47 protein-coding genes and 1 pseudogene (1 of these 48 running past the window's edge) are annotated in these 57,671 nt (G+C 69.0%); 28 read left to right on the top strand and 20 right to left on the bottom strand.

Annotation, left to right across the window (positions count from 1 at the left end):
- The 3 genes from OOK40_RS34705 to OOK40_RS34690 form a co-directional block, all read right to left on the bottom strand.
- Positions 1-1,112, bottom strand: partial view of an ADP-ribosylglycohydrolase family protein gene (locus tag OOK40_RS34705; RefSeq protein ID WP_266489662.1) — the 5' portion only. 4 nt of this gene lie to the left of the window's left edge; only the first 1,112 of its 1,116 coding nucleotides appear in the window; the start codon lies at positions 1,110-1,112; its stop codon lies off the left edge, out of view.
- 255 nt (positions 1,113-1,367) lie between these two features.
- Positions 1,368-5,000, bottom strand: a complete 3,633-nt coding sequence (locus tag OOK40_RS35390; RefSeq protein ID WP_323136146.1) for a tetratricopeptide repeat protein — start codon at positions 4,998-5,000, stop codon at positions 1,368-1,370.
- Positions 5,001-5,012: 12 nt separating this feature from the next.
- A complete protein-coding gene (locus tag OOK40_RS34690; protein WP_266489660.1) occupies positions 5,013-7,622 on the bottom strand; it encodes a bifunctional FO biosynthesis protein CofGH in 2,610 nt (869 codons plus the stop codon).
- A gap of 136 nt (positions 7,623-7,758) precedes the next feature.
- Here OOK40_RS34690 and OOK40_RS34685 point away from each other — a divergent pair, with 136 nt between their 5' ends.
- From OOK40_RS34685 to OOK40_RS34660, 6 genes are all read left to right on the top strand, one after another.
- The gene (locus OOK40_RS34685; protein ID WP_266489658.1) at positions 7,759-8,433 is read left to right on the top strand and encodes a hypothetical protein; all 675 of its coding nucleotides are present in this window, start codon (positions 7,759-7,761) and stop codon (positions 8,431-8,433) included.
- Between the two features lie 65 nt (positions 8,434-8,498).
- The gene (locus OOK40_RS34680) at positions 8,499-9,005 is read left to right on the top strand and encodes an SseB family protein (RefSeq protein ID WP_266489656.1); all 507 of its coding nucleotides are present in this window, start codon (positions 8,499-8,501) and stop codon (positions 9,003-9,005) included.
- Positions 9,002-9,649: a hypothetical protein gene (locus OOK40_RS34675; RefSeq protein ID WP_266489653.1), complete on the top strand. Its 648-nt coding sequence runs from the start codon at positions 9,002-9,004 to the stop codon at positions 9,647-9,649. Before OOK40_RS34680 ends, OOK40_RS34675 begins: the two co-directional genes overlap by 4 nt.
- On the top strand, positions 9,649-14,304 hold the full coding sequence (locus OOK40_RS34670) for a putative T7SS-secreted protein (RefSeq protein ID WP_266489651.1): 4,656 nt from the start codon (positions 9,649-9,651) through the stop codon (positions 14,302-14,304). The genes OOK40_RS34675 and OOK40_RS34670 overlap by 1 nt, the downstream gene beginning before the upstream one ends.
- Positions 14,305-14,369: 65 nt before the next feature.
- Positions 14,370-14,783 carry a contact-dependent growth inhibition system immunity protein gene (locus OOK40_RS34665; RefSeq protein WP_266489649.1) on the top strand — a complete coding sequence of 138 codons (414 nt, stop codon included), beginning with the start codon at positions 14,370-14,372 and terminating at the stop codon, positions 14,781-14,783.
- A gap of 700 nt (positions 14,784-15,483) precedes the next feature.
- Entirely contained in the window at positions 15,484-15,744 is a 261-nt protein-coding gene (locus tag OOK40_RS34660) for a hypothetical protein (RefSeq protein ID WP_266489648.1), read from the top strand.
- Between the two features lie 355 nt (positions 15,745-16,099).
- On the opposite strand, the gene OOK40_RS34655 is transcribed toward OOK40_RS34660, so the two are convergent.
- The 4 genes from OOK40_RS34655 to OOK40_RS34640 form a co-directional block, all read right to left on the bottom strand.
- The gene (locus tag OOK40_RS34655; protein ID WP_266489646.1) at positions 16,100-16,444 is read right to left on the bottom strand and encodes a hypothetical protein; all 345 of its coding nucleotides are present in this window, start codon (positions 16,442-16,444) and stop codon (positions 16,100-16,102) included.
- Positions 16,445-17,048: 604 nt separating this feature from the next.
- Positions 17,049-17,396, bottom strand: coding sequence for a hypothetical protein (locus OOK40_RS34650; protein ID WP_266489643.1), 348 nt, complete (start codon positions 17,394-17,396; stop codon positions 17,049-17,051).
- Positions 17,397-17,472: 76 nt separating this feature from the next.
- Entirely contained in the window at positions 17,473-18,060 is a 588-nt protein-coding gene (locus OOK40_RS34645; RefSeq protein ID WP_266489641.1) for a Uma2 family endonuclease, read from the bottom strand.
- A 50-nt stretch (positions 18,061-18,110) separates the two neighbouring features.
- On the bottom strand, positions 18,111-18,974 hold the full coding sequence (locus OOK40_RS34640) for a hypothetical protein (RefSeq protein WP_266489639.1): 864 nt from the start codon (positions 18,972-18,974) through the stop codon (positions 18,111-18,113).
- 782 nt (positions 18,975-19,756) lie between these two features.
- On the opposite strand from OOK40_RS34640, the gene OOK40_RS34635 reads away from it, so the two are divergent.
- Positions 19,757-20,284: a hypothetical protein gene (locus OOK40_RS34635; RefSeq protein WP_266489637.1), complete on the top strand. Its 528-nt coding sequence runs from the start codon at positions 19,757-19,759 to the stop codon at positions 20,282-20,284.
- Positions 20,285-20,290: 6 nt separating this feature from the next.
- Here the strand turns inward: OOK40_RS34635 and OOK40_RS34630 are convergent, their stop codons facing one another.
- Complete coding sequence (locus OOK40_RS34630) at positions 20,291-20,707, bottom strand: ATP-binding protein (RefSeq protein WP_266489636.1); 417 nt, start codon at positions 20,705-20,707, stop codon at positions 20,291-20,293.
- Between the two features lie 124 nt (positions 20,708-20,831).
- Here OOK40_RS34630 and OOK40_RS34625 point away from each other — a divergent pair, with 124 nt between their 5' ends.
- From OOK40_RS34625 to OOK40_RS34615, 3 genes are all read left to right on the top strand, one after another.
- Positions 20,832-21,686 (top strand): helix-turn-helix transcriptional regulator, encoded by an 855-nt coding sequence (locus OOK40_RS34625; protein WP_266489634.1) that lies wholly within the window; start codon positions 20,832-20,834, stop codon positions 21,684-21,686.
- Positions 21,683-21,877 (top strand): DUF397 domain-containing protein, encoded by a 195-nt coding sequence (locus OOK40_RS34620; RefSeq protein ID WP_266489631.1) that lies wholly within the window; start codon positions 21,683-21,685, stop codon positions 21,875-21,877. The genes OOK40_RS34625 and OOK40_RS34620 overlap by 4 nt, the downstream gene beginning before the upstream one ends.
- Before the next feature lie 287 nt (positions 21,878-22,164).
- Positions 22,165-22,995 (top strand): hypothetical protein, encoded by an 831-nt coding sequence (locus tag OOK40_RS34615; protein WP_266489629.1) that lies wholly within the window; start codon positions 22,165-22,167, stop codon positions 22,993-22,995.
- A gap of 89 nt (positions 22,996-23,084) precedes the next feature.
- On the opposite strand, the gene OOK40_RS34610 is transcribed toward OOK40_RS34615, so the two are convergent.
- Positions 23,085-23,909 carry an LLM class F420-dependent oxidoreductase gene (locus OOK40_RS34610; RefSeq protein ID WP_266489626.1) on the bottom strand — a complete coding sequence of 275 codons (825 nt, stop codon included), beginning with the start codon at positions 23,907-23,909 and terminating at the stop codon, positions 23,085-23,087.
- 95 nt (positions 23,910-24,004) lie between these two features.
- On the opposite strand from OOK40_RS34610, the gene OOK40_RS34605 reads away from it, so the two are divergent.
- The 5 genes from OOK40_RS34605 to OOK40_RS34585 all read left to right on the top strand — a co-directional run bounded on the left by OOK40_RS34605 (position 24,005) and on the right by OOK40_RS34585 (position 29,494).
- Complete coding sequence (locus tag OOK40_RS34605; protein ID WP_266489624.1) at positions 24,005-24,331, top strand: hypothetical protein; 327 nt, start codon at positions 24,005-24,007, stop codon at positions 24,329-24,331.
- Positions 24,332-24,518: 187 nt separating this feature from the next.
- Positions 24,519-25,772, top strand: a complete 1,254-nt coding sequence (locus tag OOK40_RS34600) for a CdaR family transcriptional regulator (protein WP_266489623.1) — start codon at positions 24,519-24,521, stop codon at positions 25,770-25,772.
- 155 nt (positions 25,773-25,927) lie between these two features.
- Positions 25,928-26,200 (top strand): hypothetical protein, encoded by a 273-nt coding sequence (locus OOK40_RS34595; protein ID WP_266489621.1) that lies wholly within the window; start codon positions 25,928-25,930, stop codon positions 26,198-26,200.
- Positions 26,200-27,804, top strand: coding sequence for a cation acetate symporter (locus OOK40_RS34590; protein ID WP_266489619.1), 1,605 nt, complete (start codon positions 26,200-26,202; stop codon positions 27,802-27,804). Before OOK40_RS34595 ends, OOK40_RS34590 begins: the two co-directional genes overlap by 1 nt.
- Positions 27,805-27,958: 154 nt before the next feature.
- Positions 27,959-29,494, top strand: coding sequence for a CehA/McbA family metallohydrolase (locus OOK40_RS34585; RefSeq protein ID WP_266489616.1), 1,536 nt, complete (start codon positions 27,959-27,961; stop codon positions 29,492-29,494).
- A 98-nt stretch (positions 29,495-29,592) separates the two neighbouring features.
- Here OOK40_RS34585 and OOK40_RS34580 read toward each other — a convergent pair whose 3' ends face one another.
- The 7 genes from OOK40_RS34580 to OOK40_RS34550 all read right to left on the bottom strand — a co-directional run bounded on the left by OOK40_RS34580 (position 29,593) and on the right by OOK40_RS34550 (position 37,409).
- Entirely contained in the window at positions 29,593-31,044 is a 1,452-nt protein-coding gene (locus tag OOK40_RS34580) for an aldehyde dehydrogenase family protein (protein ID WP_266489615.1), read from the bottom strand.
- Complete coding sequence (locus OOK40_RS34575) at positions 31,041-32,780, bottom strand: amidohydrolase family protein (RefSeq protein ID WP_266489613.1); 1,740 nt, start codon at positions 32,778-32,780, stop codon at positions 31,041-31,043. The genes OOK40_RS34580 and OOK40_RS34575 overlap by 4 nt, the downstream gene beginning before the upstream one ends.
- A 456-nt stretch (positions 32,781-33,236) precedes the next feature.
- Positions 33,237-34,358 (bottom strand): LLM class flavin-dependent oxidoreductase, encoded by a 1,122-nt coding sequence (locus OOK40_RS34570; protein ID WP_266489610.1) that lies wholly within the window; start codon positions 34,356-34,358, stop codon positions 33,237-33,239.
- A 121-nt stretch (positions 34,359-34,479) separates the two neighbouring features.
- Positions 34,480-35,241 carry an SDR family NAD(P)-dependent oxidoreductase gene (locus tag OOK40_RS34565; protein ID WP_266489608.1) on the bottom strand — a complete coding sequence of 254 codons (762 nt, stop codon included), beginning with the start codon at positions 35,239-35,241 and terminating at the stop codon, positions 34,480-34,482.
- A gap of 26 nt (positions 35,242-35,267) precedes the next feature.
- A complete protein-coding gene (locus OOK40_RS34560; protein ID WP_266489743.1) occupies positions 35,268-36,173 on the bottom strand; it encodes a TIGR03619 family F420-dependent LLM class oxidoreductase in 906 nt (301 codons plus the stop codon).
- 149 nt (positions 36,174-36,322) lie between these two features.
- The gene (locus OOK40_RS34555) at positions 36,323-36,958 is read right to left on the bottom strand and encodes a pentapeptide repeat-containing protein (RefSeq protein ID WP_266489607.1); all 636 of its coding nucleotides are present in this window, start codon (positions 36,956-36,958) and stop codon (positions 36,323-36,325) included.
- A gap of 37 nt (positions 36,959-36,995) precedes the next feature.
- Complete coding sequence (locus tag OOK40_RS34550; protein WP_266489605.1) at positions 36,996-37,409, bottom strand: PaaI family thioesterase; 414 nt, start codon at positions 37,407-37,409, stop codon at positions 36,996-36,998.
- Between the two features lie 94 nt (positions 37,410-37,503).
- Between OOK40_RS34550 and OOK40_RS34545 the strand changes: the two genes are divergently transcribed.
- The gene (locus OOK40_RS34545; protein ID WP_266489603.1) at positions 37,504-37,986 is read left to right on the top strand and encodes an HIT family protein; all 483 of its coding nucleotides are present in this window, start codon (positions 37,504-37,506) and stop codon (positions 37,984-37,986) included.
- 49 nt (positions 37,987-38,035) lie between these two features.
- On the opposite strand, the gene OOK40_RS34540 is transcribed toward OOK40_RS34545, so the two are convergent.
- Complete coding sequence (locus tag OOK40_RS34540; RefSeq protein WP_266489600.1) at positions 38,036-38,854, bottom strand: bifunctional 2-polyprenyl-6-hydroxyphenol methylase/3-demethylubiquinol 3-O-methyltransferase UbiG; 819 nt, start codon at positions 38,852-38,854, stop codon at positions 38,036-38,038.
- 57 nt (positions 38,855-38,911) lie between these two features.
- On the opposite strand from OOK40_RS34540, the gene OOK40_RS34535 reads away from it, so the two are divergent.
- From OOK40_RS34535 to OOK40_RS34525, 3 genes are all read left to right on the top strand, one after another.
- Complete coding sequence (locus OOK40_RS34535; protein WP_266489598.1) at positions 38,912-39,640, top strand: GntR family transcriptional regulator; 729 nt, start codon at positions 38,912-38,914, stop codon at positions 39,638-39,640.
- A gap of 171 nt (positions 39,641-39,811) precedes the next feature.
- Positions 39,812-40,258 carry an ATP-binding protein gene (locus tag OOK40_RS34530; RefSeq protein ID WP_266489596.1) on the top strand — a complete coding sequence of 149 codons (447 nt, stop codon included), beginning with the start codon at positions 39,812-39,814 and terminating at the stop codon, positions 40,256-40,258.
- Between the two features lie 158 nt (positions 40,259-40,416).
- A complete protein-coding gene (locus OOK40_RS34525) occupies positions 40,417-41,295 on the top strand; it encodes a hypothetical protein (RefSeq protein ID WP_266489594.1) in 879 nt (292 codons plus the stop codon).
- 74 nt (positions 41,296-41,369) lie between these two features.
- Here the strand turns inward: OOK40_RS34525 and OOK40_RS34520 are convergent, their stop codons facing one another.
- The gene (locus OOK40_RS34520; protein ID WP_266489593.1) at positions 41,370-42,596 is read right to left on the bottom strand and encodes an amidohydrolase family protein; all 1,227 of its coding nucleotides are present in this window, start codon (positions 42,594-42,596) and stop codon (positions 41,370-41,372) included.
- Positions 42,597-42,830: 234 nt separating this feature from the next.
- On the opposite strand from OOK40_RS34520, the gene OOK40_RS34515 reads away from it, so the two are divergent.
- The 9 genes and pseudogenes from OOK40_RS34515 to OOK40_RS34475 all read left to right on the top strand — a co-directional run bounded on the left by OOK40_RS34515 (position 42,831) and on the right by OOK40_RS34475 (position 54,327).
- Positions 42,831-45,779 carry a BTAD domain-containing putative transcriptional regulator gene (locus OOK40_RS34515; RefSeq protein ID WP_266489590.1) on the top strand — a complete coding sequence of 983 codons (2,949 nt, stop codon included), beginning with the start codon at positions 42,831-42,833 and terminating at the stop codon, positions 45,777-45,779.
- 406 nt (positions 45,780-46,185) lie between these two features.
- Complete coding sequence (locus OOK40_RS34510; protein WP_266489589.1) at positions 46,186-46,476, top strand: hypothetical protein; 291 nt, start codon at positions 46,186-46,188, stop codon at positions 46,474-46,476.
- A 286-nt stretch (positions 46,477-46,762) separates the two neighbouring features.
- Positions 46,763-47,554 (top strand): annotated as a pseudogene (locus OOK40_RS35385) (ATP-binding protein); the annotation flags it as partial.
- A gap of 652 nt (positions 47,555-48,206) precedes the next feature.
- Complete coding sequence (locus tag OOK40_RS34500; protein ID WP_266489587.1) at positions 48,207-48,629, top strand: roadblock/LC7 domain-containing protein; 423 nt, start codon at positions 48,207-48,209, stop codon at positions 48,627-48,629.
- Positions 48,626-48,985, top strand: a complete 360-nt coding sequence (locus OOK40_RS34495) for a DUF742 domain-containing protein (RefSeq protein WP_266489585.1) — start codon at positions 48,626-48,628, stop codon at positions 48,983-48,985. Before OOK40_RS34500 ends, OOK40_RS34495 begins: the two co-directional genes overlap by 4 nt.
- Entirely contained in the window at positions 48,957-49,475 is a 519-nt protein-coding gene (locus tag OOK40_RS34490; protein ID WP_266489582.1) for an ATP/GTP-binding protein, read from the top strand. Before OOK40_RS34495 ends, OOK40_RS34490 begins: the two co-directional genes overlap by 29 nt.
- 2,263 nt (positions 49,476-51,738) lie before the next feature.
- Complete coding sequence (locus tag OOK40_RS34485; protein WP_266489580.1) at positions 51,739-51,891, top strand: hypothetical protein; 153 nt, start codon at positions 51,739-51,741, stop codon at positions 51,889-51,891.
- Positions 51,892-52,510: 619 nt separating this feature from the next.
- On the top strand, positions 52,511-52,834 hold the full coding sequence (locus tag OOK40_RS34480) for a hypothetical protein (RefSeq protein WP_266489579.1): 324 nt from the start codon (positions 52,511-52,513) through the stop codon (positions 52,832-52,834).
- A 1,301-nt stretch (positions 52,835-54,135) separates the two neighbouring features.
- The gene (locus OOK40_RS34475; RefSeq protein ID WP_266489577.1) at positions 54,136-54,327 is read left to right on the top strand and encodes a hypothetical protein; all 192 of its coding nucleotides are present in this window, start codon (positions 54,136-54,138) and stop codon (positions 54,325-54,327) included.
- Positions 54,328-55,803: 1,476 nt separating this feature from the next.
- Here the strand turns inward: OOK40_RS34475 and OOK40_RS34470 are convergent.
- Together OOK40_RS34470 and OOK40_RS34465 are read right to left on the bottom strand one after the other, a co-directional pair.
- Positions 55,804-56,415 carry a hypothetical protein gene (locus OOK40_RS34470; protein ID WP_266489574.1) on the bottom strand — a complete coding sequence of 204 codons (612 nt, stop codon included), beginning with the start codon at positions 56,413-56,415 and terminating at the stop codon, positions 55,804-55,806.
- A 959-nt stretch (positions 56,416-57,374) separates the two neighbouring features.
- The coding region (locus tag OOK40_RS34465; RefSeq protein ID WP_266489571.1) for a hypothetical protein at positions 57,375-57,671 on the bottom strand (297 nt) is incomplete at its 5' end.

The raw sequence follows: 57,671 nt of genomic DNA, 5'->3' as shown, positions 1-57,671 counted from the left end.
CTGCGGGGGTAGCGGGCCAGCCAGCCGGGCGAGGCGACCGTGGGGCCGTGCAGGGCCGGGCCCTGGGTCATCTCCATCGCGAAGTCGTCGGCGAGTTCGATGACGGTGGGGCGGCCCTCCAGCTCGGAGAGCCAGGCGGGCGGCAGGGCCGTCTCGCCGTGCAGGGCACCCAGCAGCGCGCCGGTGACGGAGCCGGTGGCCTCGGAGGGACCGTCGTGGTTGACGGCGAGCCGCAGGCCGTGCCGGATGTCCTCGCCGACGAGCGCGCAGTAGACGGCGATGGCGAGGGCGTCCTCGGCGTTGTCGCCCGCGCCGATCGAGGCGATCCTGGCCGGGCCCGGAATGCCCTGGCGTACGGTGCCGAGCGCCAGCTGGAGGGCGTCCGTGACGGGCTGGTGCCCCGGCCGCGCGGCCAGCAGGGCGAGGGCGCGCTGCACCGAGCCGTCGAGGGTCTCGCCCCGGGCCAGACCGTGCACGATGACGGCGAACGCTGCCGCCGAGAGATACGCGGTGGGGTGGCCGTGCGTCTGCGCCGCGCACTCCACGGCCAGCTGGCACACCAACTGCGGCTCCCAGCCCACGAGCAGCCCGAACGGCGCGGAGCGCACCAGCGCGCCTGCGTCGCACGCGGTCGGGTTCTTCGGCGCTTCGAGGGTGCCCATCGTCTCGTCGCCCAGCCCGACGAGGCATGCCCTGGGGGCGTTGCGGCGGGTGTAGAGCCACTCCTCGCGGGCGAGCCAGCCGTTGTCCTTGCGGCGTTCGTCGGGGCCCCAGTCGCGCTGGGTGGCGGCCCATCTCAGATAGGCGCGGTGCACATCGGTGGGCGGATGCCAGGCGCCGGTGTCACGGCGGACCTGGGCGCGTATGAGCCCGTCGACGGTGAACAGCGTCAGCTGGGTGACGGCGGTGACGGCCCCGCGGCGGCCGTGGGCGGGCACGAGGTCGGCGATGCCCTCGGGGCCGTGGCCCGCCCGTATCTCCTCCAGGGTCAGCGCCGAGACCCCGGCGCCGAGCGCGTCGCCGATGGCACCACCGAGCAGGGCACCGCGCACCCGGGCACGGAAGTCCTGCTGCTCGGCCCGGCCCCACACGGCAGTAGCTGCTGCGCTCACCCCGCGCCCCTCCCCTGGACGTCGAACTATGCCTGGCGAAGCACTGTAATCGACCGGACCAGATCACTTCAGGACCGGAAGGGAGCGCTGAGCGGTATGTGACCGTTAGGTCCTGTCCGGTCGATCAGGCCGGGCCCGGCAAGATCGGCCGGACAGGGCCTGGTCCCTCGAGCCGGTTTTGAGCAGCGTTCAGTGCGGGTTCCCGGCGGCGGCCCTGCAGCCGGAGTCACCGCGGGCGCCGAGGGCTCGTACGACTCAGCCTTCGCCCGCACCGGCCAGGGCGTCCCGTGCCGTCCTGACCCCGGCCAGCAGTTCCGCCAGCCGGTCCGTGTCCGCGCCCGGGCATTGGGCGAATTCGGCCAGGGTGTCCTTCAGATCGGCGAGCTCTCCCCACACAGGCCGCTCCGCGTGGACCCGCTCCAGCAACCGCCCGGTCTCGCCCCACTGCCCCAACGCACAGGACAGGACGAGCCGTTCACACAGGTCCCACGCGACGGGCGCCTGCGGGGCACGGTCGGTGTACTGCTCTTCGAGTTCTCGCCACAGCCCCTCCGCCTGCTGTGTGCCCGCCATCCGGCTCGCCGCCATCGCCAGGTGGAAGAGCCCCTCCTCCGCGTCAAGCGTCCGCAGCCGCTCGGCCGTCTCCCGCGCCTCCTCGAAACGGCCCAGGCGCCGCAGCGTCTCGGCGACGAGCGGCAGCTCGCTGTCCCGGTCTCCGGGGAGCAGGGAGTCGAGCGCCTCCATCGCCGCGGCCGGTCGGTCCAGGTAGAGACAGACAACCGCGCGACGCCCCTGTGTCCAGGCGGGGAAGTAACCCATGGCCGCACACTGGTCCAGGTCGGCCAGCGCCCGCCGCAGCAGACCCCTCGATGTCAGGGAACGCGCCCGCTGGGCCAGCGCCCAGCCGCGGTTCTTCTCGGTGGCGACGAGCCGGTCCAGATCGGCGAACCATCCCTCCTGGTCGCCGAGCCGCCCCCGGACCCACGCTCTGCGGACCCGTGCCCAGCCGTGTTCCGGGTCCAGCTCCAGAGTCCTGGTCCAGTCCGCCAGCGCCTCGTCGTAGCGCCGCGCGGACGTGCGGGCGGAAGCACGCCGGATCCAAGCCCCCGCCTCGGAGGTGTTCTCCACCGCCTCCTCGCAGCGGGCCCGCAGCTCGTCGGTCCCCCGCAATTCGTCGTAGGCGTCCTCACGCTCGGCCAGCACCCAGGCAGTCTTCGGCAGTAATTCGGCGGCCCGTTCAAGATCCGTCAGGGCCTCCGGCAGCCGCTTGGCGGCCAGCAGCACCTGGCCACGCAAGCCGATGGCCCACCCGTACTCCGGTCTCTGTGCGATGGCCCGGTCCAGATCGGCGAGCGCCTCCTCGTACCGCCCCGCACGGTGGTGCGCGTCCCCCCGCTCGGTCAGCGCGAACGAGGTGCCCTCACCCTGGCCGACCGCCCTGTCCAGATCCGCGAACTGCGCCTCCAGGTCCCCCAGCCGATGGTGGATGCCGGCCCGCTTCACCAGCGCCCAGCTGTAGTCGGGGTCGATCTCGAGGGCCCGGGTGTAGTCCGCCAGCGCCTGGTCGACGTGGCCGAGAGCCGCCCGGGCCGCGGCCCGGCTGCCCAGCGCCCAGGCGTACTCCGGGTCGATGCGCAGTGCCTGGTCCAGATCCTCGATCGCCTCCTCGAAGCGGCCGGCCTGCCTGTGGACATCGCCGCGTTCGCCCACCGCCCATGCCGATTCCGGGTCGACCTCCAGGGCCCGGTCCAGGTCGGCGACGGCCCCGGCGTCGTCACCGAGTGCCTGCCGTACCTCCGAGCGCCGGATCAGTGCCCACAGATACTCCTGGTCCAGCTCGATCGCCCGGTCGAGGTCCGCCAGCGCCTCCCTGCTCCGGTCCAGCAGATGCCTGGCGTGGCCGCGGGTGGCGAGCGCCCGCTCGTCGTCGGGTTCCATCGCGAGGACGCGGTCGCAGTCGGCGATCGCCTCCTCGTGGTGACCGAGCTGCCGATGGACCTCGCCGCGTTCCTGCAGGATCCACCCGGTGTCGGGGGAGTGGGTGTCCGCGCGGTTCAGGTCTTCCAGCGCACCTGCCGTGTCCCCCGCCGCCGCCTGGAGCACCATCGCCCGCCCGTAGTACGCCCGGGCGCAGGCAGGGTCGAGGGTGAGCGCCCGCTCGTAGTCGGAACTCGCGCTGCGGTACTGCTCGGCGAAGCGATGCAGCATGGCTCGTACGACCAGGGCCGCCACCTGATCCGCCGGGCCGAATCCGGCGCGCGTCAGCAGCAGACCGAGCAGCGCGGTGTCCCCGCGCTGCTCGTCCTCCAGCGCGGCCAGCACGTCCCGGCCCCACCTGCGCACCTCCTCGTCGTCGGCGTCCTCCCCCGCCTCGGCCAGCACCCGGGCCCAGCGCCGGGCCGTCGCCCCGCCCTGCTCGCACGCCTCCACGCCGTCTCGCAGCATCCCGGGCATCGCGGTGCGCGGCTGTGCGCACAGCCGGTGGTACCACTCCTCCAGGCGTGGCCCCCGCCAGCTCTCCTGTGCCCACAGTTCATCCGGCGCCACGCCCTCTGTCGCCGCCTCCCGCCTGTCGGCGAACGTCTGGGCCAGCCGGGTGTGCGCGGCGCTCCAGCGGCGCGGCGAACTGCCGCGCTGGAGCCGCAGCATGGGACCGCGTACGACGTCGTGATACTGGGCGCGACCCTGCCGCATGCTCACGAAGGGCAGCGCGCACAGCCATGTGAACACTCCGTCCGCAGACCCGTCCGACTGCCCCGGGCCCGGTTCCACCACCGCGCGCAGGATGTCCTCGTCGACCCTGCGCGGCAGCGCACACAGCTGTGCGGCGGCCTTGCGCGCCGGGTCAGGCTCCCACTTCAGGAACCGCTCCACCGCGGTGGCGCTCGGATCGTCCCCGGTGCCCGGATTCTCGGCGAGCGTGGAGACCAGCACCGGCAGCCGGCCGGAGATCCGCAGCACGTCCCGTACGACGTCCTCGTCCATCACGCCTTTCGCGGCGAGGAGTTGGCGTGCCTCCGACTCCGTGAAGGGCTCCAGCGGCAGATCGGTGACGATGTCCGCGTAATCGGCCCAGCAGCCGGGGTCGAGGCTGCCCTGGCCGGCGAGGGTGACGACGACGTTGGCGGGCAGGGTGCCGTATCGCTCGGTGGTGATCAGATCACGCAGCCAGCCGTCAAGGAACGTGCCGGTGCGTTCGTAGGTGTCGAAGAAGAGGACGATCCAGGGGCTGTCGGAAGCGACACGCTCCAGTTCGGCGATCAGAACCGGGGTGAGGATCCGCAGCGGGTCCATCACCAGCTGGACGTCCTCCTGATTGCGGAAGCGGGCGCTGAGCAACGCCTTGAGGCGGTCCGCGCCCTGGGCTATCTGCGCGGGTTCCACCCCGCCCGCCAGCGCCCCGACGCCCGGCAGCAGACCGAGGCCGACCAGTCCGGCCTGCGCAGCCACCATCGAGCCGGCGGACGGAGGCGGCGGCGCCCCGCCCGGAGCCGGCTCCGGCTCGGGTGTGGCCGACTCCGCTTCGTAGCGTCGCTGCCGGTAGGTCGCCAGCATCCGGTCCAGCGCCTTCAGGGGACTCCCCTGCTGCGCGAACTGGGCGCCGATCGCCGCCATCGCCTCCGGCACGCTGTTGACCGACTCGTCGAGCGTGGCGGTCAGCGCCTGACGCTCCCGCGCGGTGTGCTCCAGCTCGCGCACGAGCGAGGTCTTGCCGACGCCCGCGTTGCCGTGGATGTGGAAGACGAAACGGTGCCGCTCGTCCTCGACCGGGACATCGAAGTTCTCGCGAAACAGGGCCAGTTCGCCGCGTCTGCCGACGAACCCGGCGCGCCTGCGTCGCCTGATCAGCTCCTGCATCGACGGTCTCGCCCCAGCTCGCTGCGCCATGGGCCCAGTCTCTCAGCCCTGGTCGAGCACCGGCAGCAGCTCGGGCAGATGTCCGTCGGACGCGGTCGCGGCCCGCATGCGCTCGTCCGCCACCTCGCCGTACAGCGTCGTACGCGGCTTCGCCGGCCGCCCTGCCGCCTCGGCGATGGCGACGAGGTCCTTGATGGAGCGGTACGAGCCGTAACTGGAGCCCGCCATACGGGAGATGGTCTCCTCCATCAGCGTGCCGCCGAGGTCGTTGGCCCCGGAGCGGAGCATCTCGGCCGCGCCCTCGGCACCGAGCTTCACCCAGCTGGTCTGGATGTTGGTGATGTGGGGGTGGAGCAGCAGCCGGGCCATGGCGGTGACGGCGCGGTTGTCGCGCGCGGTCGGGCCCGGCCGCGCGATCCCCGCGAGGTAGACGGGCGCGTTGGTGTGGATGAAGGGCAGCGTCACGAACTCCGTGAAGCCTTGCCGCCCAGAATCCAACGCAGCCTGCTGGATACGGGCGAGGGTGCGCAGATGCCCGAGCCAGTGCCGGGGCTGGTCCACATGCCCGTACATCATGGTCGATGAGGACCGGATGCCCAGCTCATGCGCCGTGGTGACGACCTCGATCCAGGTGGCGGTGGGCAGCTTGCCCTTGGTGAGGATCCAGCGGACCTCGTCGTCCAGGATCTCCGCGGCGGTCCCGGGGATCGAGTCGAGCCCGGCTTCCTTGGCGGCGGTGAGCCATTCCCGGATCGACATCCCGGTGCGGGTCGCGCCGTTGACGACCTCCATCGGCGAGAAGGCATGCACATGCATGCCGGGAACTCTGGCCTTCACCGCCCGGGCGATGTCGAAGTACGCCGTGCCCGGCAGGTCGGGGTGGATGCCGCCCTGCATGCACACCTCGACGGCGCCGACCTCCCAGGCCTGCTCGGCGCGGTCGGCGACCTGGTCAAGAGAGAGCGTGTAGGCGTCGGCGTCGGTACGCCGCTGGGCGAAGGCGCAGAAGCGGCAGCCTGTGTAGCAGACGTTGGTGAAGTTGATGTTCCGCGTGACGATGTACGTGACGTCGTCGCCGACGACGGATCTGCGGAGTTCGTCGGCGATGCCCGTCAGTGCGTCCAGCGCGGGCCCGTCGGCGTGCAGGAGGGCGAGGGCTTCGTCGTCGGTGAGCCGGGTCGGATCGTCGGCGGCCTGCTTGAGGGCCGTCTTGACGTCGGCATCGATGCGGGAGGGCACCATGCCGGGCACGGCCGCCTCGCGCAGCGCCTCCCAGTCCCCGTACACCTCGTCGAAGTCGTCGCGCCGGTCGGCGGTCCGGCCTTCGGTGTCGATCGTCCGGTGCAGATCGGTGCGCCCGGTGGAGGTGAAGCCTTCGTCGGGCTCCTGCCACGCGTGCCCCACGACGGGGGCGTCCGGGTTCGCCAGCCCGGTCTCCGGATCGGCGAGCGCGCGCACGTGCGGCAGCAGCCTCGGGTCGAGCCAGGGCTCGCCGCGCTGCACGAACTCCGGGTAGACGCACAGGCGTTCTTCGAGCCGGAAGCCCGCCGCCGCCGAACGCTCGGCCAGTTCGTCGATCTGCGGCCAGGGCCGCTCGGGGTTCACATGGTCCGGCGTCAGCGGCGAGACCCCGCCCCAGTCGTCGATGCCCGCCTCGATGAGCCGCGCATACTCGCCCGCCACCAGGTTGGGCGGCGCCTGGAGACAGGCGGAGGGCCCCATGATGTGCCGGGCCACGGCGACGGTCGCGACCAGCTCGTCCAGCTCCGCGTCCGGCATCCCGCGCATCGCCGTGTCCGGCTTGGCGCGGAAGTTCTGCATGATCAGTTCCTGGATGCCGTGATACGCACGGGCGACGCGCCGCAGCGCGAACAGCGAGTCGGCGCGCTCCTCGTACGTCTCGCCGATCCCGATCAACAGCCCGCTCGTGAACGGCACGGAACTGCGTCCGGCATCCTCCAGCACCCGCAGCCGGACGGCGGGCTCCTTGTCGGGCGACCCGTAGTGAGGCCCGCCCGGCTCGCTCCACAGCCGCGTCGCCGTAGTCTCCAGCATCATGCCCATGCTCGGCGCCACGGGCTTCAGCCGCTGGAAGTCCGTCCAGGTCATGACGCCCGGGTTGAGATGCGGCAGCAGCCCGGTCTCCTCCAGGATGCGGATCGCCATGGCCCGTACGTACGCGATGGTGTCGTCGTACCCCTCGGCCTCCAGCCACTCCCGCGCCTCGGGCCAGCGGTCCTCGGGCTTGTCCCCGAGGGTGATCAGCGCTTCCTTGCAGCCCAGTTCGGCCCCGCGCCGGGCGATGTCCAGGACCTCGTCGGGCGACATGAACATCCCGTGCCCGGCCCGGCGCAGCTTCCCCGGCACCGTCGCGAAGGTGCAGTAGTGGCACTTGTCGCGGCACAGCCGGGTGAGCGGAATGAACACGCTCTTCGAGTACGTGATGACCCCGGGACGGCCCGCGGCCTCCAGCCCGGCGTCCCGCACACGCGCGGCAGAGGCACACAGATCGACGAGGTCGTCCCCGCGGGCCTGCAACAGCACGGCAGCCTCGGCGACGTCCAGCGCCACCCCGTCCCTGGCTCGCCTGAGGGCGCGGCGCATGGCGTTCTCGGTGGGGCGTCCGGGCCGTCCGTGCTGGTGATCCGTCATGGATCGAGCATACGAGCGCAGGCTGACAGGCCGCCCCGGGGCACCGAACCGGCCTGCGCCCTGAGTACCTGCGCCCAGGGCTCGTGGGGATCAGCACGCATGCGCGGCTCTCGGCCGGTGCATAGCGTCAGGCCCCATGAACGAACTGTCCGACCTCACCGAATCCCCGGCCATGCCGGTTGTCCGCAGGGCGCTGGGCGTGGCCTGGTGGATCCTCATCGCGGCGATTGTGACGCCGGTGCTTCTCATTGCCGGCCTGTTCGTCACGTACCAGGTGGAGCAGGCGACGCCGGAGGACTACCCCCGCGCCACTCCCGAGGCCATGGGCGACCGGGCGGCGCGTCTGTCTCAAGAGGCGTACGAGGTGCTGGGCTTCGACCGTGCCGTGCCGCCGGGAGTGGTGGAGCCGGGGGTGGGCACGGAGAACTCCTTCTCCACGGCTGACTGCTACCCGGGTGGCTTGGAGGGCATGGCCGACGAGCCGGTGGCCGGCGCGTACCGGCTGTCGCACAACTGGGAACTGGGCCAGGTGCCGGAGCGGGAGGCGGTGCCGGGCCTCCGGCGGCTGCATGACCATCTGAGGGAGACGGGCTGGGACATCACGGAGTACCGGGAGCTCGCGTCCGGCGGGGATTGGTGGCTGAGGGCGAAGCGGGACGCGGAGGACGGCGGAGAGGAAAGGCTCGCGTTCAGCTGGAGAGCGAAGACGCAGAGGTTCAAGGGGGGCAGCACGGTGCCGTGCGCGCACGACCCGGCCGGGGAGAAGGACGGCGGCTCGGTGGAGAAAGTACAGCCGCCGGAGCTTCATTGAGTGCGCGGATACGTTCCCAAATGACCACTTAACGGCGTTGCTTGTGAGAATCGGATCGTGTCAGCATGGCGCGTGTGACCAATGACGGGGGCGGCATGTCTGAGCCGGAGCGGCGTTCGCGGCTGGCTGATCTGGCTGACTCAACGACGATTCCAGTGGCGGCGGCTGCGGGGCCTGCGAAGGCAGCACCTGAGACCTCTGCGGACGAACAACTCGCCGCAGCTCGCCGTGAGTTTGCGGTGTTGCTGGGGGAATTCCGGCGCACGGCGGTACTTGTGCCGTTCGACGCGTACGGCAGCCTGTGGACGGCCGACCAGGGCGGAGTCCGGTGGATCTGCGCGTTCTCGGACGAGGAGGCGCTGGCACGGTTCGCACGGGCACAGGGCGACGCCGACCGCGAGTGGACGTATCAGACGATCCTGGGCGCGCGCCTGCTGGACGTGATGGTGCCGATGCTGCCGGGACCCGCAGGCGTGGCGCTCGACGCCGGCAGCGACGAAGGCATGTTGTTCCCGCCAGTCCAGGGCATCGTGCCGGACGCGGTGGCGGTTGATCTCGGGGGGACGGAATGACCGGAAGCGATCCTGATCTTGCGGCGCCGCCAGTGGCCTTGGCCGCCATTGCGATGGGCATCAACTTGGCTCATGCCGAGTTGAAGGAGCTCGGCATGATCGGCGAGGCGTCGACCGGGCGGGGCTTCTCGGATCTGGCCCTGTCGGGACTGGAGTTGGGGCACGGCGGACTGGCGGCGGAGTTCCAGACGTTCTGTGACCGCTGGGAGTGGGGCGTTCGGGCGCTGACCAACCGAGGGAACGGCTTTGCGCAGGGTGTGGGTCTGTCGGCCGGTGCGATCGCCGAGCAGGAGCAGTACGTCAAGGACTCGATCAAGATCGGGGTGAACTCCGTCAACGGAAACCCGCACTTGAGCGAGGACGAGGTCAAGGGCATGAGCTGGGACAAGATCAGCACCCAGACGCCGCTCGACGGAGCGGACTGGAGCGCCAAGTCCTTCTCCGACGCCCAGAAAGAGGTCAACCAGACCTGGAAGAACACCGGATACGACGTCATGGACGCGCAGATGGACTCGATGGAGCGCTCGGGAATCATCGACCCGAAGGTGCGCGAGAAGATGGACGAGCAGCTGCGCGAGACGTTCGATCCGGATCAAGCGACGATCGATCAGGCTGAACAGCCGCGGTGGGGGGAGCACCGCTGATGCCGGACTGGGGAGGATGGGTCGACAAGGGCATCGATCTTGTCGACAAGGGGGTCGACAAGGCCAAGGAGAAGGTCGGCGAGGGCGTCGACTGGGCAACGGACCAGGTCGGCGACGGCCTGGACAAGGTCGGCGCGCATGAGTGGGCTGATGCCGTCGAGGACTGGGGCGACGAGACCGCCTCAAGCCTCGGCGCGGAAGTCGGTGAGCAGCAGCTCGGCCAGACCGAGGAAGCGAATGAGCTGATCCACGGCAACCCCGGGAAAATCGCCGAGACGGTGAAGAACCTGCGGGACTTCCAGATGGCGTTCGGCCTGGTCGGCGCAGGGATGAAGAGGCTCGACTCCAGCCAGTGGAAGGGAGAGGCGGCCGAGGCGTTCCGCAAGAAGTTCCAGACGCTGCCCACCGACTGGCTTCACGCCACGGACGCGTTTGATGATGCCGCGAAGGCGCTGGAGACGTACTCCAAGTCGATCACCAGTGCGCAGGGCAAGGCGAAGGAAGCGATCGCCCTGTACAAGGAGGGCGACGAGTCCTCCAAGACGGCGGTGGACGCGTACAACAAGAAGGTCGACGCGTACAACGCCGCCCGCAATGGCGACAACCCGCTGCCCAAGCCCGGTGAATTCTCCGACCCCGGCACGGCCAAGCGGGAGCGCGCACAGGAGATCCTCAAAGATGCGCGCAGCCACCGCAACGAAGCCGCGGAGATCGCCAAGAAGGCGGTCACGGCCGCGATGGCCCACGCCCCGAAGGAACCCACCGGCCGCGAGAAGCTCAAGCTCGAGGGGTTGGACTACGCCCTGGGCCAGAGCATCGAACTGGCCCATTTCGGTGGCGGAATCGTCAAGGGCACGGCGGGAGTGGTCAACTTCGTCCGCTCGGTCAACCCGATCGACGCGTACAACCTGACCCACCCGGCCGAGTACTGGAAGGGCCTCAACATGACGCTCGCCGGGCTGGCGTCCACCGTGGCCAACCCGGACCGTGCGCTGAAGAACGCGTGGGACGCGGCGAAGGGCGACCCGGCCGAGTTCTTGGGCCGCCTCGTCCCCGAACTCCTCGGCACCAAAGGCACGGGGGGCCTCAAGGGGCTGCTGCGCTCCGGCGCAAAGGACCTTGCCGAACACCCGAAGGGCAAGGGCCGCCACGGTCACGACAAGGACCCCGACGACACCGGTCGAAAGTGCACCGAGAAGACCTGCAAGAAGGACCCGGTCGACGTCGCGACAGGCCGGATGGTCCTTCCGCAGACAGACATCGCCCTGCCCGCCTCGCTTCCGCTGCTGTTCCAGCGCACCTTCGAATCCTCGTACCGCGCCGGCGGCTGGTTCGGCCCGACCTGGGCGAGCACGGCGGATCAGCGTCTGGAGATCGACTCCGAGGGTGTGGTCTTCATCTGTGAGGACGGCAGCATGCTGGCGTATCCGCACCCGGCGCCCGGTGTCCCGGTCATGCCCACGCACGGCCGCCGCTGGCCCCTGGACTGCGACACCGCCGGGGACTACACGGTCACGGACCCCGACACCGGCCAGGTCTGGCACTTCGCCACACGAAGCGCTGAACTTGCCCTGCTCGTCCAGGTAGACGACCGCAACGGCCGCTGGATCACCTTCGAGTACGACGAGACCGACGCCCCGGTCGCGATCGTGCACCACGGCGGCTACCACCTGAAGCTCACCACCGACGATGGCCGCATCACGGCCCTCCACCTGGCTTCGGCGGCTACCGACGGCACCGACCAAGAAATCCTGCGCTACGGCTACGCCGACGGCCATTTGACCGAGGTCACCAACTCCTCCGGCTGCCCACTGCGCTTCGGCTACGACGGGCACGGCCGCATCACGTCCTGGACCGACACGAACGGCAGCCACTTCGACTACGTCTACGACGACCGCGACCGCTGCACCGCCCAGTCCGGGGCCAACGGGCACCTCGAATCCCGCTTCACCTGGGACGACACCGACCCTAGCAGCGGCCTCCGCATCACCTCGGTTACTGACGGGCTCGGTCACACCGAGCGCTTCCTCATCAACGACCGGGCTCAGATCGTCGCCGAGATCGACGCGACAGGGGCAGTGACGCGCTTCGAGCGCGACCGCTACAACCGGGTGCTGTCGGTGACCAACCCGCTCGGCCACATCAGCCGTTCCACGTACGACGAGTCGGGCCGCCTGATTACGGTGGTTCGCCCGGACGGACGGGCGCTGAACGCCGATTACAACGAGCTTGGACTGCCGGTACGCGTTCAGGGCGCAGACGGGACGGTCACGCGCCAGACGTACGACGAGCGTGGCAACTGCACGTCGGTCACCGATGTTGCGGGTGCTACGACGCAATTCTCGTACGACGAGGCAGGACACCTCACGTCGGTGACGGACGCGCTTGGCCACAGCAGTGTCGTGCGGCGCGACAGGGCGGGGCTCCCAGTCGAAGTCACCGACTCGCTGGGTGCGACCACCCGGTACGAACGCGACGCCTTCGGCCGACCAGTGACCGTCACCGATCCCCTCGGCGGGATCACCCGCATTGAGTGGACCTTGGAGGGCAAGATCAGCCGGCGCATCGAGCCGGACGGCAGTGAGCAATCCTGGGCCTATGACGGTGAAGGCAATTGTCTTTCACATACCGATGCTGTGGGCGGGATCTCCACTTTCGAGTACGCGGACTTCGACCTGATGGTGGGCCACATCGGGCCCGACGGCGTGCGATACAGGTTCAGCCACGACTCTAGTCTCCGGCTGACCCGAGTAACGAGTCCGCAGGGGCTGACCTGGGACTACGAATACGACGCAGCTGGCCGCCTCATATCGGAGACCGACTTCGACAGTCGCAGGCTCACTTACACGTACGACAAAGCGAGCCGCTTGACCTCCCAGACGAACGGGCTCGGCCAGACTGTACGGTTCGAACACAACGAACTCGGCCAGGTACTCCGCAAGGATGCGGAGGGCGCCGTGACAAGCTTCGAGTATGACATCTTCGACGAACTCGCGTCGGCCAGCGGTCCGGACGCGACACTGGTCCGGCTGCGTGACCGGTTCGGACGCCTGAAGTCAGAGACGGTGAACGGTCGCAAGCTCACGTTCAACTACGATGCCGTTGGCCGCCGAACAGCCAGGACGACACCGAGCGGGGCCATCAGTTCATGGACGTACGATGCGGCGGGCAACCGCACTCAGATCACGACTTCGGGTCGCACACTTACCTTCGAACACGACGCTGCAGGCAGGGAGTTGGCTCGCTTCATCGGCGAGTCTGTCACGCTTCGTCACGCGTTCGACGCCACGGGCCGACTGGTTGATCAGCACGTCATCGGCCATGGACGCGAACTTCAGCGCCGCTCCTACACCTATCGGGCGGACGGCCACCTGGTCGGCATCGACGACCAGCTCTCGGGGCCTAAAAGCTTCGACCTCGATGTGACCGGACGGGTCACGGCCGTCCACGCGGCGAACTGGACGGAGCGGTACTCGTACGATGCGGCGGGCAACCAGACAGAGGCATCGTGGCCTGCTTCGCATCCGAGCCAGGAGGCAACAGGTGCGCGCGCCTACACGGGCACCCGCATCACCCGCGCCGGAGACGTCCGCTACGAACACGATGCGCAAGGCCGGATCGTTCTGCGCCAAAAGATCCGCCTTTCACGCAAGCCGGACACCTGGCGATACCAATGGGACGCGGAAGACCGACTCGCCTCGGTAATTGCCCCGGACGGCGCGATTTGGCGCTATCTCTACGACGCATTGGGCCGACGCATCGCAAAGCAACGCCTCGCCAATGACGGCCAGTCCGTGCTGGAGCATGTCTTCTTCAGTTGGGACGGCGCAACCCTCTGCGAACAGACCTCCGAGGGCGTGACATTGCCAAACACGGTTACGCTGACCTGGGACTACGACGGTCTGCGTCCTCTCGCCCAGACAGAACGCATCCTCACGGCGGACGCCCCGCAGCAGGCCATCGATGAGCGCTTCTTCTCGATCGTCACCGACCTGGTTGGAACCCCGAGTGAGCTCATCGACGAGTCGGGCGCCCTTGCTTGGCACACGCGCAGCACACTCTGGGGAACGACGACGTGGGCAACCACGAGCACGACGTACATCCCACTCCGCTTCCCTGGCCAGTATTTCGATCCAGAAACTGGCCTCCACTACAATTATTTCCGCCACTACGACCCAGAGACCGCCCGTTACCTGTCCGCTGACCCACTGGGCTTGATTCCGGGGCCGAACCCCGCTGCATACGTCCACAACCCTCATACATGGTTCGACCCATTGGGACTCTCGCCTTGCCGCGAGTTGGGATTGAGCGACTCAGCCCAAAAGGCGATTGACAAACTTGAAAACATTAAGCGAGACCCAGTTGGCGATATCAACTCGCAGCCCAATCACAACCACTACGATGCTGCTCGCCGGGAGGCGAATGGCGAAGTGGTCGCCAGGAAGCCAGACGGCACTCCGTTCGATCATATTTCCGACCTAAAACAGGCACGGAACGGGCTGGACAAGGTGCGAAGAGTACTTGAGTCGGAAATGAGGAGCCTTCCAGACTCACTCACAGAGCGCGGCCTTGACGTGCTCCTGAATAAGCATAAGGAAACCACTCAAATACTGGACAGGCTAAATGGATTCCTTCATTCAATTGGGCACGGGTGATTCCATCGGCACGCCTGATGGAAAGCCTTCCACCGCTCCATACACCCGATCTGCGAGAGACTCCCATGAATCACATCGACCGCGAACGCTCTTTGGAAGGGCTCGAAGGTCATAGGTGGCCAGATCCGCCACCCGATGCAACCGGGCTGGTGAAGGCCGTGCACGAGTTGCGGAAACGCCCTATCGGGAGCCTGACAGCCGATGAGCTAAGACGTCTTATCGGCCAGGACGTTGGGTTGCCATGGCTCCTACCGCTGGCACTGGAGATTCTGCGCAACACCGCACCCGACCAATCGAGAGGAGGCTTCTACGACGACGATCTACTGTCCGCAGTCCTGACTCGGCGCTCGGCGGCGTGGCATGCCACGCCGGAGCTGGCCCGTGAGCTGAAGGACATTTTGAGGATACTCAAGGACCTCTCGCCATACATCGAGTCAGAAGCTGAGGAGTTCCTGAGTTCACTCCCAGAAGACCTCTAATTGTTTCCAGTCGCGAACCCATTCGGGACAGCAAACCCTCCATGTCTCATGGCAGGGCCAGTTCCGGCCAGACCGTCTTGCCGACGACACGGTCCGCCGTGCCACTTCAGGCGAGCGCGTCGACCAAGAGCAGGCCGCGGCCCGTCTCCGCGTCGGGGGTTGTCCTTAGGCCGAGCTCCCCTACTAGTTCACGGAAAATGACACATGCCTCTGCGCGCCAACCAGTTGATGGACCTTGTTCGCCAAGTCACTGACAGGGATCCTCGACAGCGCAAGCTCTGCGCGGACAGAGTTCCGGACTGGCTCGGCAGTTACTCCTCAACGGACGCGAAACTCCTGGTCGGTGCACTGTCAATCTCTGCAGCATGCGAGTCCGACATCGCTGCTCTGGAGTCACAACTAAATGCACTGCTGGAACTTGGTGCAGGCGGATTTACCGATGCCGAGAGTCTCGGGCACCTCCGGGAGATCGACCTCAGTACGCTGCCAACCGGCCTCAGAGATTATATGAATGACCTACTAGAGACCGCTTAAGGATTGCCAGCGCCCGCCGGCGACCTGAGTGAGCAGCCGCTCGGGCGCAGCCTGGTCGACAACGTCGGCCGAAGGGGCGCGTGGTGATGCTTCGGTACGAGCAACTGGACAGGTTCAACGAGCTGGCCCGACATAGACCTTGGGTCCGAAGGCATGGAGATCCCTGATGGCGCGGCTGGTGAATCACCAGGAAGTCGACGTGACGATCACGGCCGTCGCCCCCGTCGGATCACGAGTCGACGCGGACGGCATCATTGGCTTCATCGACCAGGTCAAACATCCCTCCCGGTGGTCCGCGGATGTAGCACCTCCACAGGTCGGCGATCGCCTGCACGCGGTTGTCCTGGACGACTCCAGAACCCCTCCCCGGCTCAGTGCACTTCAGAAGGACATCGACATCGCGCGGGAGCTGCGCAAGCGCGTGTGACAGCTTTGGCGGGTTCCATCGACCAGAAAGCGGCAGCCATCTTCCGTGGCGGAGAAGTGGTCAGCAGAGGCAGTTCGGTCCAACCGTCTTGTGGCGACGCGGCCGAACAGCGTCCGGGAGCCTGTTATCCGCCGGCCGTGGGTTCGATTCCCACCGCCCCACCGTCTGTTCCCGAGCCATCGCCCGGCGCGGGACCCGGCACGGCACTTGCCTGAGCGCCTACAAGTTGGTGATCGAGAGGGCTTCGCCTGGCTGCATTGCTTCCCGGCGCCGACGCCCGCCGGGACGACGTTGCGACATGTACGAAGCGTTCCTTCAACGGGCCTGCTGCCTCATCACCCACCGACAACTCAGTTCACTGAGCCAGCCGTTGTCGGTCGGAGTCAGCCATGAAGCCGCGATCGTGAATCACGGGAAACGTTTGTTGCGTGGTGACAACCCAGGCATCGACCCGATCATGGGAGGTCCTGATGGCGCTGATCAGCTCTTCGACAACGTCCAGCTTCGGCTTGCGGACGTTCACCCTGAGCTGCTCAACCGACACCTCCTGGTACGGCATGCCCAGCTGCCACCAAAAACGCATGAGATAGCGGCACTCTTGCGGCTCCCGGTCGTCTGCGAGCCGATCATGGATTATTGCCCGGACACGTCGCCGCTGAGCGTCGTCACGAAAGCCCTCACTGAGGTCCGTCAAGGTCACGGTCGGACACTACCAACCACGTTCATCAGGTATCGATCGGTCAGCGACCAACGGATGCGTGGATGGGGCAGGCGCTGCCTCGCCTGCTGACGCGGTCGGGGAGATGCCGGGCAGCTGATTCCGTCAAGGGGTGTAAGTCGGCTCATGGCAGCGGCAATTCCGCCCAGATGGTCTTGCCGACGACGCGGTCCTTCGTACCCCAGGACGTGGCCAGCGCCTCCACCAGCAGGAGCCCCCGGCCCGACTCTGCATCCCGGGTCGGGGGCAGCGCTCGGGCTCGCGGTCGCCTCGGGCGTCCGAGCCTCGACGCGGAGCCTCATCGGCCAGAGCGTGAGACGTAGTTCGACGTCACGGCCCTGGACGGGCGTAGCTGGCTGCGTTGGCTATCAGCTCGGAGGCGATCAGTGTCGCCGAGTCGGTGCAGCCGGTTGAGCGGAATGAAAACGCTCTTCCAGTACGTGATGCCCCGGGGCCGCCCGGCATCGCGACGCACACAGATCGACGAGGTTGCCCCCGCGCGCCTGCAACCGCGCGGCAGATCCGGCGACATCCAGCCCCCGTCCCTGGCTCGCTTGCGGGCGCGGCGCATGGCGTTCTCGGCGGATCAGGCCATGGCGAGGATCGCCGTCGCAGTGACGAGCTGCAGCGCGAGCTGGGTGAGGACGAGCGACTTCCGCACGGGCCGCGCCCAACCAGCCGTCGGGTACACGATCAGCGCCGCGACTCCCGCTGCTGCGCTTCCCCAGAACGCGTACCCTGCCACGCTACCCAGCGTGTTGTAGCTCGCTCCGCACCCCTCCCCGTAAGTCAGACAGCGTCCGAAGCGTTCGGACATCAGGAGGGGGAGCCACGCGAGAATCGCGGTCGGGAGCAGCGTCACCAGCCCGAGGTAGGCCGGACGGCGCCATTGCCGGTCGCTGGTCCGGGCGGGGATGGCTGGAGCTTCATTCATGCTCCCCAGTTCGCCACAGGCTGCGCCGCCGAAGATCCGTCCAGCTACTCATCCGCGTACTCAACTCGCTTCCCCATCACTCGGTGTAGTCCTTGAGCCTCTGCGTCTCCAGAGTGATCCCGACAGGGTCGGGGAGCTCAACAACGGCGCCGAAGGGGCGCGTGGTGATGCTTCGGTACGAGCCGCCCTCGGGTTCGGCATGGACGGTGACCGAGCAGGCGTCACGGTCGACGAGGAGGTAGACCGGGATACCTGCCGCCGCGTAGCCGTCCGGCTTCTCGACGCGGTCGCGCTGGTCGGTGTCGGGGTCGTGCGAGGTGACCTCGACGGTCATCAGCACGCCACCCGGCTCGGCCCACTCGCCCTGCGGGACGAAGTGGTCGATGGGCGCGAGAGCGCCGTCCGGACGGGCCCGCCCTCTGCGGTACGTCTCGACCTTCAGGCCTTGCTCGGGGTAGAGGCGATGATCAGGGAGGTGCTGCATGCACTGTTCGAGGAGCCACATCATGATGGCTCCGTGGACACCGTCCGGCACGGGCTTGACCTGGACCTTTCCCTGGATGAACTCCAGCCGCACCATCTCTGGCGAACGGCGGGCGAGTTCCTCGAACTCTTCGACCGACATCTGGGGCCGGGACGGCCGGGGGGTGGTCCTGGGGGTCATGGCGTCGCCTCCTCCCCTCCATGGTGCCCTGACCGGCGCCTCCTGCACGCTCATCCGCGACTCCTCGGCGGCAGTCCGGCCGCGACACGCGCGGCGTCGGCGTGCGCAGCCACGTCCGCCGGACGGGGGCCGGGGCGGAACTTGGCCGGGATGTCGTCCTCGTCCTCGCTGCGACATGCCTCGCACATGCCGTTGATCAGCGGCTCGTCTTCCTCGGTCGTTTCACAGAACGTGCAGATCATGACGCTGTGCAGCACGGTCTCGGGCTCACGGGCAGGCTTGGGCGGCATCTTGTCCTCCAGTCGTCGTTTCGCGATCCCTGCCGGGTTGTGGATCGCATCGGGCAGTCCGTCAGTGAGGGCACGGATCAGGTGCTGCACGCTCGCGCCGTACGTCAGCCAGGTCGCGGCGAGAGGTTCCAGCCGCTCGCAGTCGGCGGCAGAGAGGGTCATCCGAGGGTTGGTACGGCCGAGGGCGGCAAGGGTCCGGTAGGCAGTGGTGCGCTCCCGTGCGGGCTCGGCGGCTGCCGGCTGGTCGTCAGGGGTACCGCCCGGGGCGTCGAGCATCACGCCTCGTACGCTCCGGCAGAACTTTTGCCACCAGTCGGCACTGCGGGCGGTACGCGACCAGTACGTACGCGTCACCCAGCGCTCCCCGTCGTCGCGGACCACCTTCTCCTTGATCCGGCGCAGATGGCCCGCGTTCGTGAGCGCCTTGAGCGCACTGCGGATCGCCGCCTGGCCGTAGCCGGCGATGTGTTTGGCAAGAGTCTTGTGGTCCATCGCCGCGCCTTCGGGGAGGCGATCGATGAAGACGGCGACGGCCGCTTCCCGCTCAGGCAGGTGCGCGAAGTCGCCGCTGCGGGAGGGGGATTGATCGGGTGCGGGGCGCTTGCCGTAGCCGGGGCTGGCCATGGGGTGAGCGGGCGCGGGCAGGGCACAGCTAGAGTTGATGTAAGCCACGAGATCGGTCCTAGTTCGATCTTGGAGGTCAGACCCCGGCCGGTGCTCGAACACCGGTCGGGGTTGTTTGTTGCTATGAACGCTAGAGGCATATGACAGCGCGTGGCAACTTGAACACCGAAAGTCAACACCGGTGGCCATCAGGGGCGTTGGGGAGGGTGGGTGGGTTCAATCCACCAACCATTCCTCACAAACAGGGCTCGGAGCTCGGAGCCTGGAGTTCAAGGGCCTTTTGAGTAGCGGATGAGTATCCGCGCGGATCTTCCGGGCGCCGACCATGGCCTACTGGCGGCATGCACGACGTTTCCCTCCCACCGCACTTGGCTGACGTCCGGCGATCGCGGCTGCAAGCCCGGGCGGGGCTTGTGGGCCTCGTCCCCGCCAATGTCATTGCCTGCGTCCTCATGCTCGAGCGCTGCACCAAGGGAGGCTGCACCGGCCTCCATTACTCCCTCGACATCGCCTGGTGGGCCTTCTTGGCCAGTGCAGCGTCCGGCTCGGTCGCCGCGTTCTCGCCCCAGCGGCCGAGTTGGAGCCGAAGCTTGCGCCCGCTACTGACCTGGGTACATCTGATGACGCTGACGATCTCGGTCGGGGGAATCCTGGCGTGGGGAAAATAGTCTTGTGTCAGATTGTCTCCGCACGTAGACCACTCCGGCCACGAGCGGCTGCTCTCCACTCGCTGGGGCTGCCCTGCGAGAATCAACCTACGGGCGCTCACGACGGGGCCTTCGATGCGCTGGAGAGAGCTGATCGTGAAGGCGATTCCATTCCTTGTCTCTTTCATCACCACGGGGCGGCTGCACGGGCTGAGGGTCGGATCGACCCTCGGCCAAGTCGACGAAGCGATCCACTGCAAGTTCATCGACGATGCCTGTCGGTCTGGTCTCTCGCTGCGGCGGGACTATGGATTCTTTGAGTTCTCCTTCAACCCGGGCCCTGAGTGGGTGATGGCCAACTGTTCAATCCAATTGCACAGACTGGCGTCAGGCGGCTCCATGCCAAGAGAGTGGCGCAAGAGCATGCAGGTCGACTTTCCGCAGTACCTCGCCTGGGAGGAACTGCGGGACGCGCTCTCGCAAGTCCCGGGGCTTCCTTCCATGCGGGTCACCGACCAGGGTGGGTTCCTTGAGTACCGCGCAGCCACAGCGAACGTGAATGTGTCCGTCATTGTGAACGACGACCACGAAGCGCGCGGGCGGTCGCTGGGACACGGAGATGTGTGGAGCATCAGCATGTGGGCCGCCGCTCCGACGCGGTAAGTCGGCTCATGGCAACGGCAGTTCCGCCCAGACCGTCTTGCCGACGACGCGGTCGGCCGTGCCCCAGTTCGTGGCCAGCGCGTCGACCAGGAGCAGGCCGCGGCCCGTCTCCTCGTCTGGGGTTGGCGGCCTCGGGATCGGTTCGCGGTCGCCTCGGGCGTCCGAGACCTCGATGCGGAGCGTCAGCGGCCAGAGCGTGAGGCGCAGTTCGAAGTCGCGGCCCGGGACACGGGCGTGGGTGACCGCGTTTGCTGTCAGCTCGGCGACGATCAGTGCGGCCGAGTCGGAGAGATCGCTGCCGTAGGGGATGCCCCAGCCGTCGAGTTGGTGGACCGCGAGGTGGCGGGCCACGCGGGCGCCCCGGCGGGTGGCGCTGAGGCGTTGCGTGAACTCAGCCGTGGGGGTGGCGATTTCGGATTTCATGTCACCGAGCGTGACCGGTTCCCCGTACCCTGACCAGGAGGTTGATCGCGACTCTGAGTAACTGTACGGGTACGGACGGCGGGCTGTACGGAACGTCGGTCGTGACCCGAGAAGGCGGTACGGCATGGCGGAAGAACGGCCGGAGCGGCCGGCCGAAGTGGATGGGACGGCGCATCTCTTCAGCGCTCTGGGTAAGCAGATCAAGGTGCTGCGGGAGAACGCGTCGATGAGCCAGCGCGAGCTCGGGGTTGCCGCCCATTGCGGGGAGGATCTGATCTCCGCGATGGAGCGGGGCGTGCGGACGCCGCAGCCCGACTTCCTGGTGCGGGCCGATGAGTTGCTGTCGGCCGGGGGTGTGCTCAAGGCGGCGGTCGAGGACGTACGGGAGGCCCAGGCGAAGGCGCGGACCCGGCATCCGGACTGGTTCCGGGACTACGCCCGGGCGGAGGCGGAGGCCGTCGCGCTGCACGACTACAGCAACCAGGCCGTGCCTGGGCTGCTTCAGACCGAGGAGTACGCGCGAGCCATCTTCACGCAGCGGCGGCCGCTGCTTGACGAAGAGACCATCGAAAAGCGCGTGGCCGACCGGCTTGCTCGGCAGCAGATCTTCGAACGATGGCCCGCACCGACCTTCAGCTTCGTGTTGGAGGAGGCCGTGCTGAAGCGGCCGATCGGTGGACGCACCGTTCATGAGAATCAGTTGCGTCGACTGCTGCGCGTCGGGCGGTTGCGGACCGTTGAGCTTCAGGTGATGCCTTTGGATCGCGAGGAACACCCGAGCCTGGATGGCGCGTTCATCCTGCTGACGCCCAAGGGGCGGCAACAGGTCGCGTATACAGAGATCTACGGACACCCCCGGCTGATCACCGATCCGGAAGAGGTCCGCGTCTTCACCGAGCGCTATGGGATCATCCGGGCGCAGGCTCTCACCCCACGGGAGTCGCTGTCCCTGGTCGAGAAGATGCTGGGAGAACAATGAACACCACTGAGCTCAACTGGTACAAGAGCAGCTACAGCAGCGGCGAAGGCGGCGCGTGCGTCGAGGTCGCCGCCACCCCCGCCACCATCCGCATCCGGGACTCCAAGGTCACCGACGGCCCCCACCTCGCCGTCACCCCCGCCACCTGGTCCGCCTTCCTGGCGCACCCCGCGCTGCTCCCTCTGGATTAGCCCGCACGCGTGTCTCCCCCGTGACGCCCCCGCGCCTGGACAGGCTCGGGTGCCATGAAGACGCCACGGATCATCCTGCTCGCTGCCGTTTCCGCAGCCGCCCTCGTTCCGGCCTACGGGCATCCGCGTGCCGGGGCGCCGACGGTTCAGGCACCGGGGGGCTCCACGTCCTGTGGGTACGCGTCCAGCACCCGCAGCGCCTCCGGCATCCCCGTCGGCGGGAGCTGCAACACGACCCCCTCCGGGGCGACGGACGACCGCTACCGTAGGTCACATATCGTTTAGCCATGACCATGCCACCTCCCCACCAGTCCCCCGGTCCGTACGGACCTCCGCAGCCCAACCCCTACGCCCAGCAGCCCTATCAGCACCCGCCCTACCCACAGCAGGGATACCCGGGGCAGCAGGGTTACCCGGGGCAGTCGGCGCCGGGCGGGTGGGGACATCCGCCGGCGGGGCCGCCGCAGCGCAAGAATCACACCTGGCTGATCGTCGGTATCACTCTCGGGGCGATGGCCCTGCTTTTCGCCCTTTCCTACATCGGCAACCTGGGCAGCGACTCCGAGCGCCCCGCCAAGACGTTTCCCGAGGCCACGTACCGGCTCACGGTCCCGAAGACCCTCCTGGCCAACGAGTACAAACTGGTCAAGGACGGGTCGGCGGATGCCGACGCCGATGCTCAGAAGAAGGGTTACGGAGCCGGTCCGGACGCCCACAATGTGAAGGCGGTCATCGGCTCTTACACCGGTACCGCCACCGACGCCCCGCGCGGCCTCGTACTCACAGGCATGTACGGGCAGTTCAACGATCCGGCCCAGCCGCGCGAGAGTCTGCTCGACGGCATGAGAAAAGCCGACGGGATGGACGAACCCAACCCGCGGAAGACCATCACGCCGCCCGGTTCGGATGTCGACATGACCTGCACGGTCATGCTTTCCACGGACAAGGACGGGACTTCCACCGTCCCGGTGTGCGCCTGGGGCGACGACAACACGGCGGCCTACGTCGCCTTCCTCACCCCGGCCGCTGCCAAGCAGGACCCCGACACCGTCGACCTCAACGCGACCGCGCAGCGGACTCTGAAGGTGCGCGGCGAAGTACGGCAGCCCATCGGTTGACCGCCCAGGGCGGGGCCCGTCCCGGTCCGCCTCCGCTTCCCGGGAGGTGCAGCCGCGGGCCAGGACGCCCTACGTATAGCCCCCGGGGGCTATACGTACTGCCCGAACTCGTCCAGCACCCGAAGTACCTCCGCCTCCCCCGCCGGTGGCAACTGCAGCACGACCTCCTCCACGCCCAGTTCCGCGTAGTGCGCCAGCTTCCCCGGCGTCGGCAGGACCGCGTACGGGATCACCTGCAGCTTCTCCGGGTCCCGGCCCGCAGCCGACCACACGTCCCGCAGTACCGGGAGCGACTGGGACAGGCCCCGGCCGCCGATCGGGAGCCAGCCGTCCGCGTAGTCCGCGATGTGCGCGAAGAGTTTCGGGCCCGCCGCTCCGCCGATGAGGGTGCGCGGGCCGCTCAACGGCTTGGGGTAGGCGTACGAAGCCCGTACGGAGCCGAACTCGCCCTTGTACGGGGTCGGTTCGGCCGCCCACAGCGCGCGCATCAGTGCCATCCGGTCCTGGGTCAGTTCGCGGCGCGTCGTCCATTCCACGCCGTGGTCCGCGGCCTCTTCCCGGTTCCAGCCGAAGCCGAGGCCCAGCGTGAAGCGGCCGCCCGACAGGTGGTCGAGGGTGGCGATCTGCTTGGCCAGGTCGATCGGGTCGTGCTGGGCGACGAGCGTGATGCCCGTGCCGAGGCCGAGCTGCGAGGTGACCGCCGCCGCCTGGCCGAGGGCCACGAACGGGTCGAGCGTGCGGCCGTACTCGGGTGGCAGTTCGCCGCCCGCGGGGTACGGGGTCGTGCGTTCCACCGGGATATGGGTGTGCTCCGGCAGATAGAGCCCACCGAATCCGCGCTCCTCCAGCTCGCGCGCCAGCCGTACCGGCGTGATCGTCTCGTCCGTGAGGAAGATCGTGGTCGAGATCCGCATACGGAACCTTCCGTGTCGTCTCTGGTGACCGTCCAAACGTATGCCGTACGGTGCCCCATGCCGAGAGCCCGGCATCAACGGGGAGGATCCACATCATGATGCGCCTGCGCGTCGCCACCACCGCACTTGTGCTGTCCGGAGCATTGCTGGCCGGTGCACCCGCCGCCTCGGCGGCGTACGCACCCACCGCGGCCGTCGCCCAGCAGATCACCTCAGCGGCACCCGAAGCCGGTGCGGCGGTGGCAAAGACGTCGACCACGAGCACGGTCAGCACCGTCAGCAAGGACCGCAAGAAGAGCAAGAAGAAGAAAAAGAAGAAGAGCGGCCTCTCGGCCGGCCTGGTCATCGGCCTGATCATCGGCATCGCGGTGCTCGTCCTCGTCGCGATGCTGCTCATGCGGCGGAATCGCACCAGCGACTAGCGACCAGGGACCAGCGACTCACGGGGCCTGCCCGGACCACCGTCCGGGCAGGCCCCGTCGCACGGAATCATCACGATTTGGCCTAATCCTCGTCCTGCGCTGACCAACCGCTTAGCATGATGCCTTCCTGTACGGGTGGCGCCGGCGTCCGACGCCGGCGGTTGATCTCCGCGCTGCTGGAGGGCCCATGCACACCAGTCCCGTCTCCGTTCTCTCCGTCCCCGGTCTCGCGGACACGTCGCCTCTCGAACTCTTCGACCACGCCTGCCGGAGCCTGCTCGGGCGCGGCACGGAATTCACCGACACCGTGGTCGACAAGATCCGCACCGAGGTGCCGTACTACGCCGACCCCGTACTCGCGCCCCCCGACGTGCGCATGTGCGTGGACACCGGCATCCGCCACGCGCTGGAAGCCACGCTGGATCCGGGCAGGATCTCCGACATCGAGCGGTTCACGAGAGAGCTCGGCATACGACGCGCCGAACAGGGCCGCCCCCTCGACGAGGTGCTGCACGCCTACCGGGTCGCCGGCTCCGGCGTCTGGAGCGGGATCGTCGGCGTGGTGGAGCGGGACGAAATCGGCGACGCGCGGCAGTTGGTGCATGTGGCCGAGCTGGTGTGGAAGAGCAACGACCGCGACGCCGTCATGGTCGCGGACGCCTACCGCCAGGTCGCCAAGGGCTTCGCCAGCCGGCACGGGGAACGAGTCCGCCTGATCCTCGCCGCGCTGCTGGAGAGCCGCAACGAACCCGCGTTCACCGGGGACGCGGCGGGGATCCTCGATCTGCCGCTCGACGGACGGTTCGCGGTGGCGGTGGTGCGAGCCACACCGCCGTACGGCCGCACCCCGGAAGGCGTCCCGGAGATCCGCGGCGTCCGGATCCTGCGCCACACCTGCGCGCAGGGCGATGTGCTCGTCGCCCACCTGGGCGATAGCCCCCTGGACACGCTCGTGTCCGGGCTGGAGGCCGGTCCGGGGCTCCGTATCGGGATCAGCCCCGTCGTCCAGGGACTGGACGGCCTGCCCCGAGCGCGTGACATGGCCGGACTCGCCCTCGGCACCTGCCGCAGCGACGGCGAGATCGCCCGGCTCGACGCCCGGCTCCCCGACGGGCTGCTGATCTCGCGGCCCGACCTGTCCGCCGAACTGGCCCACATGGTGCTGCGGCCCCTGTACGACCTGGAACCCGCCGACCGCGACACGCTGTTCGACACCCTCCGTGTCTGGATCGAGAACGGCGGCTCCGCCGCGCAGGCCGCCCGGCACATGTACTGCCATCGCAACACCGTGCTCAACCGCCTGCGCCGTTTCGAGCAGCTCACCGGCCTGGTGCTGTCCCGCCCGCGCGATCTGGTGCAGCTCACCCTCGCGCTCGACGCCCACCGCCTGTTCGGACCGGCTTCCGCGCTCGGCGCGGGCTTCGAGGGAATGGGCGTGTGAATGGGCATCAGCACACTGATCTCGTAGCGGCATTGGGAGTGGTGAACGGCGCGTGTCCAGCGTGTCGACGCGCCGTTTCACGCGTGCTCTGGTGAGCCCCCCAGCACAGGGAACTGCCCACACAGGGAACTGCCCACGCCTGCCAGGAGATCGCCATGGCATACGAGCACGCCCACCACCTGCATCAGCGGCCACGGCCGCCACGCCCAGGCAGGTCCTTCGCCCTGGTCAACGGACTGACCCTCGGCGTACATCTGGTGCTCGCCTGCTCCGCCGCCGACTTCCTCGACAACCGCGTCTGGGGCGAGATCAACGTCGGCGTGCTGGCACTGCTCCTCCAGGGTTCCCTCCTGATGTGGACGGCGGCGCGATACGACCGCCGCAAGGACGAACGCGCCGCGCACGAGCGTGACGCGGAGCAGTACTGATGAGCCGCGACATCGTGACGGCCGCGTCCGGCCTCCTGGACACCGACACACGCGCCCTGGTCCTCGCGGGCTTCCTGACCTTCATCGTCCCCATCCTGTTCATCTGCGTTCTCAGCGGCCCTGAGAGAGACCGGGTCAACGAGTTCTACACAGCCGGCCGCAGAATGCGTCCGTTCCGCGGGGCTCTCGTCCTGTCCGGCGTGTACCTGTCCGCGGCGACGGTGCTCGGCACCACGGGAAGCGTCGCTGTCTTCGGCTACGACGGCCTGTTCATCGCCCTGTGCACGGTGCTGTCACTCGGAGTACTCCTGCTGCTCGCCACTCCCCTGCGCGAGCGCGTCGGCTACACCCTGGGAGACACCTTCGCCCTGCGGACCCCGGGGCCCGCCGTGAGGATCGCGGCCGCCGTCGTGACCCTGAGCGCATGCGTGCCCTATCTGGTCGTACAGCTCTCCGGTGCGGGAGTGACCACCACGACGCTGCTGGGACTGTCCGGTCCGGGTGCCGAACAGACAGCAATCGTCATGATCGGCCTCCTGGTCGTCTGCGCCACGGTGTTCGGCGGCATGCGCGGCACCGTCGTGATTCAGGTCATCAAGACGGTGGTGCTGCTCGGCGCGGCCCTCGCTGCGACCGCCGTACTGCTCCACCGCTTTCACTGGAACACCGACTCGCTGATCGATGCCGCCGGACGGGGCAGCGGCCGTCCCGACGGCCATATGCGTCCCGGCCTGCGGTTCGCGGGCAGCAGCGACCCGGAAGCCACCCTCGACTTCATCGGCCTGATGATCACCATCGTGCTGGGAGTGGCGTGCCTGCCCCATGTGGCCCTGCAGCTCAACACCGCTCCCGACGCGGCCACCGCGCGCCGCACGGTGCGCCACACCATCGTCATCGTCGGCGCTTTCTGCCTCATGCTGGCGCTGATGGGCCTTGCGGCCGCCGCACTGATCGGCGCCCCGGCGATCATGGCCGCGGATCCCGGGGGCAACAGCACCCTGCTGCTGCTCACCAGCGAGCTGGCGGGCGGCCCGTCCACCGACGCGGACGGAGCAATTCTCGTCGTACTGGTTTCCTCCGCCGTGTTCCTCACCACGCTCGCCGTCGTCGCCAGCGTCACCCTGGCGGCCGCGGGCGCGGTCGCCCACGACCTGTACACACATGTCCTGCGCAAGGGACGCACGACCGAGGGCCGGGAGGTGGCCGCCGCACGCCTGGCATCCGCGGGCATCGGGCTGCTGAGCATCGCCCTGGCGGTCTGGGTCCAGGGATGGAACGTCCTGTTCCTGTCGGCCCTCTCCCTGGCGGTGGCGGCCTCCTGCCTGCTTCCTGCCCTGGTGTACTCCCTGTTCTGGAGCCGCTACACGCGAGGCGGCCTGCTCTGGACGCTGTACGGAGGCCTCTTCAGCGCGATCGGACTGCAGATCTCCGGCCCGGTCTTCAGCGGAAACCCCTTGGCGCTCTTCCCCGACTGGCACCTCAACTGGTTCCCGCTCCAGACAGTCGTCCTCGTGTCGATGCCCGTGGCCTTCCTTCTCGGCCTGGTGGGCAGCCTCGTGGGACAGCGGCGGGTGCGGCCGGTCATGGAGCGCGCCGGGGTATGAGTGCGACGGAGCGCTGCCGCAACGGCCGGAAACCCTCCCCGAAAGGCCCGCGCAACCCGCGAACCCCTTTCCCTTGCACGGCAGTTCACGGCTCAATACGAGGGTTTGAGTACACCACTCCTGTCCCCCTCACCCACCCCGGGGAGCCGACGGCATGTGCAACGACGGACACGCACAACACGCGATGGACAGACGAGGACTGCTCGTGACGGGAGCCGCTACGGCGCTTACGTTGGGCACTGTGAGCTTCGCGAACGCCGCACCCAACGACGGCGGGCCGACCGCGGCCGAACCGACCAAGGTCGTGCGCGGCACACTGCCGCCCGGCTCCCCCGACTTCGTCTATCTGCCGGTCGAGATCCCGAAGGGCGTACGCGAGATCCACGTCGCGTACACCTACGAGCGGCCCGTCGTCCCGCCCGGCACCCAGGGCAACGCGCTCGACATCGGCATCTTCGACGAGCGCGGCACCGAGCTGGGCGGCAAGGGCTTTCGGGGCTGGTCGGGCGGGGCGCGCACGGAGTTCTTCATCCGGGCGGACGAGGCGACGCCCGGCTACATCCCGGGCCCGGTGCGGGCGGGCACGTGGTACATCGCCCTGGGGCCGTACACGGTCGCGCCGCAGGGTCTCGCGTACGAAGTCTCCATCACGCTGCGGTTCGGCGAGCCCGGCACGACTCCCAGGCCGGTCTATCCGCCGGAGCGGGCCAAGGGGCGCGGCCGTGCCTGGTACCGGGGTGACTGCCATCTGCACTCCTGGTACTCGGACGGCAAGCGCACCCCCGCCGAGATCGCGGAGCTCGCGCGTGCCGCCGGGCTCGACTTCATCAACACCTCCGAGCACAACACGCACTCCTCGCACCCCCACTGGGCCGACCGGGCGGGCGACGACCTGCTGATCCTCACCGGCGAGGAGGTCACCACGCGCAACGGCCATCTGGTGGCGCTCGGCACCGATCCCGGGACCTTCGTCGACTGGCGCTACCGGGCCAAGGACAACCGTTTTGGCCATTACGCGCGCCAGATCAGGCGGGCGGGCGGCCTGGTCGTCCCGGCCCACCCGCACGCGACCTGCATCGGCTGCAACTGGAAGTTCGGGTTCAGCGAGGCGGACGCGGTGGAGGTGTGGAACGGCGCGTACACGCCCGACGACGAGGTCTCGCTCCAGGCCTGGGACAACACGCTGGTCGCGGCCGCTCGCTCCGGCCGGCGCTGGACGCCCGCGATGGGCAACAGCGACGCGCACCGCCCGCCGGACCCGGTCGGCACGCCGCAGACGGTGGTCCTCGCCGAGGCCCTGACGCGGGAAGCGATCCTGGACGGCATCCGCGCGGGGCGTTCGTACGTCGCCGAGTCGAAGGCGATCACGCTGTCCTTCTCGGCGGCGGGCGGCCGCGGGCAGCACGCGGACATCGGCGAACGGCTCCGGGTCGACGACGACACCCCGGTGACGGTACGGCTGGAGGTGACCGGCGCGCCGGGCTGCTCGGTGCGCTTCGTGACCGACCAGGGTGTGCTGCACACGGTGACGCTGCCACCGGAGGGAGCGGGCACGGTGGAGTGGCGGACGACGCCGGAGTACGCGACGTATGTGCGGGCGGAGGTCCGGCACGCGGTGGTGGTTCCGGGTCTGCCGGGGCCGCTGGCGGCGTTCACGAACCCGATCTTCCTCGGCGGCCTCGGCGGCTGAACTCCCGCGAGCGCGGGTGCGTGACCAGACCCGGCGTCCCCCGGCGCCGGGTCTGGGCCTCAACGAGCCATTCTCACCTGCCCGTTGGGGGCGCCGGTTCAGCCCGGCCACACCACCGCCTGCAGCTCGCTGTACGCGTGCAGCGCGTACGAGCCCACGTCCCGGCCCACGCCGCTCTTCTTGAACCCCCCGAACGGCGCCTCCATGTTCCGGCCGATCGTGTTCACGCCGACCCCGCCCGCCCGCAGCTCGCCGGCGACCCGGAAAGCCCGCGCCACGTCCCCCGACCAGACGTAGTCGACAAGGCCGTAGTCGCTGTCGTTCGCCAGCGCGACACCCTCGTCCTCGTCGTCGAAGGGGACCACGACCACCACCGGGCCGAAGATCTCCTCCCGCACCACTCTCATGTCGTTCGTGCAGTCCGCGAAAAGCGTCGGGGCGACATAGAAACCCTTCTCGAACGCGGGACGTTCGCCGCCCGCGACGAGCCGCGCGCCTTCCTTCCTGCCCAGTTCGATGTACGACTCGACCCGGTCGCGGTGCGCCGCCGAGATCACCGGGCCGACCACCGTGCCCTGTGCCGCCGGGTCGCCGACCTTCATGTACGTCAGACAGCCGGTCAGCTTCTCGACCAGGACGTCGTAGATCCCGCGCTGCGCGATCACCCGCGTCGGCGCCGTACAGATCTGGCCGCTGTAGAAGGAGAACGTCGTGCCGATGCCGATCACCGCCAAGTCCACGTCCGCGTCGTCGAAGACGAGCGCCGCGCCCTTGCCGCCCAGCTCCATCAGCTGGCGCTTCATACCGCGGCCGCAGACCTCGGCGATGCGCTGCCCGACGGCCGTCGAGCCGGTGAAGCTGACCATGTCGACGTCCGGGGAGTCGACCGCGGCCTCGCCGACGGCCGGTGCGGAGCCGGTCACCACGTTCACGATGCCGGGCGGTGCGCCCGCCTCCGCGAGGGCTTCGGCCATCTTGTAGACGGACAGGGGGTCCTGCGGGGCGGGCTTCACCACCACCGTGTTGCCCATGGAGAGCGCGGGCGCGACCTTGCCCGCCGGGTTGGCCCAGGGGTTGTTGTACGAGGTGATGCAGGTGACGACGCCGACCGGGCGGCGTACGGCGAGCGCCCCGAAGACGCCCGCCTTCCCCATCGGTCCGGCGGCGTTGATCTGCGGCGGCAGCCCCTGCTCCACCGGTTCCAGCGCGCCCTTCGCGTACCGCCTGAAGCGCGCCGCGCCCACCGCGACCTGCATACCGCGCGCGGTGGCGGTGGTCGCACCGCTCTCGGCCCGGGCGAGCGCCGCGTACGGTTCGGCCTCGCGCTGGATGACGTCGGCGGCCGCGTCCAGGATCCGGGCGCGCTCCTCCGGTTTGGTGCGCGACCAGGCGGTGAAGGCCTCGCGGGCGGCGGTGGCCGCGGCGTACACCTGCTCACGGCTCGCTTCGGGAGCCTGCCCGACGACTTCCTCGGTCGCCGGGTTGACGACGTCGTAGTACCCGCCGTCGGGCTCGACCCACTCCCCTCCTATGAACAGCCTCTGCGTCACTTCGTACTCACGGTCCTTGTGTCGCGGCCCGACCTGAGCACCGTGCCCGGCACCGCGCCCGTCACCTTGTCGTCCCGTATCGTCTCGACGCCGTTGACGCGCACCGACACGATGCCGATCGCGCGCGAGTCCAGTCGGGGGCTGTCGCCCGGCAGATCGTGCACGAGCGTGGCCGGGCCCGCCTCGATCCGCTCCGGGTCGAACAGCACGAGGTCCGCATGCCAGCCTTCCTGGACGCGGCCGCGTTCGCGCAGGCCGAAGAGCTGCGCCGGGTCGTCGGTCAGCATCTTCACGGCTTCCTCCAGGCCGAGCAGCCTGCGACCGCGCAGACAGTCACCGAGGAAGCGGGTGGTGTACGGGGCGCCGCACATCCGGTCCAGGTGCGCGCCCGCGTCGGAGCCGCCGAGCATGACGTCCTCGTGCTGCCAGGTCTGCTGGCGCAGCTCCCAGGAGGCGGGGTCGTTGTCGGTCGGCATGGGCCAAAGGACCGTACGCAACTGGTCGTTGGCGCAGATCTCTACGAGGCAGTGGAAGGGTTCCTGGCCGCGCTCGGCGGCGATGTCCTTCACGACGCGTCCGCGCAGGCCCTCGTTCTCCCTGGAGTACGTGTCGCCGATGACGTACCGCCCGAAGTTCGCCAGGCGCCGGAAGACACCGGCCTCCTTGCTGTCGGCCCGGCGCAGCATCTCCTCCCGTACGGCCCGGTCGCGCAGCTTCTCGATCCGCTCGGGGACGGGCAGGCCGAGGATCTCGCCCCAGCCGGGGATGAGGTTGAGCGCGCAGAAGGTGCCGAGCGACATGTTCATGGGGGTGAGGATCGGCATGGTCAGGGCGACGATGCGGCCGCCGGCCTTGCGGGCACGCTCGCTCGCTGTGAGCTGGCGCGGCACCCGCTCGGGCACGGACGCGTCGATGGTCAGGACGTTCCAGTTCAGCGGCCGTCCGGCGGCCGCGCTCATCTCGACGAAGAGGTCGATCTCCTCGTCGGCGAACTGGTCCAGGCAGCCCGCGACGATCGCTTCGAGCTGGGTGCCCTCGTGTTCGGCGACGGCCCGGGACAGCGCGAGGAGTTCCTCCGGCTTCGCGTGGCGGGAGGCGACCGGCTTGCCGTCACCGTCGGAATGGGTGGACGACTGGGTGGTGGACAGCCCCCACGCGCCCGCGTCCATCGCGTCGTGGAAGAGCCTGAGCATCTCGTCCAGCTGCTCGGGCGTGGGCTGCCCGCCGACCGCGTCGGGTCCCATGACATGCCTGCGCAGCGCGCAATGCCCCACCATGAAGCCCGCGTTGACGGCGATCCGGCCCTCCAGGGCGTCCAGATACTCGCCGAAGGTGTGCCAGTTCCAGGGCGCGCCCTCCTCCAGGGCGACCAGGGACATGCCCTCCACCTTGGACATCATGCGGCGCGTGTAGTCGGCGTCCTCGGGACGGTCGGGGTTCAGGGGCGCGAGTGTGAAGCCGCAGTTGCCGCCGGCGACGGTCGTCACACCGTGGTTCATGGAGGGGGTCGCGTACGGATCCCAGAACAGCTGCGCGTCGTAGTGCGTGTGCGGGTCGACGAACCCGGGGGTGAGGATGAGCCCGGACGCGTCCTCGCTCGTCGTGGCCGCCTCGTCGAGGGTCCCGGGGGCGGCGATGACGGCGATGCGTCCGTCCCGTATCCCGACGTCGGCGACGTACGCGGGCGCGCCCGTCCCGTCCACGACGGTCGCCGAGCGGATGAGGTGGTCGAGCATGACGGTCCCTTCAGCGCGGTGTTGGTCGTCCTGGTTGTCTTGGCCGTTGGCCGTCTTGGCCGTTTCATGGCTCCGGCCGGGGCGCGTGCGGCAGGCCGCTGCCGACGGACACCCGGCCGGAGCCCGGGGACGGCGGTCCGGGAGGCCGCCGCCGTTCTGTGGGGGCGGGAGGTTTTCCCCACCCCGCCCCTTCCCGTAACTGGGGGCAAGCCCCCAGACCCCCGACGGGGCTTCGCCCCGGACCCCGTATGCGACCTTCGGCCGCATGTCCTCAATCGCCGGACGGGCTGGATGTGCGGCAGGGCCGCACCTCCAGCCGCGCCGGCTTTGAGGCGTGGTCCCGCACGCACAATCCAGCCCCGCCGGCGATTGAGGCGCGGGGGTCCGGGGGCAGCGCCCCCGGTTACGGGAAAGGGCGGGGCGGGGACAAAGCCCGCCGCAGGCGCCGCGGCAGCCTCAGCCCGCCGCCCCGCGGAAACGCGTCGTCCGGTGCACCGGATCCGTGTCGATCTTCGGGATCACGTGCTCACCGATCAGCCGGATCGACTGCAGCGTGTCCTCCCGGGAGATCCCGATCGGCATCCCGAACGACAACTGGTCCGCCCCCGCCTGCTCCCACCTCTTGCACTGGCGGAAGACCTCGTCCGGATCACCGCAGATCAGCAGCTCCTCCGCGATGAGCAGCTCGATGATCTCCTCGTTGAACTCGGGCAGGGTCTCCGGCCACACCGGGAAGCCCTCGGGCCGCGGGAAGGTGTCGTGGTACCGGAAGACCAGCGACTGCAGGTAGTGCAGCCCGCCGCCCGCCGCGATACGTACCGCCTCCTCGTGCGTCGGCGCGCAGATCGCGGTCGACGTCACCATCACGTTGTCGTTGACGAAGTCCCCGACCGGCTCGGCCTCGATGATCGCCGTCTTGTACTGCTCCAGCACCCACTCCATGTCGGAGACCTTCTGCACGCTGAAGCCGAGAACGCCGAGGCCCTTCTTGGCCGCCATGGCGTACGACGGCGGCGACCCGGCGGCGTACCACATGGCGGGGTGGGACTTCCCGTACGGCTTGGGCAGCACCTTGCGCGGCGGCAGCGACCAGTGCTTGCCCTGGAAGCCGACGTACTCGTCCTGAAGCCACATTTTGGGGAACTCGGCGATGGTCTCTTCCCAGAGTTCCTTGGTGTAGTTCATATCGGTGACGCCCGGTATGAACCCCAGGATCTCGTGCGAGCCCGCCCCGCGCCCGGAGCCGAACTCGAAGCGACCCTCGGAGAGATGGTCGAGCATGGCAACCTTCTCGGCGACCTTCACGGGATGGTTGACGGGCGCCAGCGGGTTGAAGATGCCCGAGCCCAGATGGATCCGGTCCGTCGCGTGCGCGAGGTAGCCGAGGAAGACATCGTTGGCCGACAGGTGGGAGTACTCCTCCAGGAAGTGGTGCTCGGAGGCCCAGGCGTATTTGAACCCGGATTTGTCCGCCTGGATGACGTACTCGGTCTCCTCCATCAGCGCCTTGTGCTCGGCGAGCGGGTCGGTCTCGGCGCGCTTGCCGACGTATCCCTGTACAAAGAGCCCGAATTCCAAGGGGGTTCACCACCGTCCTGATGTTTCTGACGAACCGTCAGATCTGGATGTGCCCGACTGTTCCACCGCGCGGGTGAGCCGTCAATAGCTGACGCATCGTCAGGCCCGCCAACGGCCCCGCTCAGAAGAGGCTCACTCCGGCCAGCCAGCCGCCGTCGATGACGAAGGGCTGCCCGGTGATGTACGAGGAGTCCTCGCCGCTCAGGAAGAGCGCGAGCCGCGCCACCTCCTCCGGCAGCCCGACCCGGCCGAGCGGCACGAGCGTCTGGTACAGCGCGCCCACCGCCGCCGGGTCCACGCCGTCCGGATTGCTCATCGGGGTGTCCACCGCGCCCGGGCAGACCGCGTTGACGCGTATCTTCTTCGCGGCCAGCTCCAGCGCGGCGACCCGGGTCAGGCCGAGGATCGCGTGCTTCGTCGCGGCGTACGCACCCACGCCCGCCATGCCCGTCAGGGCCGTGTACGAGGCGGTGTTGACGATCGTCCCGCCGCCGGCGGCCTCGATCTCGGGCGCGAGGGTGCGGATGCCGAGGAAGCAACCGATCTGGTTGACCTGGATGACCTGCTGGAACTCCTCCAGCGGCGTGGAGACCAGCTCGTTGAAGCGCAGAATGCCCGCGTTGTTGACCAGCCCGTCGATCTTCCCGAACGCGTCCTTCGCGGCGGCGACGGCGGCGGTCCAGTCGTCCTCCCGGCCGACGTCGAGACGGACGTACACGGCGGTGCCCTCGCCCAGCTCCTTGGCGAGGGCCTCGCCCTGGTCGTCGAGCACATCGGCGAGCACCACCCTGGCGCCCTCGGCCGCGAAGAGCCGCGCCTCCTGTTCGCCCTGGCCGCGCGCCGCGCCGGTGATCAGGACCACGCGTCCGTCGAGCTTTCCCATGCCACTCTCCTCGGTTCAGGTGCGGGTCAGTTCAGGTGCGGGGCCACGTCGGTGCCGAACGCCGCGATCTGGTCCGTGAGCTCGCTGCGGCTCCGGCTGCGGAACCGGACCTGGATCTGGTGCACGCCCATCGCGGCGTAGGCGCGCAGCGACTCGGCGATGGCCTCTGGCTTTCCGCTGACGGTGCGGCGTCCGATCTCCCAGTCCGCGTCGCCCACATACAGCGGCTCGGTGATCGCCCCGATCTCGATGGGCGCGGTGATGCCCGCCGCTTCTCTCAGGGCCTTCAGCTTGGCGATCTGGTCGGGAAGTCGCGTACGGGGGTCGCCCTGGGGCAGCCAGCCGTCGCCGCGTACGGCGGCCCTGCGCACGGCGGCGGCCGAGGAGCCGCCGACCCAGAAGGGGATCCGGCGCTGGGCGGGCCTGGGCCGCTGCCCGAGCCCGCTGAAGGAGAACCGCTCCCCGGCGAACTCGGGAAACTCGTCCTCGCCGAGTGCCGCCCTGAGCGCGTCGATCGTCTCGTCGAGTACGGCCCCGCGCGCGGCGAAGTCGACGCCGAGCGCCTCGAACTCCTCCTGGACATGCCCGGCCCCGACCCCGAGGATCAGCCGTCCGCCGGAGAGATGGTCGAGGGTGGCGTACTGCTTGGCGCTCACGAGCGGGTGCCGCAGCCCCACGACGGCGACATGACTGAGCAGCAGCACACGCTCGGTGATCCCGGCGAGGAAGGAGAGGGTGGCGACGGGGTCGTACCAGACGGTGGACATGGCATCCGCGAGCCGCCGCGGGATGGCGACGTGATCACAGGTCGCCAGATACGCGAACCCGGCCCGGTCGGCGGCCCGCGCGATCTCGGCGAGATCCTCGGCGCCGGCGGCGGCCTCCCAGGGCTCCGCGTAGATGGTGCTCTGCGACTGGACCGGGAGCTGCATTCCGTACGAGAGCTGCCCCTTGGGCAGTACCTGCAGGTGCACCGTGCGCCTCCTCCGCCTTGACCTGACGAACCGTCAACCGGCTGGACGGGGCCTATCGTCGTACCTGACGATCCATCAGACAAGAGGTGCGCGGGCGGCAACCGGTCTCAGGTCACGTCGAACCCCAGCGCGGTGGCGATGACGGCGGCCTGCTCCAGGTCGATCTTCGCGCCCGCGAGCTCCACCGTCAGCGGATCGAGCGCGGAGAGGTCGCTGCCCCGCAGATCGGCACCTATGAGCTTCGATCCGTGCAGCAAGGCCCCGGACAGATCTACCCCGATGACGCTCGCCCCCTCCAGCCGGGCGGCGGTCAGATCCGCCTCCCGCATCCGCACGCCGTCGAAGACGGCCTTGCGCAGATCGGCACCGGGCAGCCCGACGTACGACCAGTCGCCGCCGGTCACGGAGATGAGGCTGAACGTGCACTGCTGGAAGAGACTCCCGACGGCCTTGCACTGCTCGAAGCGGGTGTCGAAGAAGGAGCACCGCTTGAAGGTGCAGTTCGTGAAGGCGGCATTGGTGTGCCGGGAGGCGTTGAAACGCACCCCGGAGAAGGTGCACTCGTCGAAGATCCCGCCGTCGTTGACGACCTCGGTCCAGTCGGTGTCGTAGAAGGTGTGCCGGGTGAATCTCTGTCCGGACAGATCGCGTCCGTACCAGTCCTCGTCCCTGATGACGAGGTCCTGGTCGGGGGGCTTCTGCGAGAGGGGGTCGGCGTTGGCTCGCTCGCGTCTTTTGGACATGCTTCCGATTGAACACCGGGGCACTGACAACGGCCTCTCAGCCGAGCAGGGCGTAGACCGTGCTTGCCCGCGCGACCACGTCCGGCGATCCTTCGGCGGTCATGGTGATGTCCGCGAACGCCATGCGCTTGCCGAGCTTGGTGATCCGGGCGTCGACCAGCACATCGGCGTCGAGGACGGCCCGCTGGAAGTTGGTGGACTGCTGCACCGTGGTCATCGGCCCGTACACCCCTCGCGCCGAGGCGACCGCGATGACGGTGGCGGTATCGGCGGCGGCCATGAGCGCCTGCCCGGACATGCCCCCGCCCTCGCGGGCCAGCCGGCCGGACCAGGGCAGCCGCAGCACGGCATGTGTCTCTCCGGTCTCGACGACCGCGAGCCCGAGGTCGAGCACCCAGGGGGCGAAGTTGTCGGCGAGGATCTTTTCGGCGTCGGCGAGCGAGAGCGTCATGCCTCGATGGTGACGTCGGGCCGGGGCTGCGACAACACCACACCCGGGCGAACGGGGTCACCTGACGCCTTACTCGAACTGGGAGGAGTGCACCATGCAGGCTGAGGACTGGCGGGCGGACCGGATCGGAAGCGCTTTGCGAGGCGAGAACCCCACCGTCCTCAGGCGTCTGGATGCGGGTTTCGCGGTGATCGGAGACGTCCAGTTCCTCCCTGGATACTCCGTGTTGCTGACGCAGGACGCGACTGCGCAGCGACTGTCCGACCTGCCGAGGGCCGAGCGGTCGGCCTTCCTGTCGGACATGGATCTGCTGGGAGAAGCGGTCGAGCGCGCGTGCAGGAGCCTGGACTCTGCTTTCCGCCGGGTGAACCTTGAGATTCTCGGCAACACCGATGGCTTCCTGCATGCGCATGTGTGGCCGCGATTCGCGTGGGAACCGGCCGATCTCGTCGGCATGCCGGTGTGGCTCTATCCGCGCGAACGATGGAGCGACGAGCAGTTCGCACTTGGTCCGCAACATGATGCGCTGCGGGAGGCGATCGGCCGGGAAGTGGACCAGCTGCAGTCCACGCGCTGACGATGGCAGGGTGCGCCGGACCGAGACGTAAGGCGCCGGGCTTCCTCCTTCAGGGGGCGACCGCGGTCGCGAGCATGTGTGAGCTGGAGGCGAGGAGAGCGGGGTACGGCTCGGCGAGCCTGGCGGACTCCAGTGCCGCCGCGAACATCGGCGACCCGGCAAGCGGTTCGCCGGTGTGCCGCTCGGTCGCCTTCAGGCAGGCCCACGCCGGTCCTTCGATGCCGTGTACCGCGACGCCCTGCAGCCCGGCGTCGGTCATCTCCTGCTCCAGCCCCTCGGCTGTGTGGAAGTACGCCGCCGTAAACCCCTTGCGGCCCGGCTCATGCCGCCCAGTACGCAGGATGTCCCCCACGGCCTCGCGGACTCGGTCTGTGCCGAGGAGCGTGGTCGCCACGTGTTCGTACAGCGACGCGTAACGGCCGATCGCCGCGGCTGCCACCAGCCCGCCCGGCCGCGCCACCCGCCGGGCCTCGGCGAGCGCCCGGTCTCGGTCCTCGCGCTCCAGCAGGTGATAGAGGGGCCCGAGAAGCAACACCACGTCGTACGATCCGGTCTCGGCCACCAGCTGCCGCGCGTCACCGATCTCCGCAGCCACACCAACGGCCGACGCCTGGTCGATGTGGCGTGGGACGGGGTCGATCAGACGGACCTTGTGGCCGTCCGCGCTGAGCCATTGTGCGTGAACGCCGGGCCCGCCACCCACATCGAGCACCGTGGCGGGCGACGACGGCAAGTACCGCCGGAGGATCTCCTGTGTACGTACGAGTTCGAGCGCGCCATCTGCCGTTGCCGTCAGACGGGTCGCCTCGTCGTAGTTCTCGGTGTAGAAGTCGTGGATCTCGGGTGCGATTTGAGGGGCCGTTCCCATATGAGGGATGCTCCACCGTGACCGGTCAACCTGTCCAGTGAACGGGAGTTCGTCGCGATGCCGACCCTGAAGTACGAGCAGATCGCCGAGTCCCTGCGGCAGCGCATTGCGGACGGCGAGTTCCCGCCGGGTGCGCTCCTCCCATCGGGTCGTGACCTGTGCGAGCAGTGGGGTGTCTCGCGAGCGACGGTGGTCAAGGCGTACGACACCCTCAGGAACGACGGCCTGATCGTTGCCAGGCAGGGGCAGGGCTTCCGCGTGACCGAGACGCCGCTCGCACGGCCGGCCGGGAATCGCAGGTCGGGCAGTACGCGGGTGACGGGCGGACGCCCCTTCCGCAGGCTCGGTTCCCCAGCGCGAGTGGCACCGCCCGGTGAAATTGCACAGCTGCTCCAACTCGGCCACGGCCAGACGGCGTTGCGACGCGACCGTCTCGTACTCCTCGATGACGGGACGCCGATGACTCTGGTGACCGCGTGGTTCCCGCCCGACGTCGCGGACGAGTGTCCCCGGCTGGCCCAGACGGGACCGATCGCCGAGGGGACGACCCACTACATCGCCCGCGCGACCGGGCGCGCACCGGCGCGGGGCTCCGACCTGACACGAGTACGACTGGCGACGGAAGGCGAGGCGGAACGGTTCGACGAGCGGACACCGCTTGCGGTCGCCGTGGATGTGCATGTCGCGTACGACATCGGGGACAGGCCGCTGGTCGTCGAGGAAGGCGTGACGCCCTCCGAACTCTGGGAGCGCACGGACAACTACCCGATGGGGTCGGCTTCTTGACGATCGCTTGACTGGACCGGTCCACCGGTCCAGTGTGGGGGCGTGGCAGAAGCCGCGCCCCCATGTGCCGTCGAGGGCTTCGTTTCCGGCGCCGTCCGGCCAGGCGAGAAGGAGAACCGTGTTACTCCCCACCACAAGGTCGAATCTCCGGCTCGCAGAGCGGGAGGACTCGTGATCGACGCCGACGCCACAGCGGTCGAGACGGCTGTCATGTACGAGTGGTCCATGGGCTACACGATGGTTCGAGGCTCAGTGGCCCTGGCCCGCGCCCACACCCGTCGCAGGCTGTCTGAGTGGGATTGGCGCGGCGACGCCGACGACGCCGTACTGATCGTCTCCGAGCTGGTGACGAACGCGATCGCCCATGGCCGCCGCGCCAGACATGAGCTACGCCTGAAGCTGGCCATGCTGAAGAGCGGGCAACTGGTCGTCGAGGTGTCCGACCCGGTGGCGGAGTTGCCCAGCCTCGACCGCACCGATGGCCCCGGAGACGACGAAGAGCACGGCCGAGGGCTGCTCGTCGTACGCCAACTGGCGGGAGAGATCCACTGGTTCGCGAGGGAACACGTCGGCAAGACGGTGCGCGTCGTCCTCACCGTCGAATCACCCTCCAAATAGCCGCCGGTGTCCCGGAACGTCCAGGTCCCGCGCCTGTTGACCCCGGTCCGTCCCGGGCGTGTCTCGGGCCCGTAACCGGGTGAGGACCCGCGAACGCTGCCCCGTACTCCCAGGCGCAGGGTCCGGACGGTCCGGAGCCTACGACCAGGGGAGAGAACATGTTCAGCAAGCGCTTCGGAATGATCGCCAGCGCCGCCGCCGCCAGTGCCCTGCTGCTCACCGCTTGCAATGGGACGGACGCCGAGACGGGTGCCGCCGCGCCCGCCTCGTCCCCGGCCTCCGCGCAGGACAGCGCCCAGCAGCTGAACTTCCTGAGCGGTACTGCTCAGCAGAACAAGGCGCAGCCCAAGACCGGGGACTGGGCGAACGACCCGGGCAAGCCCGCTGTGAAGCCCGTGGCGAAGAAGTGGGTTCAGCTGAGCGCCTCCAAGGCGGGGAACCTCGACCCCGTGGTGGTCAATGGCGCGGGCTTCACGCTCTACCGGTTCGACCCGGACGACGCCAAGCCCTCGAAGTCGAACTGCAACGGTGCCTGCGCCGTCACCTGGCCGCCCGTCGTCGTCGCTCCCGGCGGCAAGATCTTCATCGACGGGGTCAAGAAGTCCGACGTCGGCGTCGTCAAGCGGGACGACGGTTCGCTTCAGGTGACGGTCGGCGGCTGGCCCGTCTACCGGTTCAGCAAGGACCTGAAGCCCGGTGACACCAACGGGCAGGGTGTCGGCGGGACCTGGTTCGGCGTGACCCCGGACGGGAAGAAGGCAGGCGCCCCCGAGGGCGGTCAGGGCGGTGGCAAGGCTGCCACCAGCGTCACCCTCTCCGACGAGAAGAACTTCGGCGACCCCTCCGAGGGTCTGGCCGGCTCGGGCTGCAAGAACGTCGGCCGCGACAACTCCGCCTCGTCCCTCCAGGCGTCCGGTTCTCTGAAGATCTGGTCCGAGAAGAACTGCACCGGTAAGTCCAAGGTCGTCAACGGCGATGTCGCCGACCTCAACACCATCGGGTTCGACAACACCATCTCGTCGGTCTTCTTCGGCTGACCGACGCTCCGCCGGTCGGCACCACGCTGATCGACGTATGAACGAGGCCCGCGCCGCACGGCGCGGGCCTCGCGTCATGCCCCCGGCCCCCGCCAGAGTCCCTGTGCCGTCAGGCCCAGCAGCTCGATCGCGTTGCCCCGCACGATCCGGTCGACCACATCCGGCGCCAGGTGGCCCATCTGGGACTCGCCGACCTCCTTCGACTTCGGCCAGGTCGAGTCCGAGTGCGGGTAGTCCGTCTCGTACAGGACGTTCCCGACCCCGATCGCGTCCAGGTTCTTCAGCCCGAACGCGTCGTCGAAGAAGCAGCCGTACACATGCTCCGTGAAGAGCTCCGACGGCGGGCGGTGGACCTTGTCCGCCACTCCGCCCCAGCCGCGGTTCTCCTCCCACACCACGTCCGCGCGTTCCAGGATGTACGGGATCCAGCCGATCTGACCCTCCGCGTACATGATCTTCAGGTTCGGGAAGCGCTCGAACTTGCCGCTCATCAGCCAGTCGACCATCGAGAAGCAGCAGTTGGCGAAGGTGATCGTCGAGCCGACGGCCGGCGGGGCGTCCGCCGAGGTGGAAGGCATCTTCGACGAAGAGCCGATGTGCATCGCGATGACGGTGCCGGTCTCGTCGCAGGCCTGGAGGAAGGGGTCCCACTCGTCCGTATGTATGGACGGCAGGCCCAGGTGCGGCGGGATCTCCGAGAAGGCCACGGCACGCACACCGCGCGCCGCGTTGCGGCGGACCTCGGCGGCGGCAAGGTGGGCGTCCCAGAGCGGGATGAGGGTCAGCGGGATCAGGCGGCCCCGCGCGTCGGGGCCGCACCACTCCTCCACCATCCAGTCGTTGTACGCCCGCACCCCGAGCAGCCCCAGCTCGCGGTCCTTCGCCTCGGTGAAGGTCTGGCCGCAGAAGCGCGGGAAGGTCGGGAAGCACAGCGCCGACTGGACGTGGTTGACGTCCATGTCGGCGAGGCGGTCCGGGACGCTGAAGGATCCCGTCCGCATCTGTTCGTACGTGATGACCTCGAGCCTGATCTCGTCGCGGTCGTAGCCGACGGCGGTGTCGAGGCGGGTCAGCGGCCGGTGCAGGTCCTCGTACACCCACCAGTCGCCTATCGGCCCGTCGTCTCCCTGCGCGCCCATCACCGGGGCGAACTTGCCGCCCATGAAGGTCATTTCCTTCAGTGGCGCGCGGACGATGCGCGGTCCGATGTCCCGGTACTTCGACGGGAGCCGGTCCTGCCAGACGTTGGGGGGCTCAACCGTGTGGTCGTCCACCGAGATGATCTTCGGGAAGGTCTCCATGCGCTCCACCGTAGCGCCGATCTGACGATCCGTCAGCTAGCGGACACCCTGGACGCGCACCGCCGTTGACCCGCAGTCCTTGACGAAGATCACACACGGCCTTCACAGGACCGGGGTTACCACGCAGTCCCGCCGGGGGAGAGCCAGGAGGAGGTGCCCCGCTGCTGACGGGGCCGCCCCGAACAAGGCAGACTGTCGAGGGCGATTCCGGCAGTACGGGGGCAGGGGGCAGCTATGGACCGTGACAGCGGGCCACGCGTACCGGAGCAGCGCGCTCCGGAGCACAGCGGCGTCGTTGACCTGCGCTTCAGCGTGCTCGGCCCGGTACGCGCGTGGCGCGGCGGGGAGAACCTGCCGTCCGGCTCGCCCCAGCAGCGCGCGCTGCTGGCCGCGCTGTTGCTGCGCGACGGCCGTACCGCCACCGCCTCCGAGCTGATCGACGCGATCTGGGGTGAGGACCCGCCCTCCCAGGCGCTCGCGGCCGTACGGACGTATGCCTCCCGTCTGCGCAAGGTCCTCTCCGCCAACGCGCTGGTCAGCGAGTCCGGCGGCTATGCGATTCGGGTCCGCCGCGACTCCCTCGACCTCGCGGTGGCACAGGAGTTGGCCACCGAGGCGGAGAAGGCGCGGGCCGCCGGGGACCGCTGCCAGGCCAGGGTGCTGATCAACAAGTCGCTGGGCCTGTGGGACGGCGAGCCGCTGGCCAATGTGCCTGGGCCGTACGCCGAGAACCAGCGGGCCCGCCTGGAGGAGTGGCGGCTCCAGCTTCTGGAGACCCGGCTCGACCTCGACCTGGAGGTCGGCTGCCACGCGGAGGCGGTCTCGGAGCTGACCGCGCTCACCGCCGCGCACCCCCTGCGCGAGAGGCTGCGCGAGCTGCTGATGCTGGCCCTCTACCGCAGCGGACGGCAGGCCGAGGCGCTCGCCGTGTACGCCGACACCCGCCGGATGCTCGCCGACGAACTGGGCGTCGACCCGCGGCCCGAACTCTCCAGGCTCCAGCAGCGCATTCTGCAGGCCGACGCGGAACTGGCCCGCCCGAGCGAGGAGCCCGCCCCCGCCCCGCAGGTCACCCGTCCCGCGCAACTGCCCGCCACCGTGCCGGACTTCACCGGGCGCGCCTCCTTCGTACGCGAACTGGGCGACCAGCTCGCCACCGCCGAGGGTTCGGTCATGGCGGTCTCCGCGCTCGCGGGCATCGGCGGCGTCGGCAAGACGACCCTCGCCGTCCATGTGGCGCACGAGGCCCGTCCGCACTTCCCGGACGGCCAGCTGTACGTCGATCTGCAGGGTGCGGGCAACCGCGCCGCCGATCCGGAGACGGTGCTCGGCGCCTTCCTGCGGGCCCTCGGCACCGCCGACTCGGCCATCCCGGACTCGCTGGACGAGCGGGCCGCGCTCTTCCGCTCCATGGTCGACGGCCGGCGCGTCCTGGTCCTGCTGGACAACGCTCGCGACGCCGCCCAGATCCGCCCGCTGCTGCCCGGCACCGCGGGCTGCGCGGTCCTGATCACCAGCCGCGTCCGGATGGTCGATCTGGCCGGTGCGCATCTCGTCGACCTGGACGTCATGTCGCCGGAGGAGGCGCTGCAGCTCTTCACCCGGATCGTGGGCAAGGAGCGGGTCACCTCCGAGCGGGACGCGGCGCTCGACGTGGTCGCGGCGTGCGGGTTCCTGCCGCTGGCGATCCGTATCGCCGCGTCCCGGCTGGCGGCCCGCCGCACCTGGACCGTCTCGGTGCTCGCGGCGAAGCTCGCCGACGAGCGCCGCCGTCTGGACGAACTCCAGGCCGGCGACCTCGCGGTGAAGGCCACCTTCGAACTCGGCTACGGCCAGCTGGAGCCCGCCCAGGCCCGCGCCTTCCGCCTGCTCGGCCTGGCCGACGGCCCCGACATCTCGCTGGCGGCGGCGGCGGCCGTACTCGACCTGCCGCCCCAGGAAACCGAAGACCTGCTTGAGGCGCTGGTCGACACCTCCCTGGTCGAGTCGGCGGCGCCGGGCAGGTATCGCTACCACGACCTGGTGCGTCTCTACGCGCGTGCGTGCGCCGACCGCGACGAACAACCCCCGGTGGAGCGGGAGCTGGCCCTTTCGCGGCTGCTCGACTTCTACCTGGCGACGGCGGCGAAAGTGTTCGCGATCGAGCGTCCCGCTGACCGTCTGGTGGACCATCTGGAGCCCACCCGTCATGAGGGACTCCCCCTGACCGACCGCGAGGAAGCCCAGGACTGGTTCTACGCGGAGGCGCACTGCCTGCTGGCCTGCGCACGGCAGGCGGCCGGCGGGGCGCGGCTCCGGGCCGCCGTGGACCTGCTGTGGGCCGCGCAGGATCTGGCGGAGTCCGGCGCGAACTCCAAGGTGTACGAGTCGGTCGCCCTGACGGCGCTCGAGGCGGCACGCGCCGCCGGGGACACCCGCACCGAAGGACGCGTCCGGACCTCGCTGACCAACGTCCATCTGGTGGCGGGCCGTTACGAGCAGGCGGACGAGGAGGCCAAGCAGGCGGCTGTGCTCGCACTCGCCGCGCACGACCCGGCGCCCGTGTACTGGTCCGACAACGACCGCGGCATCATCGCCTTCATACAGGGACGCAACGAGGAGGCCGAGGCCCACCTGCGCCGGGCGAGGGAGGGATCCAGCGCCGACGGGAACCTGCCCGGTGAGGCCAGTGCCCTGTGCAACCTCTCCCGGATCCACGTCGCCATGGGCCGCACCGCGCAGGGCATCGCACTGGCCGAGCAGGGAATCGCGCTCTACGACCGGATAGGACACACGCTCCGGCTGGCCAACGCGCAGTACGCGCTGGGGGTCGCCCTCACCCAGGCCGGTCGCCACGCCGAGGCGCTGGACCAACTGGCGCAGGCGCTGGAGCGGTTCGAGGCGAACCGGCAGCGGCTGTGGGAAGGCACGGCGCACTTCCGTATCGCCCAGGCGCATCTCGCGGCCCGGCGTCCGGCACGCGCCGCTCAGTGCGCCGAGCAGGCGCTCGCGATCGGCTGCATGGGCGGCGACCGTACCCGCGCCAATGTGCTGGTCACCTTAGGCAAGGCGCTGGACAGCCTCGGCCAGCCGGACCGGGCGCGCGCCTGCTGGCGCGAGGCACTGCTGCTGCAGGAGCAGACGGGCGCGCCCGAGGCCCAGGAAGTCCGGGAGTTGCTCACTCCGCTCACCGGCGCGGCCTGAGCGCGCCAGGGAGTGTCTCCACAGCAGCGCCGTCGGCCCGAAGGGCGGGCTTGGCGGCGTCTGGTGCGTGCGATCGCAGGCCGGAGGATGGGGTCCGCCCGCCGCTGATCCAACGCAGCGTGGGGGCACCTCCCGTGCCCACAGGGCTACGGGGGGCATGCGCACCAGGCGCCGCCAGGCAGACGGGTTGTTGAAGACAAGACCTATGCGAGGGCGTTCATCGAATGTTTATGCTCGTCCGACATGCTCAACAGCATTCGATCCGTCGCGTCGGGGGGCAGGCGGATCGGGACCGTCACCTCAGCGGAGGGCGGCAGGTCCACTGGCCTTCTGTCCGGCGACCCTCGGGGGAGTCTCCGGGCAGAAGGCCGCCTTCGGTCATGTTGCACATCCCAAGGGGGACACCATGAGCACCAAAGAGCCGAATCAGGAAGAGATCACCACGATGGGGGACCACCACGCCCCCGCCCCGCCGGCCGACGGCGGTATCACCACCATGGGCGACCACCACGCCCCGGCGCCGCCGGCCGACGGCGGTATCACCACCATGGGCGACCACCACGCCCCCGTGCCGCCCGCCGACAGCACCATCACGACGATGGGTGACCACCACGCGCCTGTGCCGCCCAAGCTGCTGAGCGACGGTGTGGCCACGACCCAGGGCGACCACCACGCCCCTCTCCCGCCGAAGGGCTGATTCAGGACTTCACTCGACGGGGTGCGGCCGCGGCGGCGCGGAGGGGAGGCCGTCGCGGCCGCAGCACGTCCCCACGGGGTCACTCCACCGGGTCGCCAGGATCAAGTGGCGTGAATCCACTTGATCTTGACGAGCATTCAGATACTTCGGCCAGAAGTGATCCTCCCTCGGACAATTCCAAAAGGATCTTCCCTCAAAGCGGTGCGCGACCGGTCGATGGCAGTGTGTACTGTGCGGGTCCTCCCCCGTACGGACCCACCCCCTTGCCTTCCCCGAGGTCGATTCGATGATCGAGATACCGGACCTGGCCGTCGGCGGCCTGGCCGCCGGGACGCTGTCGGCATTCGCTCTGGGGGGCGGGCTGCTGCGTTCCCGTCGTCAACGGGCCCGGCAGCGCGAGGAGATCGCCACCCTGCGCGCCCATCTGGACATCGCGCGGCAGGAGGTCGACCGCGCCACGCAGGCGTTCACCGCCGAGGTGGTCCATCTCGCGAAGCGGCGTATTCCGGCCGAGGCCACCCGCGCCGCGCATCCGCATGTCCAGGTGCCCGGCGCCCTGCACCCGGAGCTCGCCGGGACCGAGCTGGGCGCCGGAATGGACAGCGTGGTTGCCGGGCTGCTGGCCGCGATGGCGCAGGAGCGCAAGCGGGTCGACGCCGCCGCCCGCGCCGGTATGCGCGGTGCCACACGGGAGATCCAGGCCGGGCTCTATCGGCTGCAGGACGTACTCCGCGGGCTGCAACAGCGCTACGACGACCCCGACTTGGCGCAGAACCTCTTCGCACTCGACCACGAGAACGAGCAGTCCCTGCGCCGCGCGCAGGTCGCCGCCGTCGTGTGCGGGGCCTGGGTGGGGCTGGCCCGTGAGGAGTCGCACCTGGTCGACGCGGTGACCGGCGGCCAGTCCCGGCTCGTCGGCTACCACCGGGTCCAGGTCCACAACCACCTCGAAGAGGGCACCGCGCTCGTCTCGCACGCCGTCGAGCCGGTCGCGATCATCGTCGCCGAGCTGCTCGACAACGCGCTGCGGCACTCCTCGCCCGACACCACCGTCGCGGTGAACCTCGAACGCGCCCACCACGGAGTCTCGGTCACCATCGACGACGCCGGTGTCGGCATGGCCTCGGACGAACGGGCCTACGCACAGCGGATGGTGGCCGGGCGCGACCCGATTCTGCTCTCCGAGCTCGGCGACCCGCCCCGGATGGGCCTGGCCGCGATCGGCCAGCTGACCCGGCAGTTCGACCTGTCCGTCGACCTGTCGACTCCCTCGCCCTACGGCGGCGTACGCGCGGTGCTGCTCGTCAAGAACCACCTCCTCAGCCATATCGACCCCACCGAGCGGCCGCCCGCGGCCAGCGCCCCGCGGTCGACCCGCCAGGCAGCCCCCGCCGCGCCCCCCGTACCCGCCGCGCCCCCCGCACCTCCCGCGCCTGCGCCGGAAGCACGCCCGGCCCGTACGCCCGCGCCCGTCGCGCGCGACACCGCGCCCCACTCACACCACGAGGCCTCACCCCTGGCGGCCCGCGCGGGGACGAACTCCCCCGGCGCCGCCGCCGGGTCCGCGCCGACGACCTGCCCGCGCAGGCCCCGCCCGCGCACAGCCCGTCCGCCGCGCCCGAGCCCCCGCCCGCGCGCACCCCCGAGGAGGCCGCCGCCGCGCTCGGCGCCCTGCAGTCCGGAACGGCCGCCGCACGATCCGCCACCGACGCCGAAGGGAACGACCCCCGATGACCAGCCGCGACCCCGGCGACACGGCGTGGGTGCTCGATCCGATCCTTCAGATCCCGCACGTACGGGCTGCTGTCCTGCTCACCAGGGACGGCCTCGTCTCCGGTTACTCCGACGCGCTCTCCCAGCCCTCGGCCGAACGCGTCGCCGCGATCACCAGCACCGTCCAGGGCGCCTGCCGTACCGCCGCCGCGGCCTTCGCCGACCAGGACAGCGCCGTCCTGCGCCAGGTAGTCATCGAGTCCGACCACGGCTACATCCTGGTCGCGCCCACCGCGCACGGCACCTGCGTGGCCGCCTTCGGCGATCCCGAGGTGCGCCTCGATCTGCTCGGCCACCGCGTCCACTCGCAGGTGGCACGGCTCGGCGAGAAGGCGATGGCCGCCGCACCCCGCGGAGCCGATGGCGGCGCTGAGGCATGACCGGCCGCCGGAGCGGCCGCCCCCTGGTCCCCGCCTATCTGTCCACCGGCGGGGTCGCGCGGCCCAGCCGCAACAGCCTGGAGCGCCTCTCGGTGCTGACCGGCAGGGGACCCGCTCCCGCCGAACTCCCCGCCGCCCAGCAGAGCCTGCTGGAAACGCTGGACGGCGGCTCGCTCACGGTGGTGGAGACCGCGGCCCTGCTGGAACTGCCGGTCTCCGCCGTACGCGTGCTCGCCGCCGCTCTGATCGACCAGGGGCTGGTGAACGCCCGACCGCCGGTCCCCTACGCCGCCCAGCCCGACCCTGACCTGTTGAAGAGAGTCGCCGATGGCCTCCGCGCCCTCAAGCTTCAGTGAGCCCACAAGCTCCAGCGGGCTGCATCTGCCGGACAGCGCCCGCGAGCTGGTGAAGATCCTCGTGACGGGCCCCTTCGGGGTCGGCAAGACCACGCTGATCGACTCGGTATCCGAGATCCGCCCGCTGCACACCGAGGAGCAGCTCACCGAGGCGTCCGTCGCCTCGGACGACCTCGCCGGCGTACGGGACAAGACCACCACCACCGTCGCCATCGACTTCGGACGGATCTCGCTGGCGGGCGGAATCGTGCTGTATCTCTTCGGCACTCCCGGCCAGGAGCGTTTCCGCTCGCTGTGGGACGAGATCGCCTACAAGCGTCGCCGGCGCGCTGGCGGTAGACCTGGCCGCATCGACGCACCTGTTCGACGCACAAGCCTGGTGAGCCGGAGTCCCGTACAACGCGGCAGCCCAACTGGCCTCGACCTCCAAGACGACCGAGGAGCAGTTGCGCCGCCCCGGATCTACGGGCTTCCGGTGACCAGATGGTGACCTGCGACGCCCAGGGCCACGGCGCTCCACCAGGACGCGCTGTTTCGCCTGCGGATGGCGAATTCCTCGATTTGCACCACCTCGGCCCTGCCGACGGAGACCATCCGGGTGAACACCTACCCCGCCCTGCAGAAGCCTTCAACCTGTCGGCCCAACCGCCTGGAGAGGGCTTCGCTGCCGAGACCTACGAGCTACTACGCGATCGCCAGGGCGTCCAGGACTGATCTACTGGGCCTGCAGAACTGGCCTCGGCGTCCCCGCGAGCGTCGTCACCGACCGCCGCGCCGCCCTCGATCTGCCGACGACGCCGAGATCGGTCGCACGACCCCAGGCCCTGCAATACCGGTCGCCGAGGTGAATTCCCGATCCCTCGGCATGGATGCGCTGGCGCCCAACGCTCGACGGCGATGCGCACATCCGCTACCGCCGACGCTCTCCTTGACGCTCGACCTGGTGGAGTCAGTACCATCTGCGCGAGCGGAACGGCAAGGTCGACATCCTCGTCTCCCGGTTCGGCCTGCGCCGCGCTGATCTCGTCGCCGACTTCCTGCCTGCCCAAGGAGGCTACGCCGGTCTTCAACAACTTCAGCCTCGACAAGAGCGACGCCCTCGAACGACGCTGGCCGTGCAGATGAGCAGGCGGCGATAGTCCGCAGAGGGCGAGCTCGAGTACGACATGCTCGAACTCATCGCCGGCCAAGAAATGCCGAGCGCGGTGACGACCTCGACCAGCCTGCTGCTCGACCACCCTCGACCTCACCCTCGAGGAGGTCACCTGGCAGGTCTCCACCAGGGCGGGGCCGAGAGCTCGACTACCATGGCTTTCGTCTCCGGGACCGCCTCAACCGCATCCTCGGCAACCGGGCTCACTACCTGGACTTCCTCACCTCGGCGGCCTCGCCTGGCCGCGGACGCCGTCGCCGAGGTGCGCTACGAGACCCGCGCTGCTCAACTACGGCATCCACTTCGCGCGTCATCCCCGAGTCACCGGCGGTGCAAGGGTAACCCGTCGTCGTCTTCCTGGTGCGCCTGGCCACTTCGCGGACAAGGAGTTCGACGGCGCCCTCCGCACCCCCACGCCCCCGCACCGTCGTGGTCCGTTGGCGAACACGGTCGTCCCGTCAAACAGCACACTTCGCTGCGGATCGCCGTACCAGCCATCGAGCCCACCACGCCCCTGACCTGAGCCCATCACCCCCCGCGCTCGGCAATTCGGCGCCCGCCCCTCTTCCACCGGTCGCCTGGGAAGCCCTGCCCGTCAGCTTCACCCCCGTGTCCCCGACCAGCCGAGATCGAGCACATGACCAGGCAACCACCCCCGCGGCCTGGACCTGTTCGGCGCCGACATCCCCGCGGAGAGCGCCTGCTGTGCACTGGGCCCTGCAGCCCGGCCGAACGCCCTGGCGGCATCCCCGCCTGGGCACCACCGGATACGACACCAAGACCCGCGGATCCTCGGCCCTGGACAAGCAGACCCCGTGCTGGCCGAAGTCACTCTTCCCGAGATCGGCGAACACCTCCGCTGATCCGGGTTGGGTGGGCGTGGACATGCCCACGACAAGCCCTGATCGCCGAGCGCCAGCAAGCTTCGTCGCGTCTACGCCGACTTCGCCCACAAGCGAGGACGACGGTACGCCTGCCGAGGAGATCACCGCCGAGCCTGGAAGGCCTGGTAGCGAGGGCGCCCAAGGAAACGGTGGTCGACGTGCGCGCCGGATTCGTTCATCCCCGCCAGCTGATGTGGATGATCTGGTGAACTCTTCGGCGTCCTGGACGACTGGTCGATGACACCGGCCTGGCCGATACCTACTACGTGGACACCGACCTGCTCCTCGAGCAATGGAGCATTCGTCCAGGGCGATCGGCAAGGTGCTGGCCGGCCTATCGCGCAAGAGCGAGCAAGGACGACATGACCACCGAGCTCATCAAGGTCCGCGACGAGCAGCGGACCCGGCCTAGAGTGAACTGCTCTGGACAAGCTGCTGCTGGGTCATCGAGCAGTTTCGACGACGAGCTCAACCATCGGCAACGTGGTCGTCGTGCTGCCGACGCATCCTGATCAGCTCGGCCGCTGTACGCTTGATCAACATCGCGCATCGACGAGGTGCCGCAACCACCTTCCCGCCTGGTCTGCTGCGCAGATCGGCTGTCACCGACATCACGACGAGGGCGTGACGATCCCGGCGGGGACGCGATCGTCACTGGACGGCAAGGTGCCGCGGTACGACCCGTCGCGGCTACGAGGACGACTCCACTGAGCTCGATGCGGCATGCGCGGACGACCACCTTCGCCTTCGGCACCGGGGTCCACCTGCTGATCGGCGCGCCACTGGCCCGCATGGAGGCGGCGATTGCGCTGCCGGGCGAAGCAACGGATCTGCTTCCGGACCTCGGCTGGCGGCGCGAAGCTGGATGAACTACCGTTCATCGCCTACGGCTGGTGATCCATCCACCGCCTGACCGGCCCTGGTCGCCTGGAAGCGAAGGTCCGGCCCTGCCGCTATTCCAGCGGCCGGCCGGCGGGCCAAGGGGGCAGCGCGGCGTGATCGCCGCGTGGCACCTTCGGCGTCGCGCGTTCGATGACGGCAGGTCCGCTGGCTGTGCGGCACCGAGTGCTCCTGGTAGTCCTGAAGCACAGCTCGCAAAGCTTGCCTCATCGGTAGATGAAGCCGCTCTCGGGTGCATGGACTACATCGCCTCGATCACTTCCAGCACGCCGACACTGTGGCTCAGGCCGACGTTCGTTCGGCGAGGCTGGCCGCCGGTGCAGGCACTTCCTGGAAATCAAGGCCGGATACATCACCCTGGGTCGACACACCGCAAGTGGAGCGCAGCAGGCCGCCGGCGGGAACAAGCTCGGCAGCAGGAGACCGACGACATCTTCGAGGCCGATCGAGAAGGACGAGCTGAGCCGGCATGGAGGACGCCAGTTCGAGCGCACGCCGGGGCGCTGGGCAGGTGCTCAGGCCATCCGAACCTTCATGAACACAGCCAACCCTGTACCTGGACGTTGTCGAGGTCAAGGAGATCGAGGCATGGACATTTCCTGGCCGCACCGCCTGGCCGAGGTGACCGTATCAACCCTGGACAGCGAGCGCACCGAGACGGTATATACCTTCGGGGGGCCACCGACCCACCTCGCGACCATCCCGCCCCAGTTCGACAACCTGACCTCGAAAGAAGATCCCGGATGGACAAGGCGATCCTCCGAGGGCAGGGCCATCCTCCGGCACGGCGACGTCGGTGGGACGCCAACGGCGAAAAGCAAGCTGCACCGTATCTCCTCACCGGAAACGGTGTTCCCGCCTGCCAGCGTGGCGATCCGTGAACAGCTGGCGGCGCGTGGAGATCGATCCTGACCGCCGACCGCGAGATCACCCTGGAGGACGCCCACGATACCATGCCGGCGGTTGGCGGAGCTGGTCTTCCCTGCACAGCCGGCGCCCAGCGGCCGCGCCTGGTGGCGGTATGTGGCGACGTCGAACTGGTGACCCGACGACCTGGCGACCAGGTACCAGCACCGCCGTAGGCCACGTCGCCGGAGTGCTGCCTGTAGCGCGAACTTCCCGGCGCAGGCGCCCGGACGTCCCAACCACCCCGCCCACCAGGACTGCGGGTGGGTCACGTGGGGCCTGCGGATTGCTCGCTTCGCCCAGGCGGAGGCGCCGATCGGTGGCCGACCTGCGCCGACCTCGCCGAGGAGGCCCGCGCTCTCCCATGTGACTGATGATGCCTTCGCGTCTTCTCGAGGTCAGGCGCGGGTGACGTTGTGCAGTCCTGCTCCTTGCCAGGTCGCGCGCTCGTCCCACGCCGTCGAAGTTGCGCGCGAAGCCCACGTACTTCTTCGGCGAGACCGAAGGTCACCACCGGTCGCCACCAGTCGGGCGCCCTGGCGGAGACATCTCGCCCTGCTGAATCGCGCCGGGCCGGCTGCTCGCGAGTACTGGTCGTAGCCGATCAGCAATCGCATGGCCAGCGCCGAGGTGGTGCACTTCCGCCCGCTGGCGCCACCGGCGTCGTCGCCAGGAAGTGCCAGGAGCAGGGATGGCCGGCCTGGTATTGTCCGTCCCGGCCTTGGCCGTGGACGCGGGCGTTCAGCGGGCGTGCAACGCGCCGGCAGGTGGGGAAGGCGGTCCAGGGTCACAAGCCCCATGGCTGCTCCAGGCCCTTTTCGGCCTGTCCTCGCCCGTGTGGTACAGTGGCCACGCCGATCGGTTCCACGTCATGCCCATCCGACCGCGCCGTGTCGGTCGTCCTTCTGTTCCGGCCTCTGCCAAGGACAAGAATGGACCTGTCCCAGGAACATCGGCGTCAAGGTCCCCGTATTCGCGGCGGTCGTCATCCTCGCCGAGCAGGTGCGGCGGCCTGGCTGCTGTCGCGGCGCCGATACGCTCTACCGTTCGTGGACGTCGAATTCCTCGAGGACGCCAACCTGACCTGGTCGACCGCAACGCCGCCGAGTTCAGGCGCCTCCTCCACGACCCTGATCGAGTCAACCGCAGCCTTGAAGGCGACCAAAGTCGAGTGGGAGAGGGGGTGACTACAAGAACGGCAAGAGCACCGAGGAAACCGAGGTCATGGCCACGCGAGGCCGACGATCACCCCACCGCGCGAGCCGCAGGAGCCCCTGCAGCAGGGATGACCGCGCGACACGACCGGAGTGCTGGAATTCCTCGCCGAGCTGACCGTCGACGTGATCGATCCGGAAGAGGTGCTCGAGCGCTACTACAACCAGACCGGCGCTTCTACTACGGCGACGCCCTCTGCTCAGTCCGAAGCGAGGAGAGCAACGCCGAGACCGGCGGCGCGCGGCAGCCAGTCGATGATCGACTACCAGGAAGAACCATCCTGACCCTGGACAGCCCTGGAGATGACCTCGACCGCCGTGCTCGAGGCGAGGCGAGCGAGAACCGAACGTCCAGCCGCCAGATCAGGCCCTGGGCATTGATTCCGATCCCAACCATCGGCGCAACGTCGGATTCCGAGACGGCTCATGCACAGGAACGCCGACGGGGTTGAAGCGGCCAGGGCAATGGCCTTGGTTGCCCTCCAACCTGACGGCCGCCGCGACAGAGCATCTCCGGCAACAAGGAGCTCATCAGGGCCGCGCGGACGCCGCCTCCCACCCGATGGGTCGCAGGAACTACGTCATGAAGGTGAAGTCGAAGGCGACCCGGGGTGATCATCGACATGCCGCATACGAGGACGCAAGCTGCTTCCTGGAGAAGCGAGGACCCCGACTACGCTGATGGGCCGCCATGGGCCATCCAGGGTCCGCCGCGCCGCCGAAGTACTTCTCGGGTACGACCCGGCACAACCTCACCGACATGCAGCGCAGCGCCGTGGTCGACGACATGGAACCCCGCGAAGAACATCTGCGCCTCACCTCGCCTGGTGATCGCCGAAGCGGCCGTGCCCGAGATGACCCGCGCCCAGAGGAAGCTGCAGCCCGCTGGAGAACGGCAAGCCCTGTACTTCATCTCGTCCTCGAGTGATCGGGTTCACGACGCGTCCGGCGCCGCGCCTTCAACGCGCCCTGAGCTCCGTCTTCGACCTTCCCGCCTGCTCCGCGCAGGCCCTCTACGAACTTCAACGCCCTGCAACCTGGTCTACCTGCGCGAACTGATGCCGCGAGATCAGGGCCGTCTGCCGCCGCCTGCGCCGCCCTGTTGCAACGTACGCCTTGCCCACCTCGTCAGCTTCGGCACCAGGTGCTGATCACCGTTGATGTCCGCGATGTCCGGGGTGGTGCGCCGAGGAAGCGCTCGACTCGCCGGTGCCGCGCGGAAGCCGCCGACGAACATAACCGATCCGGTCGCGGTGGTGATCCAGATTGCCGCCCTGGTCCAGCACCCTGGTCATCCCCTGTCCGTGCCAGCCGTCTCCTCGTGATCGCCTTCGCCGTCTCGTCCGGGTCCTCGAAGTAGCCCTGTACTACGCCAGGCCGGCGCAGAAGGCGGCATCTCCTGCCGGCTCGCTGGTGTCGCCGAGTGGATCTCAGGTGCCGGGAGATCGCCCTGGCCCAGGTGTCGCGATGTCCTGGAGGCCGCCGGCGGTACGGCGACGATGCCGCCGCCCGAGAGGCCAGCGCGACGGTGGCCGATGCAGTTCATCAGCAGCCGTCGACGAGCTGAGCGGCACGACCGCCGCACACCTGCGGACATCGGCACTGTCGAGCGCGTCAGATCGCCGGACGGCAGCCGGATGCATCGAGCAGGACCAGCAGCGCCGCGGTCCCGGCAGCAGTTCGAGATGCGCTCGACGACAAGCGGCTGGAGTACCAGGTCGACGTTGAAGACGGGCTGGTGCAGCATCCACGCGCGCCAGGTCAGCGATGCCAGGCGATGATGCCCTGTTCGGCATCCTCAGCAGTGGTGATGGGTTCCGATGACCAGGAGAAGGTCACCCCGCAGTCCGGCGAGAGCTCGTCTATCATCGTCGTGTTGCTTTGGTAACGCATGGTGATGCCCTTGGGGCGGCCGGTGCCCGAGGTAGATGATGTCGGAGGGGCCAGATCGATCGGCCTGGTGTACGTCCGCGCTGCACGCCGTCGCCGCCCGCCAGGGAGTTCTTCCAGGTGCGCAGGAAGCCCGGGCAAGGTCGGCGAGGACCACCACCTGCTCCAGATGCGCGTCCATCTGCGCGCTGCAGGAAGTGACGAGTGCTGGTAGTGCCGGTGATCGAAGATATCCGGCGCGGCTGCGCGAGTACGGGCGTACAGCTCAGGGTGTTGTAGACCAGCATCGCCCTGCCGTCGCCTGTTGAGCGCCAGGACGATCCAGTCGAGGGTGTTGGGGGCTCGATGCGAGACCAGTCGCCCGGTCGCACACCGGCCGCGACGCGGCAGCGTGCGTTCGATGCGCTCGCCCAGTCGGCGCGTAGAGGCGGCGGCCCTTCGATCACCTTCTTCCCGGTCCGCGTGCACGTTCGGTGCGCTCATGTACCAGCTCGATAAGCTCCACCCAGGTCACGCATCGCAGCTCCTCCGCCGCAGTCCCGTCGGTAGCTTCATCGGGTAGCCGATCACCTGGCCGATGGCCTTCCCCGCGAGCTCTCAAGGACGGTGCGATAGCTTGCAGGACGGATGACGGCCTTCGCGAACACCCCGAATCCAAGACCCCGGCTCGCCGGCCATCCCTACCGCGCTTCATGATTGCGGGGACGCCCGGGAAGTCGGCTTCGCCTCGTACACGATGGTAAGATTGTCGAGGCCGATCGCGAAGGCCGCCGGCGCGACGTGACCTTCTTCTGGCGCGCTGCCATACGGCAGGCGTTTCAGTTACCAGACTTGCCCTCGCCGGGGCGGTCATGACCGGATAGCGAGCGGGGTCGCCCGGCGGTCCCGCGGTGCCGGCTCAAGAAGGACGCCGTCCAGTCGCCCTGCGCAGGATCGTGCGGCTCTTCGGGTTGCTGGTGCTCGCGGACGAGGAATGGCATGTCGGCGCCAGGTGCATCGAGGGCGCGCCAGCCCGCGATCGATTCAATGTCGCCCTGGCCTGGCAAACGGCGCCAGTCCGGTAGAACCCCGTCGTTGAACGGCCGCTGACCGCATGGCAGGCGACCTCGCGCTGATCAGCGAGCCGCTCTTCAGTTCTTCGACAACTGCCTGGAGATCGACGGCGCTGGCCTGCGTCGTCACTGGGCGCCGAGAAGCGCGCCCGCGATCGCCCCAAGCTGCCCATGTCCACTCTGCTTCTTCGCCCAGTCGCCGCTGCCTGCGGCAATACATGGAATGGTCAACTACTTCTGGAACGACGACCTCGCTCACTGACCTGCCTGATGAAGCGCTCGCTTGGAAGATCGCCGACTTCGCCCGTAGATGGACGTCGCCCATTCAGCGATGTCGCCCCGCTATCCTTGCCTTGAGGGAAGCGGCTTTCAGCAGGGTGAGGCGCGCCTTCAGCCGAGGGCGGCGTCCTGGAGATGGTGGTCGCTGCCGCTCACCGGCGGTGGGCTCGAAGTGGTCCACGGCTTCAACTCATCAACGAGGGCGTGGCGAAGCGCGGAACTCGACGCGGCACAGGGGTGTTGGGCGCCGCGATCTGCTCGGTCACGGCGGGCGAGGAGTGCCCACTTCGGCTGTTCGCTGGAGTTGAGCCACACCGGTTTCGAGACGGCGCACCGTTCTTGAGCGCCGCGCAGAGCGAGCTGCGCATCCAGAACTGCGCGGCCCGGTGGCGATGCTTTTCCCGCCGC

This window comes from Streptomyces sp. NBC_01481 (genome assembly GCF_026339995.1).
In the GTDB taxonomy this organism is placed as follows: Bacteria; Actinomycetota; Actinomycetes; order Streptomycetales; family Streptomycetaceae; genus Streptomyces.
This window is presented reverse-complemented; position numbering and strand designations above follow the sequence as displayed.

Bases quoted from the DNA above. Each gene is read 5' to 3' on its own strand.
- OOK40_RS35390 (WP_323136146.1), bottom strand. From the start codon at position 5,000: ATGGCGCAGCGAGCTGGGGCGAGACCGTCGATGCAGGAGCTGATCAGG.
- OOK40_RS34690 (WP_266489660.1), bottom strand. From the start codon at position 7,622: ATGACGGATCACCAGCACGGACGGCCCGGACGCCCCACCGAGAACGCC.
- OOK40_RS34685 (WP_266489658.1), top strand. From the start codon at position 7,759: ATGAACGAACTGTCCGACCTCACCGAATCCCCGGCCATGCCGGTTGTC.
- OOK40_RS34680 (WP_266489656.1), top strand. From the start codon at position 8,499: ATGGCGCGTGTGACCAATGACGGGGGCGGCATGTCTGAGCCGGAGCGG.
- OOK40_RS34675 (WP_266489653.1), top strand. From the start codon at position 9,002: ATGACCGGAAGCGATCCTGATCTTGCGGCGCCGCCAGTGGCCTTGGCC.
- OOK40_RS34670 (WP_266489651.1), top strand. From the start codon at position 9,649: ATGCCGGACTGGGGAGGATGGGTCGACAAGGGCATCGATCTTGTCGAC.
- OOK40_RS34665 (WP_266489649.1), top strand. From the start codon at position 14,370: ATGAATCACATCGACCGCGAACGCTCTTTGGAAGGGCTCGAAGGTCAT.
- OOK40_RS34660 (WP_266489648.1), top strand. From the start codon at position 15,484: ATGGCGCGGCTGGTGAATCACCAGGAAGTCGACGTGACGATCACGGCC.
- OOK40_RS34650 (WP_266489643.1), bottom strand. From the start codon at position 17,396: ATGAATGAAGCTCCAGCCATCCCCGCCCGGACCAGCGACCGGCAATGG.
- OOK40_RS34645 (WP_266489641.1), bottom strand. From the start codon at position 18,060: ATGACCCCCAGGACCACCCCCCGGCCGTCCCGGCCCCAGATGTCGGTC.
- OOK40_RS34640 (WP_266489639.1), bottom strand. From the start codon at position 18,974: ATGGCCAGCCCCGGCTACGGCAAGCGCCCCGCACCCGATCAATCCCCC.
- OOK40_RS34635 (WP_266489637.1), top strand. From the start codon at position 19,757: ATGCGCTGGAGAGAGCTGATCGTGAAGGCGATTCCATTCCTTGTCTCT.
- OOK40_RS34630 (WP_266489636.1), bottom strand. From the start codon at position 20,707: ATGAAATCCGAAATCGCCACCCCCACGGCTGAGTTCACGCAACGCCTC.
- OOK40_RS34625 (WP_266489634.1), top strand. From the start codon at position 20,832: ATGGCGGAAGAACGGCCGGAGCGGCCGGCCGAAGTGGATGGGACGGCG.
- OOK40_RS34620 (WP_266489631.1), top strand. From the start codon at position 21,683: ATGAACACCACTGAGCTCAACTGGTACAAGAGCAGCTACAGCAGCGGC.
- OOK40_RS34615 (WP_266489629.1), top strand. From the start codon at position 22,165: ATGACCATGCCACCTCCCCACCAGTCCCCCGGTCCGTACGGACCTCCG.
- OOK40_RS34610 (WP_266489626.1), bottom strand. From the start codon at position 23,909: ATGCGGATCTCGACCACGATCTTCCTCACGGACGAGACGATCACGCCG.
- OOK40_RS34605 (WP_266489624.1), top strand. From the start codon at position 24,005: ATGATGCGCCTGCGCGTCGCCACCACCGCACTTGTGCTGTCCGGAGCA.
- OOK40_RS34600 (WP_266489623.1), top strand. From the start codon at position 24,519: ATGCACACCAGTCCCGTCTCCGTTCTCTCCGTCCCCGGTCTCGCGGAC.
- OOK40_RS34595 (WP_266489621.1), top strand. From the start codon at position 25,928: ATGGCATACGAGCACGCCCACCACCTGCATCAGCGGCCACGGCCGCCA.
- OOK40_RS34590 (WP_266489619.1), top strand. From the start codon at position 26,200: ATGAGCCGCGACATCGTGACGGCCGCGTCCGGCCTCCTGGACACCGAC.
- OOK40_RS34585 (WP_266489616.1), top strand. From the start codon at position 27,959: ATGTGCAACGACGGACACGCACAACACGCGATGGACAGACGAGGACTG.
- OOK40_RS34575 (WP_266489613.1), bottom strand. From the start codon at position 32,780: ATGCTCGACCACCTCATCCGCTCGGCGACCGTCGTGGACGGGACGGGC.
- OOK40_RS34565 (WP_266489608.1), bottom strand. From the start codon at position 35,241: ATGGGAAAGCTCGACGGACGCGTGGTCCTGATCACCGGCGCGGCGCGC.
- OOK40_RS34560 (WP_266489743.1), bottom strand. From the start codon at position 36,173: ATGCAGCTCCCGGTCCAGTCGCAGAGCACCATCTACGCGGAGCCCTGG.
- OOK40_RS34555 (WP_266489607.1), bottom strand. From the start codon at position 36,958: ATGTCCAAAAGACGCGAGCGAGCCAACGCCGACCCCCTCTCGCAGAAG.
- OOK40_RS34550 (WP_266489605.1), bottom strand. From the start codon at position 37,409: ATGACGCTCTCGCTCGCCGACGCCGAAAAGATCCTCGCCGACAACTTC.
- OOK40_RS34545 (WP_266489603.1), top strand. From the start codon at position 37,504: ATGCAGGCTGAGGACTGGCGGGCGGACCGGATCGGAAGCGCTTTGCGA.
- OOK40_RS34540 (WP_266489600.1), bottom strand. From the start codon at position 38,854: ATGGGAACGGCCCCTCAAATCGCACCCGAGATCCACGACTTCTACACC.
- OOK40_RS34535 (WP_266489598.1), top strand. From the start codon at position 38,912: ATGCCGACCCTGAAGTACGAGCAGATCGCCGAGTCCCTGCGGCAGCGC.
- OOK40_RS34525 (WP_266489594.1), top strand. From the start codon at position 40,417: ATGTTCAGCAAGCGCTTCGGAATGATCGCCAGCGCCGCCGCCGCCAGT.
- OOK40_RS34520 (WP_266489593.1), bottom strand. From the start codon at position 42,596: ATGGAGACCTTCCCGAAGATCATCTCGGTGGACGACCACACGGTTGAG.
- OOK40_RS34515 (WP_266489590.1), top strand. From the start codon at position 42,831: ATGGACCGTGACAGCGGGCCACGCGTACCGGAGCAGCGCGCTCCGGAG.
- OOK40_RS34510 (WP_266489589.1), top strand. From the start codon at position 46,186: ATGAGCACCAAAGAGCCGAATCAGGAAGAGATCACCACGATGGGGGAC.
- OOK40_RS34500 (WP_266489587.1), top strand. From the start codon at position 48,207: ATGACCAGCCGCGACCCCGGCGACACGGCGTGGGTGCTCGATCCGATC.
- OOK40_RS34495 (WP_266489585.1), top strand. From the start codon at position 48,626: ATGACCGGCCGCCGGAGCGGCCGCCCCCTGGTCCCCGCCTATCTGTCC.
- OOK40_RS34490 (WP_266489582.1), top strand. From the start codon at position 48,957: ATGGCCTCCGCGCCCTCAAGCTTCAGTGAGCCCACAAGCTCCAGCGGG.
- OOK40_RS34485 (WP_266489580.1), top strand. From the start codon at position 51,739: ATGCGGCATGCGCGGACGACCACCTTCGCCTTCGGCACCGGGGTCCAC.
- OOK40_RS34480 (WP_266489579.1), top strand. From the start codon at position 52,511: ATGGACATTTCCTGGCCGCACCGCCTGGCCGAGGTGACCGTATCAACC.
- OOK40_RS34470 (WP_266489574.1), bottom strand. From the start codon at position 56,415: ATGAGCGCACCGAACGTGCACGCGGACCGGGAAGAAGGTGATCGAAGG.